This is a genomic window from Leclercia adecarboxylata, assembly GCF_006874705.1.
GTDB lineage: Bacteria > Pseudomonadota > Gammaproteobacteria > Enterobacterales > Enterobacteriaceae > Enterobacter > Enterobacter adecarboxylatus_C.
In genome coordinates this window covers 2,928,153-2,985,823 of sequence record NZ_CP035382.1, presented here as the reverse complement: position 1 = coordinate 2,985,823, position 57,671 = coordinate 2,928,153, and the positions used below count along the sequence as shown (strand labels likewise).

Below are 57,671 nucleotides of genomic sequence, written 5' to 3'. Positions count from 1 at the left end.
CCGGAAACTGCCCTGACCCGGGAGCTGGCTCGCCACAATGCGTTTGTAAACCGCGATGTGTTCCCCATTATTGCCGACCGTCTGACGCAAAAGCAGCTGTTCGACGATCTGCACCTCGCCACCGCGCCGTGGCAGCTGCTGACGGAAAAAGGCCAGTGGCCAGGCGTATTTGCCACCCTGGGCGAGCTGGCGATCGTCAAGCGTCGCGTTGGCGGCTATGACGGACGCGGCCAGTGGCGTCTGCGCGCCGGTGAAACCGACCAGCTGCCGGACGAGTGCTACGGCGAATGCATCGTTGAGCGGGGCATTAACTTCAGCGGCGAAGTGTCGCTGGTAGGTGCCCGCGCCCACGACGGCAGTACCGTCTTTTATCCCCTGACCCACAACCTGCATCAGGACGGCATTCTGCGCACCAGCGTGGTCTTCCCGCAGGCCAATGCGGCCCAGCAGGCGCAGGCTGAAAGCATGCTCTCTGCCATCATGCAGGAGCTGGGCTATGTCGGCGTGATGGCGATGGAGTGCTTTGTTACGCCGGACGGCCTGCTGATCAACGAGCTGGCACCGCGCGTGCACAACAGCGGCCACTGGACGCAGAACGGCGCCTCCATCAGCCAGTTTGAGCTGCACCTGCGCGCCATTACCGGGTTGCCGCTGCCGCAGCCGGTAGTCAACAGCCCGTCGGTGATGATCAACCTGATCGGCACCGATCTGAACTACGACTGGCTGAAACTGCCGCTGGTGCATCTGCACTGGTATGACAAAGAGGTTCGTCCGGGGCGCAAGGTCGGCCACCTGAACCTGAATGACAGCGATATCCCCCGCCTGAGCGCCACGCTCGAAGCCATTGTGCCCCTGTTACCGCCGGAGTACGCCAGCGGCATCGCCTGGGCGCAGGCAACGCTGAGTTAAGTCCTACCGCCGGGGAGTTGACCTTCCCCTTCCCCGGCGTAAAATCCTGCCCATCGCTGTTTTGAGGGATCCTTATGAACGATGGGACGGACTACCGCGCCATACTTGCCGCCGACACGCCGATAATCGACGTGCGCGCGCCCGTGGAATTTGCCCAGGGCGCTATGCCTGCGGCGATCAATCTGCCGTTAATGAACGACGACGAACGCGCCGCCGTGGGCACCTGTTATAAACGCCAGGGGCCGGAGGCCGCGCTTGCGCTCGGCCATCGACTGGTGAGCGGCGAGACGCGCGACCAGCGCCTTGAGGCCTGGCGCACCGCCTGCCTTGCGCAACCCCAGGGTTATCTCTGCTGCGCCCGGGGCGGGCAGCGCTCGCATATCGTGCAGGCATGGCTGAAAGCGGCAGGCGTTGATTATCCGCTGATCCGCAGCGGTTATAAGGCGCTGCGTCAGGCGGCGATGCAGGTCACCGTTGAGCAGGTGCAAAAACCGACCGTGCTGATTGGCGGCTGTACCGGCAGCGGCAAGACCCTGCTGGTGAAGGCCCGTCCGGACGGGATCGATCTTGAAGGGCTGGCGCACCATCGCGGCTCGTCGTTTGGCCGCACGCTAACGCCGCAGCTTTCGCAGGCCAGCTTTGAAAACTATCTCGCGGTAGAGCTGCTGAAAAAAGACGCCGCGCGCTGGGTACTGGAAGACGAAGGCCGGATGATTGGCTCTAACCACCTGCCGGAGTGTCTGCGCGATCGCATGGTGCAGTCACCGATTGCGGTAGTGGAGGATCCGTTCGAGGTGCGACTGGAGCGTCTGCGGGAGGAGTATTTCGAGCAGATGTGGCAGGCCTTTCGCGCCGCGCGTGGCGAAGAGGCTGGCTGGCTGGAGTACGGCGAGTACCTGCACCACGGCCTGTTTGCTATCCGGCGTCGGCTGGGGTTACAGCGTTTTGCCGAATTTACCGCCCTGCTGGAGAGTGCCCTGGATGAACAACAGCGCACCGGCAGCACCGAGGCGCATTTCGCCTGGCTTGTGCCGCTTCTGAATGACTATTACGACCCGATGTATCGCTATCAGCTTGAAAAGAAAGCGGAGAAGATTGTTTATCGCGGGACGTTTGAAGACGTTGCCGGGTGGCTGAATCGCTGAAAAAAGCCGGATGCGCTAACGCTTATCCGGCCTACATGTTTCGCGCGATTTTGTAGCCCCGGTAAGCGTAGCGCCACCGGGGACAGACGACTCAAAATCAGAAGTCGTAGCGCAGACGCACCAGGTTCATATCGCCCAGATCGTCGGTGCTTGAAGTGAACACGTGCTCGTAGTCAACACGGAAACCGTAATCCAGCTGGAAGCTGATACCCACGCCGTTATCGATGCGCTGGTAGTTACGGCCATTCATGGTTTCAATGCGGTCACCCATGAAGTAAGGCTGGATGGATTTCACCGCATACTGACCAATCGGGAATTTATAGCCCGCGAAGTACTCAATACCCCACGCGTCGCCCGCGAAGTAGTCGTTTACCGACACTTTTTTGCTGGTCATAAAGTTCTGATACCAGCCGCCGCCTGCGGAGAAGGTCCAGTTATCCGGGGTCCAGCTCAGCGCGGTACCGAGGATGTTCTGATCCCAGGACTTGCTGTCGCCGTTATCCGGGTTACGCATGTCGGCGCGGGTGTAGTTCCAGGCTGCGCCCCAGGTCAGATCGGTGGTCAGACGATAATCCAGACCCAGTGAACCGCCGCCTTTACGCTTGTAACGCAGGCCGTTGCCCGGCAGATATTCGCTGTCTTCGAACAGGTAAGAGGCATAGATGTCAGCATCGCCGAGGGTTTTCTTGTACTTCAGCATCTGGCGTGAACGGTAAGAACCGTCGTAGTCGCCGTTGATGCCGTTACCCGGTGCCTGACCGATCATGTCGTAGTCCCAGATATCGGTTTTCGCGCCAACCACATCGTAATAAACGCTGTTCTGCTGACCGAAGGTCAGGGTGCCCCAGGTGTCGCTCTTCAGGCCGGTGTAGAGCATACGGCGGGAGGTGTCATGCGCGCCGTCGGCATGGTGATTGTCCCAGTCGAACTGGGCCGGAATGTTAACGCCCAGCTCGTAGTAGCTGATCCAGCTGATGTCATCAAACAGGTAGTAATCTGCTGCGAAACGGAAGCGGGTGCCGCCGTCAAAGCCGTTACGCTTGTAGCTGTTCTTGCCGTCGTCACCGGTCATGTTCTGGAACTGAGGACGAATACTGCCGCCAACGGTGAAATTCAGGCGGCTCAGCGGGTCACCCGCCTGCGGATCCTGCTTCAGTACGGTGATTTCAGCCTGGGATGCAAAAGATGCCAATGCCACTGCTGCGCCGATCGCTACCGCCAGCGCTTTTTTAGTTATGGTCATTATTTTTCCTTAATAGACACACTGCCATTTATTTAGCAGGTGAATATTAACCAGGATTTATCCGGCTGTGTTGTCCGGTTTTTAATGATTTGTGCCACTAAAATTCAACGAGTTATCTTTTTATGCTACTTAGGCGTCACGCACCGGTATAAAAACCGGTGCGTGACGATTACGGAGGGGAATTAGCCGGAGAACTGCCGGAACAGGGCTTTGCCTTTCAATAAACGGGCCCCCAGCCAGCCGCCGCACAGAGAGAGCATCACCGCCCCGCAGAGCGGCAGGATCGCCCACAGCCGCCAGTCCGGCTCCCACGGGAAGTCGAACACCCGGGTTTGCAATACCGCCAGCGCGGTTTCAGCGCCAATGGCCGCCACCAGGCCTGCCACCAGCCCCAGCAGGGCAAATTCGCTCCACAGCGTAGTACGCAGCAGCTTTTTACCCGCCCCCAGGGTGCGGTAGACCACCAGCTCCTGATGGCGCTGACGCATTCCGACCTGCACCTGGGCCAGCAGCAGCAGGATGCCGCAAATCGTTACCAGCACCACCATCACCTCCAGCGCCCGGCTTACCTGCTCCAGCACCTGCCCGACCTGTCTGAGGATCGCGCCGATATCCAGCAGGCTGATGGTCGGAAACTCGCGGTTAAGTTGGGTGAGCATGCCGTTGCCGTTCTCCCAGCGGAAGCTGGTCAGCCAGCTTTGGGGCTGCCCGTCCAGCGCCCCGGAAGGGAAGATAAAGAAGAAGTTCGGCCGCAGACTCTCCCAGTCAACCTTGCGCAAGCTGGTGACTTTAGCGCTAAAGTCCTGGGTATCGCCGGTAAAGGTCACCGTATCGCCCAGCCCGACGTTGAGGCGTTTTGCCAGCCCCTCCTCCATCGACACTTCCCCCGCTTTTGGCGGCCAGCTGCCGGCGACGATCGGGTTATGATCCGGGCGCTTATCCTGCCAGGTCAGGTTCAGCTCGCGGTTGAGGGATTCATCCTTATGGCCCTCGGTGGACTGGCCGTTAATCTGGGTCAGGCGCGCCCGCACGATGGGGTAGTACGACTCGGGGATAATCTGATGCTCAGCCAGGAACGCCTTCAGCGGCGTGACCTGCTCCGGGGCGATATTGATCAGGAAATAGTTCGGGCTCTCCGGCGGGAGCTGCTGTTGCCAGCGATCCAGCAGGTCGCCGCGCAGCACCAGCAGCAATGCCAGCAGCATAAACGACAGCGAAAACGCCGACAGCTGGCTGAGGGTCGACCACGGCTGGCGCAGCAGGCGATTCACCGCCAGACGCACCGGCAGCGATTTCACCGTCAGCCCGCGCAGCACGCTGAGCAGCATCCAGCCCAGCACGCCGCAGAGCAGCGCCAGCACCACCGTCCCGGCCAGGACCGCCCACAGCAGCATGCTGCCGCCCATCAGCCAGGCGAGCAGTACCACCACCACCGCCACGATAACCGGCAGGTAAAATTTCAGCGGCCAGACGCTGGCAACCACGTCCCTGCGCAGGACGCGCAGCGGCTGGGTCGCCAGCAGCAGGCGGTACGGACGCAGCCCCACCAGCAGCGAGATGACGATCATCGCGCCAATCGCCCACAGCCACGGCCAGAGGCTGGCTGGCGGCAGGGCGGCAGGCAGCACCGGCTTGAGCAGCACCATCAGCACTTTTTCAAACAGCAGCCCCATCGCCCCGCCGGTCATCGCGGAGAGCGCAAGCACCATCAGCCACTGGCCGACAATCAGCTTACGCAGCTGCGCTCTGCCCGCTCCCAGGGTTTTGAGGATTGCCACCAGGTCGTAGCGGCTTCGGCAGTAGTGACCCATCGCCACCGCTACGGCCGCCACCGCCAGCAACAGCGTCAGCAGCGCCGAGAGCAGCAGGAACTGCTGGGAACGCTCCAGCGACTTGCCGAGCGCCCCGTCCTCCTGCTCCATCCCGGACCAGCGGTGCTCCGGCTTCAGCTGCGGCAGGAGCCACTTCTCGTAACTCGCTAATTGTGCGGGTGTACCGCCAAACTTAATGCGCCAGGTGACGCGGCTCCCGGGCTGTACCGCCCCGGTGTTGGCCACATCCGCGGTATTCATCAGCAGACGCGGCGCCATCTGGAACGGGTTAAACCCGGAGTCGGGCTCCTGAATCACTTCCCCGGCAATTTTAAGCCGGGCATCGCCAACGTCGATGCTGTCGCCGGTTTTTAAATTTAGCAGCGCCATCAGACGCGACGCCAGCAGCACCGTGCCCGGGGCCGGTTTCAGGTCCGGCGGGTTGGTTTGCAGTTCGCCGTACATCGGATAAATATCATCGACAGCCTTTACGCTCGCCAACTGCGGCGTATCGGCGGCAAAGGTCATGGTCTGGAAGCTCAGCTGCTCGCTAACCTTCAGCCCCTCTTTTCTCGCCTCCTCAAGCCACGCCTGCGGCACCTCGCGGGAGCTGCGCAGCGTCCGGTCGCCGGCCATAAACTCACGGCTTTGCTGGCTGAGCCCCTTTTCCATCCGATCGCTGACGCTGCCAAGCGCCAGCACACAGGCCACCGCCAGGCTTAACGCCAGCCAGACGATGAGCAGCGAGGGGGAACGCCATTCGCGCCAGAACCAGCGGGCAATCATGCTTCCTCCCTCAGTTCACCGTTCACCAGACGCAGGCGGCGGTCGCAGCGGGCCGCCAGCTGTGGGTCGTGGGTGACGAGGATCAACGTGGTGCCGTGCTCGCGGTTCAGGGAAAAGAGCAGATCGGCAATTTTGTCCCCGGTCTGGCGATCGAGGTTGCCGGTAGGTTCATCGGCAAAGAGCACGTCCGGGCGCCCGTTGAAGGCGCGGGCCAGCGCCACGCGCTGCTGCTCGCCGCCGGAGAGCTGCGCCGGAAGGTGATCGAGGCGTTTGCCCAGCCCCAGCTGCTCCAGCAGGGCTTTTGCGCTCTCGCGGCTGTGGGCGGTATTCTCGCCGCGCAGCAGCCCCGGCAGCTCGACGTTCTCCAGCGCATTGAGGGTCGGGATCAACATAAACGACTGGAAAACAAAGCCAATGTGCTTCGCCCGCAGAGCGGCGCGCGCCTCTTCATCGCGGCTGTGCAGCGGTTGCCCGACCAGATGGACCTCACCGCTGCTGCCGTCATCCAGACCGGCGAGGATCGCCAGCAACGTGGATTTTCCGGAGCCCGACTCCCCAATCAGGGCGATGCTCTGCCCGCGTTTGACAATGAGTTCAACTCCGGTAAGGATGGAAAGCTCGTGCTCACCCTGACCCACGGACTTCTTAAGATGATGAACTTCAACAATGTTTTCCGCTGGCATTTGCCCTTCCTGTTTCTGATTCTGATGACATTTCGTGCCGCGGCGGCGGACACGTTATTAATTCTGGGCGATAGCCTCAGCGCGGGCTACCGGATGGCAGCCAGTGCCGCCTGGCCTGCCCTGCTGAACGATAAATGGCAGACCAAAACGTCGGTGATCAATGGCAGCATCAGCGGCGATACCTCCCAGCAGGGGCTGTCGCGCCTCCCGGCCCTGCTGAAGCAGCATCAACCGCGCTGGGTGCTGGTGGAGCTCGGCGGCAATGACGGTCTGCGCGGTTTCCAGCCCCAACAGACGGAGCAGACCCTGCGCAAAATTTTGCAGGATATCCGCGCGGCCAATGCGCAGCCGCTGTTGATGCAAATTCGCCTGCCCGCCAACTACGGTCGTCGGTATAATGAAGCCTTCAGCGCGATATATCCGAAGCTTGCCAAAGAGTTCGATGTTCCGCTGCTGCCCTTTTTTATGGAAGAGGTCTACCTGAAGCCGCAGTGGATGCAGGATGACGGTATTCACCCCAACCGGGACGCACAGCCGTTTATTGCCGACTGGATGGCGACCCGGCTGGCTCCTTTAGTTAAACATGACTCGTAATTCAGCGGAGATCCTGACAGGTAAAGTTATGCAAAAATCGGTCTTAATAACAGGATGTTCCAGCGGAATTGGCCTTGAAAGCGCCCTTGAACTGAAGCGCCAGGGATTCTGGGTGCTGGCCGCCTGCCGCAAACCCGAAGACGTTGAACGGATGAACGGGATGGGTTTTACCGGTGTGCAGTTGGATTTGGATTGTGCCGACAGCATTGAGCGCGCCGCCGATGAGGTGATCGCGCTTACCAATAATCGTCTGTACGGGCTGTTTAACAACGCCGGTTTCGGCGTTTATGGCCCGCTGCAGACAGTCACCCGCGAAAAGCTTGAACAGCAATTTTCCGCCAACTTTTTTGGTGTCCATCAGCTCACCATGCGCCTGCTGCCCGCCATGCTGCCGCACGGCGAAGGGCGGATTGTGATGACCTCCTCGGTGATGGGGCTGATCTCCACGCCGGGCCGTGGGGCTTATGCCGCCAGCAAATACGCGCTGGAAGCCTGGTCGGATGCGCTGCGCATGGAGTTACGCCACAGCGGGATTAAGGTGAGCCTGATTGAGCCGGGCCCCATCCGCACCCGCTTTACCGACAACGTTAACCAGACCCAGGCCGACAAGCCGGTAGAAAATCCCGGTATTGCCGCGCGTTTTACGCTGGGACCGGAGGCGGTGGTCGCCAAAGTGCGCCATGCTTTTGAGAGCAAAAACCCGAAAATGCGTTATCCGGTCACGCTGGTGACCCATGCCGTTGGCCTGCTGAAGCGCCTGCTGCCTGGCCGGATGATGGACAAAATTTTACAGGGCTGAGTTGAAGCCACGCGCCACGCCCCCATGTAAATAAAAACTCATAACAGAGAATGCCGCATGTCCGTACAGAATATTGTCAACATTACCGAAGCAAACCTGCACCAGACCCTTGAACAGTCGATGACCAAACCGGTGCTGTTCTACTTTTGGTCTGAACGGAGTCAGCACTGTCTTGAGCTGACGCCGGTGCTCGAGAAGCTTGCGGCCCAGTACAACGGTCAGTTCATTCTGGCAAAACTGGACTGCGACGCCGAGCAGATGATCGCCTCGCAGTTTGGCCTGCGCGCCATCCCAACGGTTTATCTGTTCCAGAACGGTCAGCCGGTTGATGGCTTCCAGGGGCCGCAGCCGGAAGAGGCAGTCCGCGCCCTGCTGGATAAAGTGCTGCCGCGCGAAGAAGAGCTAAAAGCGCAGCAGGCGGCGGCCCTGATGGCCGAAGGCAAACATGATGAAGCCCTGCCGCTGCTGAAAGAGGCCTGGCAGCTCTCCGGTCAGAACAGCGAAATTGGCTTATTGCTAGCCGAAACGCTGATTATCTTAAAACGTTCCGAAGATGCCGAGGTGGTGCTGAAAACCATCCCTCTGCAGGATCAGGATACCCGTTATCAGGGGCTGGTGGCGCAGATTGAACTGCTGAAGCAGGCCGCGGATACTCCGGAAATTCAGCAGCTACAGCAGCATGTCGCCGCCAACCCTGCCGATGCCGCGCTGGCCAGCCAGCTGGCACTGCAGCTGCATCAGGTTGGTCGTAATGAAGAGGCGCTGGAACTGCTGTTCAGCCATCTGAAAACCGATCTGGCTGCCGCTGATGGTCAGGCGCGTAAAACGTTCCAGGAAATTCTGGCCGCGCTCGGGACAGGCGACTCCCTGGCCTCGGCCTATCGCCGTAAGCTTTACGCCCTGCTGTACTGATCCCCTGCCTGTGCCCGGTAATGCTTCGCTTACCGGGCCTGCTCATCTGATTTAACCTCTCCGTATCATTTCCGCCTGATAGCTGACGACTAAATATTTTCAGTCTATGGACAGATTGACTGTTTTTATTACCTTATCAGTCGACCCTCACTTTAAAACCAATAAAGACTTAAATAAGTCTATATAAAGACTACTTACACGCACGCAAGAAAATAACAACATCTTAACGAATCAATAAAAAACCCGTCTGGCAACGGCCAAAAAGCGTTACCAAACGTAAATTTGATCACAATATTCTACCAAAAAGACTAATCACACACTTTATGTAACATTTTTCTCTAAGCGAAGCATACCCTTCTTTCGTTTGAAATTAGACTAACTGCAGACAATAAAAATTGATCGTTAATTGACTTGCCAATAACTATTTAATGGTTAGAATCCAGAAAAAATGACCATTAAAAATGGCTTTAGTTATACACAAGACAACAAAAAGACAATAAAGACATCTGCAAATACTTCAGAGCCAGAGCCCTCATACTCTCTGCCACTCTGCAATTTACATTTTGATCAAACGATTGACCTCAGGATATGTAGAGATGAAAACCACGTTGAAACTGATCGCATCGGCAGTGTCGCTGTGCGTTACTGCCCCGGCTGCGTATGCGATAAGTTCGGATCAAGCAGCAGCGAACCTGAAAGGCGCGCTGGAATTTGACCACTTTGCACAAAAAAATTACGCCGCCGCGCTCAGGGCCGAACGCGTGACCAATGTCGATATGATGAATGTGATCCATCAGTACCAGGCGGGATCGCCTGAAGCCGCAGCTGCCGCCCGGACGCATCTTGATGCTTTAAATTTAATCAGCCAACGCCGCAATGAGGTTAAATTTGCTCAGACGCAGCTGCAGGCCGCACGCAACGCATTCAAAGATGGTTCGATTGCGCCGACAGCCATTCCTGTCGCGCCAATGCCACAACCCCTCAAAGCCCCACCGCTGCCGGTGCAGGCCGTCCCACCAAAGCCAGTGATATATAACGTTCCACAGCCGATCGTTGCGCCACCGAAGCTGGCCTATAACGTGCCGGTTAAACCGCAGACGCTGACGACCAACAACACTCCGCAGCCAATTGTGGCCCCGCCGACGCCAACCTATAACGTGCCGGTTAAACCGCAGACGCTGACAACCAACAGCACTACGCAGCCGATCGTGGCCCCGCCGACGCCAACCTATAACGTGCCGGTTAAACCGCAAACTCTGGCCAACAACGCCTCGCAGCCGATCGTGGCCCCGCCGACGCCGACCTATAATGTGCCGGTTAAACCGCAGACGCTGGCCAACAACACTCCGCAGCCAATCATTGCGCCGCCGACGCCGACCTACAACGTACCGGTTAAACCGCAGACGCTGACGACCACCAGTACTCCGCAGCCGATCGTGGCCCCGCCGACGCCAACCTATAATGTGCCACCAAAACCGCAGACGCTGTTGACAACCAACGCCTCGCAGCCAATCGTGGCCCCGCCGACGCCAACCTACAACGTGCCGCCAAAACCGCAGACGCTGACCACCAGCACCGCGCAGCCAATCGTGGCCCCGCCGACGCCAACCTATAACGTGCCGCCAAAACCGCAGACGCTGACGACAAACAACACCCAACAGCCAATTGTGGCTCCGCCGACACCAACCTATAATGTGCCGGTTAAACCGCAGACGCTGTTGACCACCAACGCCTCGCAGCCAATCGTTGCGCCGCCAACGCCGACCTACAACGTGCCGGTTAAACCGCAAACGCTGGCCAACAACACTCCGCAGCCGATCGTCGCGCCGCCTACGCCAACTACGCCACTAGCCCCGGCATATGAAATCAAAACCATTCAGCCTATCCTGAGCCTGCAGCCAGCGGCTGGCGATATTCCTTCACCTCAACCGCTGCCGACCACAACGGTGCAGGTCGTTAACCAGCAAACTATGCCAACCACGCTGGTTAAGGGGATGCCGGACAATACCGTCATCAACGCGCAAAAAGCAGATACCGGAAGTGTGACCCTGGTGGATAGTCAGACAACTCCACTGACCGTGACCAGCGCAGGTGCCGATGCCCAGCCGTCAGCACCTGCAAAGAAGACCGCCAGCACCAGTCAAACTGCGGACAACAGCTACACCGTCAGGATCGTTAGCGAGGTGAACAGCTACTATGTCGATCAAACTAACCGCAGCCAGATAGAGACTAACGATCAACGCATCGCGAGCAATAGCCAGCGTATCGAGACCAACGGCCAAAATATCGACAACAACAGCCAGCGCATCTCGGGCAACAGCCTGCGTATCGATAACAACAGCCAGCGTATCTCAGGTAACAGCCAGCGTATCGACAGCAACAGTCAACGCATCTCCCGCAACAGCCAGTCGATTGAGCGTAACGCGAAAGAGATTGATGACACCCGTGAAGATCTTAAACGGGGTCTGAATAACGCCGCGGCGATGTCCAGCCTGCATTATCACTCCGATAATTCATGGGCACTGTCGACGGGTACGGCGAATGGCGATGGTGCAGCCCTGGCTGCCGGTCTGCAGAAAAGCGTGACCCCGCATGTTGCCGTCAACATGCAGGCATCCAGCTCCTTCGATAACGGCTGGATGGCCGGAGCGGGCATCTCAGGCGATTTTTAATCCCCTCGCTCCGTTCTAAAATCCACTTCTGGCCGCCGTTATGGCGGCCTTTTTCATTTCAAAAACGGCTTCACTTAAGTCTTATTAATGTTTAATTCTGGCAAACAGATAACGAGACTTATCTCTGCGCATCGCAGTCTTTAAAATGTCCTCATTTTTTTACACTACCCCCATCAGGAGTAACCTTTATCTTCCATTTGTGATCGACACAAACATCCCGCATCTGTAGCTAATGGCCTCATCCTGCAAGAGATGATAAACTTTTTCGCGTTTGAAATGGCAGGCTAATAACTATAGGAAGTATGCGGCATGACACACATCTTTTATGAGTTCACCTCCCTGAAGCCCGGCGTTCCTGATGTAGAAACATTAATGCAAGTCATCAATTCCTCGGCAATCACCAGCTTTGTTATTGGCCCTGAAGTGGTTGATTTTGTAAAAAAAGCGTTGATCGTTAATACCACTATTGTCAGCTTTAAAAACTGCAAATTTGCCTTCGATAACGGTACGCACTTCATTGAATTCGATGGGAAAGGGAAATCGAAGCGTTACGATGAGGTTCCGGAGTGGTTTGTCTCCCCTGCTGACTTTTCCCGCACCCAGTGGCTCATTAACCATAAGCTGTCGGATGTGATGGCGACGACTTTTATCGACGTGCTGATGTCTTATCCGCTGAAAGAGCGTCGTGCCCACTGCAATTTGCTGTTCGGATTAGACTTGCATAAGACAGGGGTCGTGCCGTCCAGCACGCCTGCCGCAAGCAAGATCGGCAATAAAAATGGCAAAACCACCAAACCCAAAATCATCGAGCTGGGCTCGTTCGAGCTGTTCAGCCAGTTCTTTGCGCGTCTGAAAAGCGCCGTTGCGGAGGATCGGTTCCCCACCCTGCAGGTGCTGACCGGTATCGACAATCTGGCGAAGGCGCCAAACAACCTTAAGCAGGGGATCCGCACCTGGTTTAAGGCCATCACCGGCGACCTGCCGCCTAACAATAAGCGCGTCGAAGCCGGGAATGCCGGGTTGTTCTGTGCCCCGGTACGCGAGCAGCTGCAGCAGATTGAAGCTATCGGTCTGGAAAAATATTATGCCGCGCTGTCACGCGCGATCAATGAAGCCGGCGAGCAGTATATCTCCGACTTCTCCTGGACCGGGCCCGACGCCTGACCACCTGCATTCTGATGTTTTTTTGTCCCGCCCCGCTATTTTTAGCGGGGCTTTTTTATGTCTGGATCCAGCCCGCACCACTGATTCGGCGCGAACTTGGGCCTGTTTATCGGTATACTTATGGGCAACAAACGAACAGTTTTTATCGCAACATGGAATACAAAACAGGAGGTTTTATATGTTCATCGTCATCCCTATTCTGATCTTCGTCGCGCTGGTCATTGTTGCCGCCGGGGTGAAAATCGTACCGCAGGGCTATCAGTGGACGGTTGAGCGTTTTGGCCGTTATACCAACACGCTGCAGCCGGGCTTAAGCCTGGTGGTGCCGTTCATGGACCGCATTGGTCGCAAGATCAATATGATGGAGCAGGTGCTCGATATCCCCTCTCAGGAGGTTATCTCCAGGGATAACGCCAACGTCACCATCGACGCGGTATGCTTTATTCAGGTGATCGACGCGCCGAAAGCGGCCTACGAGGTGAGTAACCTTGAGCTGGCGATCATTAATCTGACGATGACCAACATCCGTACCGTTCTGGGTTCCATGGAGCTGGACGAGATGCTCTCCCAGCGCGACAGCATCAACACCCGCCTGCTGCACATCGTTGATGAAGCCACTAACCCGTGGGGCATCAAAGTCACCCGTATTGAAATTCGCGACGTGCGTCCGCCCGCAGAATTGATCACCTCCATGAACGCCCAGATGAAGGCCGAACGAACCAAGCGCGCCTACATTCTGGAAGCCGAAGGGGTGCGCCAGGCCGAGATCCTGAAGGCCGAAGGGGAGAAACAGTCGCAGATCCTCAAAGCCGAGGGCGAACGCCAGTCCGCATTTTTACAGGCTGAAGCCCGGGAGCGTTCGGCGGAAGCGGAAGCCCGCGCCACCCAGATGGTCTCGGAGGCGATCGCTGCCGGAGATATCCAGGCGATTAACTACTTCGTGGCGCAGAAATACACCGAAGCGCTGCAACAGATCGGCTCGGCGGACAACAGCAAGGTGGTGATGATGCCGTTGGATGCCAGCAGCCTGATGGGCGCGATCGGCGGCATCGCGGAACTGATCAAGAACAGCGGCAACGAGCGCAAATTATGATCGAGACGATCGCGGCACATCCGCATGTCTTCTGGCTGAGCCTTGGCGGCCTGCTGCTGGCGGCCGAAATGCTCGGCGGCAACGGCTATCTGCTGTGGAGCGGCGTGGCGGCGGTTATCACCGGGCTGCTGGTCTGGCTGTTGCCCTTCGACTGGGCCTGGCAGGGGGCGCTGTTTGCGGTGCTGACCCTGACGGCCGCATGGCTGTGGTGGCGCTGGCTCTCAAGGCAGGTGCGCAGGCAAAAGCCCGCCGATGCCCGGCTCAACCAGCGCGGACAGCAGCTGGTGGGGATGCAGTTTACCCTTGATACCGCCCTGCTGAACGGGCGCGGTCATATGCGCGTCGGCGACAGCTCGTGGCCGGTCATTGCCGACGACGATTTAAGCGCCGGCACCAAAGTTGAGGTGGTGGCCGTCGAAGGGATCACCCTTCGCGTCCGGGCCCTTTCCCGATAACAACAGGATGAGCATGATGGTCAGGAAGACAACGCTGGCAATCAGCGTTAGCGCACTACTGGCGAGCGCCGCACCGGCATTCGCCTCCTTTGATATGGAAGACTGCAACTGGAGCGATGAGCACTGTCTGCTGAAAGGGGACCCGGTGCTGACGCCCGGCAACGACTCCCGCGACAACCTGCTGCGTCTGCTGAGCGAAGCCAAATCCTTCGCCCTGCCGGTCCAGTCGATGCCTGCGGATATCACCCGCTCTCGCGACTTCTACTTTGCTTACCACCCGGAGTGGGACGACATGGAGACGCCGCCCACCGCAGCGGCGGATAAACCGGCTGAAGAGAGCCTGCTCAACCAGCAGCTGGCCGCGTTGCAGCTTGAGCCCGTCGAAACCCATCAGGACGGCGAGCAGGAAAACCGCTTCGTCTCAAACAGTGCCGACAGCCTCAGCCAGTTTTTTGCCGCGCTGCTGGCGGACGACTCGCTGACGGCGGAACAGCGCCATGCTCTGGGTCAGGCGCGTCTGGGGTTATACGCCGGCGCAACCGATGAGCAGATCTCGTCTTCCCTGGCGGCCCTCCCGGCGGAGTCGCCTGCCCTGCCCTATAAAACCTATCTGACGGGAGCAGCCCGTTTTTATGCCGGGGATTACGACGGCGCGGATCGGGCGTTTACCCTGCTTGTCGACAGCGATCGTCCGTGGCTGGCAGAGACCGCTAACTATATGCTGATGCGCACGGCGCTGAACAAAAGCAGCCAGAACAGCACGGGAGAATACGGCGATTTTGATATCGATCGCATCGACCGCCCGGCCGCTGAACAGGCGCAGAAAGCCGCCCAGGCCTATCTCCAGCGCTGGCCAGAGGGCCATTATGCCGATTCGGCGCGCGGCATGCTGCGTCGCATCAACTGGTATCTGCAGGCGTGGCCGCAGCTGGCGGGGCTGTACGAGCAGCGCTTCCAGCAGGCTGAGAATGCTGAGGCGCTGCGCGGGCTGGTGACAGAATACGATAATGTCTACGGCATGCAGTTCTACGGTCGCGCCGTACGGGAGGCCTTCCCCGATGCGCCGCGGGTCAGCTATATCGAACTGCTGCGCGCCCTTCGCCTGAACAGCGACGAGAAACCGACCCTGACCCAGGAGGATCTCAACGGCAGCAAACCGGCGTTTGAACAGAGCTGCAAGCTGGCGCTGTGGCGCAATTTACAGTTGAACCTGTGGCAGGCGACGGATAACCACGCCGCCATTCTTCAGGCCGTTAAACCGGCTGAGAAACTCCCGGCGCACGATATTCTCGCCTTCAGCGAGCAGGTCCTGTACGGCGACGCGCTGATGGCGCAAAAGCAGTGGCCCGCGGCACGCGATTTCTGGCTGAAGCTGCTGAAACTCAGCCAGGATCCTGAACAGCAGCAGTACGTGCAGGCTAAACTGGCGGCGACCCTGGTCTTTAGTGGCAACACAGAGGCGATTTTTGCCGCGGATAGCGCCGTCACCAACCTGCGTTTTCGCTCCCGGGTGCTGAAAGCGGTGGCTTCGCCTGAGCGGTTACGCCAGCAGGCCAGCCAGGGGCCCAACAACGAAGAGCGCACCATTGCGCTGCATACCTTGCTGGTACGCGACTTAACGGAGAACCGCTTTAGCGACTGGTTAAGCGACAGAAAACTCATCAGCGCCATTACGCCACCCGTTGTGGGCAAGGCGTTTGACGATGTGAATCTCACCACCTTCGACTGGAACGGTGATGCCGCCGAAGCCGGTTACGTCTGCCGTAGCCTGGATGACACCGTGCAGGTGCTCAGCCAGAACGCTAAAGATGCTCATGCTCTGAACTGTCTGGGCGAGTTCTTCCGCACCTCGAATACCCATGTTGATATCTGGAAAGACAGCGCGGGCAACGACGTGCTGGAGACGGCTATTCACCGCAAAGAACCATACGGGCAGTTCAACAGACAGGCTTATTACCAGCAGGTCATCGCGTCGCCGAAGGCGGAGCATGAAGATAAAAGCTACGCGCTCTATCGGGCCATCATGTGTTACGCCCCGTCCGGCTATAACGAATGTGGCGGAGCAGACGTGGAAAAATCCCAGCGCAAAGGCTGGTTCTCGCAGTTAAAAACGCAGTATCCGGGCAGCCCGTGGGCGCAAAAACTCAAATACTACTGGTAGCCGCGCTGCTGGCCGGACAGGCGCAGGCGGATACCGTCACCGCCCGCGAGCACCCGGCCTTCTGGCTCTGGTCGGGCGTGAAGGCCAGCGAGGCGCTGAAAGAGGCGCAAACGGTCTATCTGCATCAGGGTGAAGTGCTGGCCCGGCCGAATGAGGTGGTGTTTCAACGCCTCGGTCTGCCGGTCAGCCGCCTGACGTTTCCCTCCCTCTGGCTGACCGTGCGCTTCACCACTTTCGACGTGCCGCCGGCCATCGTGCCAAGAATTGTCCGCCTGATGCAGCGCTGGCAGGCCGCCGGAAATCAGGTGGTGGGTTTGCAGGTCGATTTTGATGCCGCCACCCACCAGCTGGCGGACTACGCGCGCTTTCTGCAGCAATTGCGCCAGCAGCTGCCCCCCGAATTTTCGCTGGGGGTGACCGGGCTGCTGGACTGGGCAAAAACCGGGGATGTCGCCACGCTGAACGCGCTGGCGGTGGATGAGCTGGTGATCCAGAGCTATCAGGGTCGCCATACGGTAGACAACTATCAGGCCTATCTGCCCGCCCTTACCCGGCTGCGCATTCCGTTCAAGCTCGGGCTGGTCCAGGGCGGCAAACGGGATGTTCTGGCCGAAGCGCAGCTCCAGCGCTCCCCCTGGTATCGCGGTACGGTAGTGTTTATGCTCAACCCGGCTCGCGGCTAGACCTTCGCCTTGCGATGGCAGCAGCCGGAGAGGTTATCGATGATCGGGCACTCGGCGCTCTCATCCCCCGGGCAGCTTTCGGCCAGCGCCAGCAGCTGGTCGCGCATCGCCTGCAACTCCAGGATATGGCGTTCAATTTCGGCCACCTTCTCCAGCGTCCGGCTTTTAACATCGGCGCTGTGTCGGGCGGGATCGTTAAACAGGTTCACCAGGTCGCCGCACTCATCCAGATTGAACCCCACCTGACGCGCCTGGCGCAGCAGCGTGAGTTCATCGAGGTGCTTTTGCGTGTAGCTCCGGTAGCCGTTCTCGCTGCGCAGCGGCGGCGTCACCAGCCCCTTCTCTTCGTAAAAGCGGATCGCTTTGCTGGTTAACCCGGTTTTTTTGGCAACATCACTGATATTCACGTTTCCCCCTTGACCTTCCCCTTGATGGAAGGTTTAACCTTCATAACAGTTAGATGAAAGTGTCCCTCCGGTCAATATCTGGCTGGAGATTTATAAGGAGTATTCGTATGTCTCACACCATCGATCTGACACTGGACGGCCTCTCCTGCGGCCACTGTGTCAAACGCGTTAAAGAGAGTCTGGAGCAACGCCCTGACGTTGACACCGCAGAGGTCACCATCGACCACGCCGCCGTTACCGGCAGCGCCAGCGCCGATGCCCTGATCGACACCATCAAACAGGCCGGTTACGGTGCGGCGTTAAGCCACCCAAAGGCTGATCCGCTGACAGCGTCAACAACTCCGTCGGAAGCACTGACAGCGGCCCCCTCTGAGCTTCCGGCAGCTCACGACGGTGATGACAGCCAGCAGCTGTTGATCAACGGCATGAGCTGCGCCAGCTGCGTCACCCGGGTGCAGAACGCTTTGCAGGCCGTTCCGGGTGTGGCACAGGCACGGGTCAACCTGGCGGAACGCACTGCGCTGATCATGGGCAGTGCCTCCGCCGCTGATTTAGTGCAGGCCGTTGAAAAAGCGGGCTACGGTGCAGAGGCGATTGAAGATGACCTCAAACGCCGTGAACGCCAGCAGGAAACGGCCATTGCCACCATGAAACGTTTTCGCTGGCAGGCGATTGTCGCCCTGCTGGTGGGGATCCCGGTGATGGGCTGGGGGATGCTCGGTGACAATATGATGGTCACCGACGATAACCGCACGCTGTGGCTGGCGATTGGCGTTCTCACCCTCGGGGTGATGATCTTCGCCGGCGGCCATTTTTATACCAGCGCATGGAAAAGCCTGAAAAACCGCACCGCCACCATGGACACGCTGGTGGCGCTGGGCACCGGCGCGGCGTGGCTCTACTCGATGAGCGTTAACGTCTGGCCGCAGTGGTTCCCGATGGAAGCACGCCACCTCTATTACGAAGCCAGCGCGATGATTATCGGCCTGATTAACCTCGGCCATATGCTGGAGGCGCGGGCCCGTCAGCGCTCCTCGAAAGCGCTGGAAAGATTGCTCGATTTAACCCCGCCGACCGCTCGGGTAGTGACGGAAAATGGCGAACAAAATGTGCCGCTGGCGGAAGTTCAGGCGGGGATGATCCTGCGTCTGACCACCGGGGATCGCGTCCCGGTGGACGGCGAAATCACTCAGGGCGAAGCCTGGTTTGACGAAGCGATGCTGACCGGTGAGCCGGTGCCGCAGCAGAAAAGCGACGGGGAGAGCGTCCACGCCGGTACGGTGGTGCAGGACGGCAGCGTGCTGTTCCGCGCAAGCCGCACGGGCAGCCACACCACCCTGTCGCGCATCATTCGTATGGTGCGCCAGGCCCAGAGCAGCAAGCCGGAGATCGGCAAGCTGGCGGATAAAATTTCCGCCATCTTCGTGCCGGTCGTGGTCGGGATCGCTCTGTTCAGCGCCGCCATCTGGTACTTCTTTGGTCCCGCACCGCAGATTGTCTACACCCTGGTGATCGCCACCACGGTGCTGATCATCGCCTGTCCGTGCGCCCTGGGGCTGGCGACGCCGATGTCGATTATCTCCGGGGTTGGCCGTGCCGCAGAATCCGGCGTGCTGGTGCGCGACGCGGATGCCCTGCAGCGCGCCAGCACGCTGGACACGCTGGTGTTTGATAAAACCGGGACCCTCACCGAGGGCAAGCCGCAGGTCGTTGCCGTCGGGACCACGGGCGGGATCGGTGAAGCCGAGGCCCTGCGCCTGGCCGCCGCGCTCGAACAGGGCTCCAGTCATCCGCTGGCGCGGGCGATTCTGGAGAAAGCAGATTCTGTCCTGCCTCAGGTGAATAACTTCCGCACCCTGCGCGGGCTGGGGGTCAGCGGGGAGGTCGATGGCCATACGCTGCTGTTGGGCAACCAGGCCCTGCTGGCAGAAAACGGCATTGATACCGGGGCGCTGGATGCGCAGCTGCAGGCGCATGCTGCGCAGGGTGCGACCCCGGTGTTGCTGGCGGTGGATGGCCAGGCCGTGGCGCTGCTTGCCGTTCGCGATCCGCTGCGCGCTGACAGCGTGAGCGCGCTGCAACGCCTGCACCGCGCGGGCTATCGTCTGGTGATGCTTACCGGGGATAACGCCGTCACCGCCCAGGCTATCGCCCGCGAGGCCGGTATAGATGAGGTGATCGCCGGGGTGCTGCCGGATGGCAAAGCGGACGCGATTATCAAACTGCAGGGCCAGGGTCGCCGGGTGGCGATGGTTGGCGACGGCATTAACGACGCTCCGGCGCTGGCCCAGGCGGACGTTGGGATCGCCATGGGCGGCGGCAGCGATGTCGCCATCGAAACGGCGGCCATCACCCTGATGCGCCACAGCCTGATGGGCGTGGCCGACGCGCTCGCTATCTCGAAAGCCACCCTGCGCAACATGAAGCAGAACCTGCTGGGAGCCTTTGTCTATAACGCCTTCGGTATTCCCATCGCCGCCGGGATCCTCTGGCCGCTGACCGGTACGCTGCTCAACCCGGTGGTCGCGGGTGCCGCCATGGCCCTCTCCTCGATTACCGTGGTGAGCAATGCCAACCGCCTGCTGCGCTTTAAACCTAAAGAGTAACGACGTGCATAAGACAAGGACGTCTTGCACCTCCCCTCCCCACGCGCTAGCATGAATTTTTACTTCCTGGAGCGCGTATGAGTCTGTTTCAACGTATAAAAGCATCTTTTCGCGCCCTGTTCCCTCGTCGCTATCGCTGGCCCGGCCTCGATATCTCCCTGCCCGGCGGACAGCATCTGCATCTGGTTGGCAGCATCCATATGGGCACCCGGGATATGTCTCCCCTGCCCGAGGGGCTGATCGCCAGGCTGCACAGCGCCGATGCGCTGGTCGTGGAAGCAGATATCTCCGGGGATGAGTCGCCCTTCTCAGGCCTGGCGATACCGCCTCCGCTGAATGAGCGTCTTAGCGCCACACAGCTGGCCGAGCTGGAGCGGCTTGCCGACGAGCTCGGGTTATCGCTCTCCATGCTTGAGAGCCAGCCGCTATGGCAGATCGCGATGGTGTTGCAGGCCACCCAGGCACAGCGTCTGGGTCTGCGGGGCGATTACGGCATCGATTACCAGCTGTTGAATGCCGCGCGCGCGCGGCAACTGCCTATTATCGAGCTGGAAGGCGCTGCCAGCCAGATTGCCCTGCTGCGCCAGATGCCGAACGACGGGCAACTGCTGCTGGAAGATACTCTGACCCACTGGCATACCAACGCCCGTTTGTTACAGACCATGGTGAGCTGGTGGCTGGATTCGCCTCCTGTCGTCGACAGGCTGGCGCTGCCGGCGACCTTCAGCGAATCGCTGTATGACGTGCTGATGCACGAGCGTAATCAGGCGTGGTGCGAGAAGCTGCACGCGCTGCCTGCGGGACGGTATGTGGTGGCGGTGGGAGCATTACATTTGTACGGCGAGGGAAATTTGCCGTCGTTGCTGAAATAAAAAAGTGGCCAATATTTCTATTGGCCCGTCAAAGAGGAATTTCATCGTTGTTATTATGCCGGAGGAGACCCCCGGTTGAGCCGATTGTCGCTCAAAGTGACCATCACTGCCAACACTATATGCGCAAGATGGTGCTATTTTTTAGCCTCTTCTGAGGCGTATGCTTAGGGCGTTTATTGTCCGGGCCAAGAAGGATTGCTATGACTCCCGCCGTTAAATTACTCGAAAAAAACAAGATTACGTTCCGGATCCATACCTACGACCACGATCCGAGTGAAACCAATTTTGGCGATGAAGTGGTGCGTAAGCTGGGGCTGAATGCCGATCAGGTTTATAAAACGTTGCTGGTCGCGGTCAACGGCGATATGAAGCATCTCGCCGTGGCGGTGACGCCGGTTGCCGGGCAGCTGGATCTCAAGAAGGTGGCGAAGGCGCTGGGCGCTAAAAAAGTGGATATGGCCGACCCGATGGTGGCGCAACGCACGACGGGGTATCTGGTGGGCGGCATCAGCCCGCTGGGGCAGAAAAAGCGCCTGCCGACGCTGATTGATGCACCTTCTCAGGCCTTTGAAACGATCTATATTTCGGGTGGCAAGCGCGGGCTGGATATTGAGCTGGCGGCCAGCGATCTGGCAAAAATGCTGGATGCGCAGTTTGCGGATATTGCGCGCCGGGAGTAAAAAATGCCGGGTGGCGGCTACGCCTTACCCGGCACAGCATACCGCTCCTCCGTTAATGTTTACGGAAAAAGTCGTTATACAACATGTACAGATGCGCTGCGCTCCAGGAGAAGTTGGGGGCGCCTTGCTGCGCGCCGGTCAGCGGATTGTAGTTTTCCTGGATCGGGCCGTCAGAGGTTAACCCCTTTGCGTGCTTAAAGAAGTTTTCAGCCAGCGTTTGTGCCTGCTCCCGGTAGCCATAGCGTTGCATCCCTTTCAGACCAAACCAGAACTGGTCGACCCAGACCCGGCCGCGCCAGTAGATATCCGGGCCAAATGCCGGGTTGGTAAGCGCGGCCGTCCCGAGCGGCACATAAGTGTTGAATTCTTTCGGATCCAGCATCACCTTCACCACGGCATCAGCATGCTCCTGCGTTGCCGCACCGTTAAACAGCGGCGACCAGCCTTCCGGGCCTTTGCCGCGCTCGACGATCGGTTTACCCGCACAGCCATTCTGAAGCGGTTTATCCTCGATGCGAATGTCATAGTAAAAACCGCTTTTCGCGTCGAACATGCAGGTATTGATATAGGTCGCGAGCTTATCCGCCAGTTGGCGGTAGTGGCTGGCCTCCTGCTCTTTCCCCAGCAGGCTCGCCATCTGTGCCAGATAGTGATTGTCGCTGTACATATAGCTCGCCTGGTCGACGGACTCCTGCAGCAGCGAATAGCCCAATAGCCTGCCCTCTTTGTCGCGGTTTTCGGCAAACTTCACCGTCCAGTCGCTGCGTTTGCCGCCCTTTTCGACGTATTTATCCAGCTGGGATTGATCGATAAAACCGAAGACGGCGGCGTCATCACGTCCCGATTCCCACGAGGCTGCAACCTGCGCCGGGATCTCCAGACCGTCGTAATGGCCCTTGTCGACCACACGGGCATAGTTGTTCAGACCGGAAAGCGATTCCTCTTTATCGCCTTTTTTCACCGTGAAAAGCATCTCACCGCTGGCGGTATTATGGGCTTTATCACGCGTCGCGCCGTACTCCGGCACGCCGTTGCCGTTATGGTCGCGGTTGCGTAACCACCAGTCGTGGTAGGCCACCAGTTTAGGGTACATCTCTGCCAGCCAGGCCTTGTCCTGAGTGGTGTTGTACACCTCCATCACTGACCACGCGGCAAGGCTCGGTTTGGTATTGCGCTCGTTCCAGTTGCCGCCGTCCCCGCCGCGCTCCGGGCTCAGGTTCCAGGCGATGAGATCCGGCACAAAGCCGGCATCCTGCGGGCGGACCGGATCGTCGGGTTTGATTTGCCAGGAGAATACCGCGCGAATGTTCTCTTTGGCGATCTCCGGGTTGAAATGCGACATGGCAAAGGCCTGTTTCCAGGTATCCCACGGCCAGGTCTGGTTGCCGGAGAACCAACGTCCGGTGACGGATGGCGTCACCGTGTTATAACGCACCGCGCCGCCCGGTGAGCGCCAGTTGCCGTTCAGCGTTTCGATGGCTTTCACCGCCACGCGGGTTTGCTCTGGCGTCGCGTTTGGGTTGGTTAACCCTTTCTGCAAATAGCCTTCCCAACGCTGCTGCGAGGCCGTCATATAGGCGGCCGGGCGCGCCAGAATATCGCGGATCGGCATCTGCTCCCGCTTCACCTCATCCGCGTTGAGCAGATGGGAATAGGTGGTATACAGCGTGGTGCTGCCGGTAATGTGCGCCCGGCTGGTAAAGCGATGCCCGTCGACGGTGGTGTCGACGGGGATGGATTTATGCACCTGATATTCGGAACTGCCGGAGGTCAGCAGATCCCAGGTGGAACGCACTTTGCCAAAGGTCACTTTCAGGCCGTCACGGGTGGGGACCAGCCTGCGCTGGTAATCCGGATACGCGCCGTCGATAGTTTTATCCGACAGCGGTTTGCCCTCTTTCGCCTCCAGCTTTTCCAGCAGTTCGCCATCCCACACCAGGTCGAGCGGTGTCTTGCTGGTGATACGGGTTTCCAGCAGCGAGGTGCGCGCGGTGGCAAAGCGCAGCGTCATCGCGATCTGGACATCTTTGGCATTTAGCGTCTGCACCAGCGCGCCGGGAATACTGTAGGCCTCAAGGGTAAAATCCACTTTTTTGCCGTTCTGATACACACTCAGGCGATCGAAATTGGTCGCCATAAAGTTGATGTACTCTTCGGTGAGCAGCGCTACGCCGGGAAATCCTCCCTGGGTCTGCGGCCCGTTCGGCAGTAAGTGCCCATGCCAGGCGCCCAAATCGAAAAAGGGATTAAAACGCTGGTGGTCGTCATAGTCGAAATCGTGCATGTACGCCGGGGCACCGGTACGGTTGATGACGTTTTTAAAATCAGCTGTGCTGGCGGCGTGAGCCGAAAAACTGAGCGCCAGCGCGCAGGCCAGTGGTGTAAGGCTGAGTTTCATGGTGGAAGATCCTTTTACCAGTAGACGTATTGCATCAGGAAGATCCGATCGCTCGGGTCGCCGGAGGCATTTTTCATATAGAAGCGGCTGTCGGCAGCGGTAGCAAAACGCCCATCGCCGTACTCGTACCAGATACCGAACTGCATAAACGAGGTCGTTTCATCGGCGGCGTGGTCCGGGCGGTGCTTTGCATAGCTGTAAGCGGTGGAGAGATAGACGCCTTTTAACGCTTCAACCATGGCGCTGACCATATACCCGGTCTCTGTGCCGGAGACGTCCTTGCCGCTGGCCCGGCCGGTGTGATGCCAGGCGCGCGCCGCCAGATTGGGCGACAGAATGCCGGTTAAAAAGAGCTGACCGGTGCCATCCGTGACTTCAAGGCCGTTCATCCAGGTGACGTCTTTGACGATGTCATACTGGATATAGCCGTTGGCCATCGCCGGATAGGTATACTTATCGTCATAGCGATCGTATTTGCCAAAGTGCAGCCAGGCTTTGCTCTCGTCATGGTGCCCCGCAGGCGTGGCGGTGACGCTATAGCGCAGGTTCCCGGAGAGGTTCTGTACTTTCAGCGCATACATAATGTCGCGGGTGTTGGGGATCACATAGCCCAGATCGGGCGTGAAATCCCCCCACCACTGCAGGTCATCGAGGGAGGAGTCCTGACGCAGGCTGAGCATGATCTCGGTGCTGTTATCGGTTTTGTAGCCGCCGTAAAAGCGGTTAAGCCCTCCTTCGAATCCGCCCCAGCTGTGGTCGGGTACCCAGGCGTTTCCCTGATGGTCAGCCTGTACGGTCCAGCCTTCGCCATAAATCAGGCCGAACCAGTGCCCATGCTTCATTTCCAGACCGCTCTCAATATAGGTCCCGTCACTGTATTTATGTTTATCCTGACCTTCTAAATCCATATATCCGCCAACCCCCAGTTCGCCATAAAAACGAAATGACGGAGAGGTGATTTCCGGGGTTCGGGTATCATCATGTTCAGCGGGTCGGGCGTCTTCTGCGGCAAATGCAGGGCAGCAGAAAGAGAGGGCAGCCAGTGTCCCAATTGTTTTCTTTTTAATTTTCATGCACTCATCCCAATGAGAAAATATTCACATCTTCAGTGTTAATGAATATTTGAGGCAGGTGACGCTTCTATTTGCTGTTGTTCTTTTGATAATCCCCTGACGTATTTGCTGTATTTCCACCAGGCAAAGCCGAGGAATAAAACAATGCCACCGACGTTATAGAAAATAATCGTCATAATATTGGCACCGGTAGGGAAAGTTGAAGCCACAAAGCCGATGGCAAAAATCACAATCAGCATCGACACCACCACAATACCCGTGGTGCGTGAGCCCATTTTGAAATCGCGCGGAAGATGATCGAGCTTGCGGCGCAGATTCAGGTAAGCCAGCATGATGAACAGCGGCGGCAGCATTGAGGCAGCGGCGGTCATGTTGATGACGGTGTTCATCAGGTCCTGCGCGGTATTCGATCCCATGGTTGGGATAATCATTAACGGAATGACGATCAAATACTGGATCCACGCCGCCCGCGCCGGGACACCGTTCTCGTTCAGCGCCACGGTTTTTGGCCCAAAAATGCCGCTCGGGATTTCAGAGAAGAAGATTTTGACCGGGGTGGCCGTCCACATCAGCAGGGAGCCGAACATCGCGGTAAAGGAGACCAGGCCGACAAAGCGGTTCATCAGCACTTCCGGCAGGCCAAACCACACCGCCAGACCGTGGAACACCTGCACCGAGCCGCCGGTAAACTTCAGCTCCTTACTGCTGATAAAGACGTTAATCAGCACCGAGGAGATGGAGTAAAGCACGCCGATGAAAATCCCCGCCAGAATGATCACTTTAACGAAGGATTTTGAGCCGCCCTTAACGTCGTTAACGTATACCGCAACGGACTCTGCGCCCCCCGCAGCCATGAATATCCAGGTGGTAATACCGAGGAAGGCCCAGTTGAAGTCAGGGATCATCGCGTCAACGGTAATTGGGTCGGCTGGCTGTACGCCGCCCATGAGCGCGGCACCTGCCAGCAGAATATAGGAGAGGGTCAACAACAGCATGAGCGTAGAGGTCACAGACGTGATCGGCCCCAGCATCTTCGCCCCGTTGGTAGACACCCAGGTCGAGAAGGCAAACAGCACCATGCTCAGTACCGTAGTGGCAAACGGCGTAAGAATGTACTCATATCCCAAAAAGGCGTAAGAGGCGTAGGCAATGACGCGCGGTAATAACGAGGTGAAGAAGAACAGGTTCACGAACCAGTAGGTGTAGGCAGTAATAAACGCCCAGCGCCCACCCAGCGAACTTTTCACCCAGGCGTACACGCCTGCTTCGGAGTTTTTATTCAGGGAGACAAACTCCGCGATAATTAAGCAGAAAGGAATGAAGTAGAACAAGGTGGCTAAAAAGAACATCGGCGCGGAGGCAAGCCCCAGCTCGATATTGTTATTAATCACGTTGTTAAAACTGAATACGGCGGCAAAGGTCAGCGACAGCAGGCCGAATTTGCCGATGGTATTACGCTTAGTGGTTCCAGACATAATATTTCTCCGGGTACGAGGAGGAGAGCGGTGCTTCACTGGCACCGCTGGATTATTATTTGTTATGGAAATAACCGTCTTCGACGGTCACATAGAGGACGACTTTTTTTGGCGGCGTATCACTGATAAAGCGATACGCCTCATGATTCTCACAAATCACGACATGCCCCTCGCGCACCTGTTCGGTATGACCCACACCTTTCAGGTATTCGCGGTCGGTTTCATCGCGGTAGCATTCCACAAGCTGAAGGGCTTCTTTTGCGGCATACTCAATTTTTTGCACGCCCTGCAGGTAGTAATGCACCTCGAAATAGCGGCGGTGACCGACGAACAGCGCGTCGGTGCTGGCATCACGGGTCACGCGGTAGGCCAGCGAATCGCCAATCGAGTGGGCAACACCGGGCTGGATGTGGTCGATATTGTTGATGGCCTCTACGCAGCGCTGCCATTTACGGCCCGCACGGTAAAGCTGCTGGAACTGTTCCAGGCTATCCAGAACGATCATTTTTCTGCCTCGCTGTGTGAATTCATGGAGAAGAAACCGGTGCCGAACCGATGGCGCGCCAGCGTCTGCGCGGCGGTTTGTCCGCCTTCCAGCGGGAGCAGGGTGAAACCGTAGCGGAACGGTCTGAGCCAGACGCGCCAGCTGTCCAGCACTTCGCTTCCCCAGGAATTGGAGCCTAAGCCCAGGACCTGATGGTCGAGATTGAGGGTGATGTCCTCGCACCGCCGCAGTTCGTTGCAGTGCTGTGCGGCGTGAAGGTTCTCAGCCGTGTAGTGCCAGGCGCTGAAGTGAATGGGTTGCTGAGGCACCACCAGCAGGCCGCTGCCGTGGCGGTTGGCAAGCGTTGCCCAGCGCACCTGCTGGCGGTTACCGTTGTTCTGCGGGAACGGGTAGTTTTCAAACATCTCATCCACCGTGGTATGCCACAGGTCTATGGTGCTGGCCTGCTGGCTGTCCGGGTAGTTCTCTCCAGGCCCGCGTCCGTAATAGCTTACCTGGTCAAATTCGCCGTTGATGCCGAGGGTAAAGCCGATGCACGGAATAATGTGCGGGTAATCGCCGTAGCGTTCACCGCTCAGCTCCACGTTGATTTGCCCGTCGGCGGCAATGCGCCAGCGATAGGTGCAGCGCATACCAAAATCAAACACCGGCGGGGCAATCAGGCTGCGGGTCGTGATGATGACCGCATCGTCCTGATGCTCAACCTCGAAACCGCGCAGATGCTCCTGCATGATCTGCAGGTGGTTGGGTTGCCACAGTCCCTCATACTCCTGCTTGTGGTTATCAATCATCGGTTTGAAAAAGTTAATCTTCGGTTCGCGGGTGATGTTTTCCTCACCGTTAACCTGCCAGGAGCAGAGTTTTCCCGTCACTTTTGAGAAGCTGGCGCGGAAGTTATGCCCGGCCACGCTGCAGCTCAGGCGATCCTCTTCCAGCAACAGCGGCGTCGCGTTGGCGTTAATAAACGGCGTGGCGTGAGCCGTACGCGCGTTTAACGGGAACTGATACACCGCGATCTCGTGCCCGGCTTCGCTGTAGCGCGTGCGGCTGTTTTTGCTGATGCGCACGGTCAGGAACGTTTCGCGTTCATCGGGTTCGGGCAGGTCCAGAGGCATGCTGCGCGCACTGTTGGGTGCGAGACCAGTGATATGAAGCGGCTGGCTGTAGCGCGTTTCACCTTCCGCACGCACCTCGACGAGAAGGGTGTAATCATCCAGGCTGGTAAACCAGAGGCGGTTTTCAACGTGCAGCTCGCCCCCCTGCCAGCGCAGTTTGACCGGGGCAATCACCTGTTTGTACTCGCGCAGCCCGGGTCCCGGGGTTTGATCCGAGTAGATCAGCCCGTCGAGGCAGAAGTTATAGTTATTCGGGTAATCACCAAAGTCGCCGCCGTAGGCGTAATACGTATTGCCGCTGGCGTCCGTGGCCTGAATACCGTGGTCGCACCACTCCCAGACGTAGTGACCCTGAATACAGTCGTGGCGATCGAAGACGTTCTGATACTCGGTCAGGCCGCCAGGGCCGTTGCCCATCGCATGGGCGTATTCGCAGATGATGCGTGGCTTAGCGTGGGGATACTCACCGAACAGATTCATCAGCGGCACGCGGGTGTACATGGTAGAGATGATATCCACCACCTCGGCGTCGCGATCTTCTTCGTAGTGCAGCAGGCGCGTGTCATCCAGCGCCTTTGCCGCCCGGGCCATGGCGCGGATATTACAGCCGTAGCCGGACTCGTTGCCAAGCGACCAGATGATGATTGAAGGATGGTTTTTCTGGGCGTGGATATGTCGCTCGATGCGTTCAACGTAAACGGGCTCCCATACCGGATCGTCCGTGATGCGGCTCAGATCGCCGACGTTGGCAAAGCCGTGAGATTCCACATCCGTTTCCGCCATCACGAACAGGCCGTAGAGGTCGCACAGTTCATAGAAGCGCGGATCGTTGGGGTAGTGGGCGGTGCGTACCGAGTTGATGTTGTGCTGCTTCATCAGGATCAGATCGCGCTCGACGCGATCCATCCCCACAGCGCGGCCCTTCTGATGATCGTTATCGTGACGGTTTACGCCGTGCAGCTTCAGGTAGCGGTTGTTGACGTAGAACAGACCGTCGCGCACCTTGATGTCCCGGAAACCGATGCGCTGCGGGATAACTTCCAGCGTCTGCCCGTCCGCGTCTTTTAACGTCATCACCAGATGGTAGAGATAGGGCGATTCGGCAGACCACTGCTGAGGCCGTTTGACCTCAATGCTGAAGGCGGTTTCCGCGCTGCGGGTCACGGTCAGGCTGTCGGTCGTGCCCTGGTGGAGCACCGCCTCGCCATCGTACAGGGCATACTCCAGCGACACGGCTGATGCGTGCGGGGCCAGGTTTTCCAGCTCCAGCTGACAGAAGAGGGTGGCGTCCTGATACGCCTCGTCGAAGGTGGTTTTGAGGGTGAAATCGCGCACGTGAGCGGGATTTTTTCCGACCAGATAAACATCGCGGAAAATGCCGGCCGTCCACCACATGTCCTGATCTTCAATGTAGGTGGAATCCGCCCACTGCATCACCCGCACGCACAGCAGGTTTTGTCCGCTGTGCACCGCATGGCTGATATCAAACTCGGCGGTCAGCCTGCTGCCCTTGCTAAAGCCAATGTACTGACCATTCACATAAACTTCGAAATAGGTTTCGACGCCGTCAAACTTGATGAGGGGCTGCTTATTTTGCCAGGTGTCGGACAGGATGAAGTAGCGCTGATACGCCCCGGTGGGGTTGTCCGCAGGCACCCGGGGAACATCTACCGGGAAGGGGAAGCCTTCGTCGGTGTATTGCAGCTGGCCGTGGCCTTCCATCTGCCACATGGCCGGCACGGTAATATCGTCCCAGCCGGCCATATACTCAGAAGTGAAGCTTTCCGGTACATACAGCGGATGCGTGAAGAAACGAAAATTCCACTGGCCGCTGAGTGATAAAAAGTGGCTACTGGCTTCGCGGGCAAAGGTCCGAGCCTGCGCGACGGTGTCATATGAGAAGAAATACGCACGCGGCGGGAGCCGGTTCTCATGCGTGAGTTGAATATTTTCCCAGCGATTCATGCGATCTCCCTGTAGGGGTAAACATCATTGCTGGGGATTTTAGTAAAAATTTTACTAAATAAAATCAGTAAAGATGATTTGCTTTAACTCGATCACAAATAAAAAAAATGCCGGGCATGCCCGGCAGCGTGTTGAAAGTGGTGATTAGCGGGTAGTACCGCGCAGTTTGAGCACGCTCGGCACGAAGACCTGAAGCGGCAGTGCCCGCCCATCGCGGGATTTTTCCAGCAGCAGGTTAACCCCCTGGCTGCCCATCATTTCCGAGTGGATACGCACGGTAGAGAGCGGCGGGAAGGTGAAGCGGGCGGTCGGGATATCGTTCACGCTGATGAGTGAAATATCCTCGGGGATCGACAGCCCTTTTTCATGTATAGCGCGCAATACGCCGATGGCTATCGAATCAGAGGCGACAAACAGCGCGCCGGGCCAGCTTGCCTGTGTCAGCATGGTTTTTGCCAGTTCATATCCGGATGAGCTGGAAAAACCGCCGCGCCAGATATCCTGCTCTGACACTACCCCTTTCAAACGGCCATACTCCACGAAAGCGGCTTCGCGGATATCGGCTTTGCCGGGCTCATCTTCTCCGCCGATAAAACCAATGCGCTTAACATTCTGATCAATAAAGAAATCAATGATCTGCTTGCTGATGCGCGAGAGGTCAATATCGACGGAATCGTACTGGCTGCCGGGCTCGTGAAAATCGATAAAGCAGACGTTGTCCGTTAAGGCCATCGCGGTACGGCGAATCGCTGAGGAGGGCTTGCCAACGATCAGTACGCCGGTGAGTTTTTTAATCTCAGGCAGGGTGGCATTGGCGTAACAGTTGCTCAGGTCGACGCCCAGCTTTTCACACTGCGTCTCAATGCCGTGGCGGATGGCAAGGTAGTAAGGATCGTTAATCTCCAGCTCTTGCTGGTAGCTATAGAGCGCCAGGATGTGTTGCTGACCCATAGTGGCAGACTGCATTTTGCGGGACGTTGTGCTCTTATATTCCAGCTTTTCAGCAATCTCCAGAATGCGGTGTTTGGTCTCTTCTTTTACGTTCAACGTTGGGTCATCGTTTAAAACCCGGGATACCGTCGCCAGCGAGACGCCAGCCTCCGTCGCGATGTCTTTGAGCGTTGCCATGTTTATCCTTATTCCCCACGTAATAACCCATTGTAAAGGATGAGTCGGGACATGCATCAGTTTTTACTAAATATACTGCCCATTGCTTCCGGCAAATACCGTGCTAGTATTTAGTAAAACTTTACCAAGGAGAGAGAATGGATACGGTAGCTTACGATGACTTTGCAAAGCTGGAGATCCGTGTGGGAACGATCGTGGACGTTAAACGCCACGCTAACGCAGACAAACTCTATATTGCGCAGATTGATGTGGGCGGCAGGACGCTGCAAACCGTCACCAGCCTGGTGCCGTATTACCGGGAAGAGGCGTTGATGGGGAAAACGGTGGTGGTGCTGTGTAATCTGGCGAAAGCGAAGATGCGCGGCGAAACCTCTGAATGCATGTTGCTCTGCGCGGAAACCGATGATGCCAGCGAAAGCGTGTTATTAACGCCGGAGCGGGCGATGGCGGCGGGCGTACGTGTTGTATAAAAAGCCGGGTAAGGCGTAGCCGCTACCCGGCATTAATGGTGGTTACTCCCAGCTCACCTCACCTTTCGGTTCATACGCGTTCACATCCAGCGGAGAGTTCTGCTGGATGTACTGCTTCAGCACCTCGGCGTCGATGAAGCCGGTATTCACGTAGCCCGGTTTATCATCGATATGCGGATAGCCATCGCCACCGGTAGCGTTAAAGCTTAACGTCGCCATCCGGTAGGTTTTAGCCGGATCGACAGGTTCACCTTTGATCTTCAGGTCGTTGAGCACCCCACCCTTCGCCACGAAACTCACATTGGCGAACTGTGGATAGGCGCCAGAGTCAGGCTTCATCTGCGCTACCGCGGTCAGATAGTCCGTCACCTCTTTGCCGCTCATATCGACATACACCAGCACGTTGCCGAACGGCTGTACCTTCAGCACATCTTTATAGGTGATATCACCGCCTTCGATGGAGTCGCGGATCCCGCCGCCGCTCATCACCGCGAAATCGGCATTGGTGCGCGCCATCTGCGCCGCCAGCACCAGATGGCCCATGTTGGTCTGCACGAAGCGCACCTTGCTGCGATCGCCTTCCAGCCTGCCGGAGAGCGTGCCGATCTTCACATCCAGCTGGGCCTTGCCTTTATTCTGGAACGGCGACAGCAGGGAGAGCATCTGCGGGTTTTCCGCAATTTCCGGCGTATAGAGAACACGCTCGCTCTGGCCGTTATCGTAGGTCACCTTCTTCTTCAGGTTGACCGGGATCAGCTGGTAATGCACCAGCTTCATCTCGCCGTTGCGGAACTCGAAATCCGCGCGGCCTACGTATTTACCCCACTCATGGGCCTGCACAATCCAGATCCCGTTCTGCTTGTCCGGTGCGCACGGCGTGCCCGGCACGTAGTCCACCTGCTTTTTATTTTCCGAGGCCATACAGACCGGATCCTGAGAGTGGCCGCCCACAATCATCGCCAGCGAGCCCGCCGGCAGACTGCGCGCCATCTCGACATCGCCCGGGGCGTTCGAGCCGTGGTCGCCATTATCGTAATGCCCCATATGGGTGGTGGCGATAATCACGTCCGGCTTTTCATTCTGCTGTAATTCCTGGATCACCAGCTTCGCTTCGTCGGCCGGTTTACGGAATTCGATATCGGTAAAATATTCCGGGTTGCCAATTTTCGCCGTGTCGTCGGTGGTCAGCCCCACCACGGCAATTTTAATATCCTGGCGTTTGAAAATAGCCCAGGGCTTAAATAAACGCTCCCCGGTACTTTTCTGGTAAATATTGGCGGAGAGGAACGGGAATTTAGCCCACTTCTCCTGCTGGCGTAATACTTCAATAGGATTATCAAACTCGTGGTTACCCACGGCCATCGCATCGTAGCCAATCAAATTCATGCCGCGGAAATCGGGTTCCGCATCCTGTAGATCCGATTCCGGCACGCCGGTATTAATATCGCCGCCGGAGAGCAACAGTACGCTGCCGCCCTTCGCCGCCACCTCTTTGCGGATCCCGTCCACCAGCGTCTTCTGCGCCGAGAGGCCATACTCGCCGTATTCGCTGCGCCAGAAGTGGCCATGATGATCGTTGGTATGCAGGATGGTGATGTTATAGGTTTTATCCTGTTCCCAGGCCTGGGCTGGCAGGCTTAACAGACCGCACGCCGCGATGATTGCCAGCGCGACGCCTCGCTTCATTAACTTCATTTCTTCACTCCCTGATCCATAGACAAAGGCAAAAATTACAGCGAGTAAGCAGAATAGACAACTTTGTTTTCAGAATTGCGACTTTCCTCAAATGTCGGGGAAAGGTATGTTAGTCGGATAATAATTACATCCTGCATTTCCTATAACAATCGACGTGGTATTTATGGCAATCAGTGAATCTACTCCACCGGTGTCGGCTGCTAAGGCTCGCACCTCATTTGGTATTCTCGGCGCAATCAGTCTTTCGCATCTGCTTAACGATATGATCCAGTCGCTTATTCTGGCGATCTATCCGTTATTACAGTCGGAATTCTCTCTTACCTTCGTACAGATCGGCATGATCACCCTCACCTTCCAGCTGGCCTCGTCGCTGCTGCAACCGGTAGTGGGCTACTGGACGGATAAATATCCGATGCCGTGGTCGCTGCCGATTGGCATGTGCTTTACCCTGAGCGGCCTGATCCTGCTGGCGATGGCGGGCAGCTTCGAGGGCGTATTAGTGGCGGCTGCGCTGGTGGGAACCGGCTCGTCGGTCTTCCACCCCGAGTCGTCCCGCGTGGCGCGTATGGCCTCCGGTGGCCGTCACGGGCTGGCGCAGTCGCTGTTCCAGGTGGGCGGTAACTTTGGCAGCTCCCTCGGCCCACTGCTGGCGGCGGTGATTATCGCCCCGTATGGCAAAGGCAACGTGGCCTGGTTTGTGCTCGCCGCGCTGCTGGCGATTGTGGTACTGGCGCAGATCAGCCGCTGGTATGCCGCCCAGCATCAGGTCACTAAGGGTAAACCAAAAGCGCCGGTGATAAATCCCCTGCCGCGTAACAAGGTCATTCTGGCCGTCAGCATCCTGCTGATGCTGATTTTCTCGAAATATTTCTATATGGCGAGCATCAGCAGCTATTACACCTTTTATCTGATGGAAAAATTCGGATTATCGGTACAAAACGCCCAGTTCCACCTCTTCGCCTTCCTGTTTGCGGTGGCCGCAGGGACGTTTATTGGCGGGCCATTGGGCGACAAAATTGGGCGTAAATACGTGATTTGGGGCTCTATCCTCGGCGTAGCGCCTTTCACGCTTATTTTGCCCTATGCAACCCTGTGGTGGACGGGTGTTTTAACCGTGATCATTGGTTTTATCCTCGCTTCGGCGTTTTCGGCCATTCTGGTCTATGCCCAGGAGCTGCTTCCGGGGCGTATCGGCATGGTTTCCGGGCTGTTTTTTGGATTTGCCTTTGGGATGGGCGGCCTTGGCGCAGCCGTGTTAGGGCTGATTGCGGACCATACCAGCATCTTTTTGGTCTACAAAATCTGTGCTTTCCTGCCACTTCTCGGGATGTTGACTATATTCCTGCCTGATAACCGGCATAAAGCCTGATTTATCTGCGGCTAAACTCCAGGTTTGGCCGCAACCTTCCCTACTGCCATAAGCCTTTCTTAGCACAGCCTCTTGAAAATCGCCCTGTTCTGCTTTCGTTTAACCCTTATTGCTGTTTTACGCAAATTTCAATAATTATTCATAAACATAATCATTAAATTTGTCATAAACTATTACTCGGCTTTTTGGTTTCTGGACCAAAAATGGATTAACTCAGCAACGAAAGGAGACGGAATGCATCACGCCACACCGCTTATCACCACCATTGTCGGTGGACTTGTACTCGCATTTATACTCGGCATGCTTGCCAACAAACTTCGCATTTCGCCTCTGGTGGGCTATTTATTAGCTGGCGTGTTAGCCGGTCCTTTTACCCCAGGTTTTGTTGCTGATACTAAACTTGCCCCGGAGCTGGCGGAGCTTGGCGTGATCCTGCTGATGTTCGGTGTTGGTTTGCATTTCTCCCTGAAGGATTTGATGGCGGTAAAGTCGATCGCCATTCCCGGCGCGATCGCCCAGATAGCCGTGGCGACGTTGCTGGGTATGGCGCTTTCAGCGATGCTGGGCTGGCCGCTGATGACCGGTATCGTGTTTGGTCTCTGTCTTTCCACCGCCAGTACCGTGGTGCTGCTGCGCGCGCTTGAAGAGAGACAGCTGATTGACAGCCAGCGAGGGCAGATCGCCATTGGCTGGCTGATTGTTGAAGATCTGGTGATGGTGTTAACTCTGGTGCTGCTGCCTGCGGTCGCCGGAATGCTCGAAAAAGATAACGTCGGCTTTGCCACCCTGGCGCTGGATATGAGTATCACCATCGGTAAAGTGGTGGCCTTTATCGCCATCATGATGCTGGTGGGCCGCCGCCTGGTGCCGTGGATCCTCTCCCGCAGCGCCGCTACCGGCTCCCGCGAGCTGTTTACCCTTGCGGTACTGGCCCTGGCGCTGGGTATCGCCTTTGGCGCCGTTGAGCTGTTCGATGTCTCCTTCGCCCTCGGCGCGTTCTTTGCCGGAATGGTGCTGAACGAATCGGAGCTGAGCCATCGTGCCGCGCACGATACCCTGCCCCTGCGTGATGCCTTTGCGGTGCTGTTCTTCGTCTCCGTGGGGATGCTGTTCGATCCGATGGTGCTGATTGATCAGCCGCTGGCGGTGCTGGGCACCCTGGCGATCATCATCTTTGGTAAGTCGGTTGCCGCGTTCTTCCTGGTGCGCCTGTTCGGCCACTCGCCGCGTACCGCGCTGACTATCGCCGCCAGCCTCGCGCAGATCGGCGAGTTTGCCTTTATCCTGGCCGGGTTAGGCATGGCGCTGGATCTGCTGCCGCAGGCCGGACAAAACCTGGTGCTGGCGGGGGCGATCCTCTCGATTATGCTCAACCCGGTGCTGTTCGCGCTGCTGGAAAAATACCTCGAGAAGACCGAAACCCTCGAAGAGCAGACGCTGGAAGAGGCGACGGAAGAAGAGAAACAGATCCCGGTGGATATCTGCAACCATGCCCTGCTGGTCGGCTTTGGCCGTGTCGGCAGTCTGCTGGGTGAGAAGCTGCTGGCCCAGGGTATTCCGCTGGTGGTGATTGAGACCTCCCGTACCCGCGTGGACGAGCTGCGCGAGCGCGGGATCCGTGCGGTGCTGGGCAATGCGGCGAACGAAGAGATCATGAACCTGGCGCATCTGGACTGCGCGCGCTGGCTGCTGCTGACTATCCCGAATGGTTATGAAGCCGGTGAGATTGTGGTTTCCGCCCGCGAAAAATATCCGCACCTGGAGATTATCGCCCGGGCGCATTACGACGACGAAGTGGAATACATCATGGAGCGTGGCGCAAATCAGGTGGTGATGGGCGAGCGTGAGATTGCCAATACCATGCTGTCGCTGCTGGAGAAACCGCCGGTTGAAGTGGCGGTGACGGGGTAAAAAAAAGCCTGCTGGCGCTTCGCTTAGCAGGCCTGGTTGTCGCCCCGGCAGGCGCAACGCCGCCGGGGAATTGTGCTATCGATCCCAGTAAGACTCTTCCAGGCTATCTTCCCGCTCCGGCAGGCCGCGCGTTAAGCGCGGAGAGTGCTGGTTCAGCACCTGATAACTGACGCGGTTCGCGTACTTACATACCTGAGCCAGCGACGAGTAGGTCAGCCAGGAAAACTTGTGTTTACTGGAGTTCGGCACGTTGGTGCGGTGGAAGGCGTTCGCGGTGATATCGTGCAGCAGCGCCGCCAGCGCGCCGTCGCCTGCGCCGTTGGTGTTCATAATCTTCTCCGGCCCGCCCATGTACGGGGCGATATGCGAGAAGATGCGCAGCGGGTTGACGCAATCTTTGTGGCGCATGGCGCGGCTGAATTCAAACTGGTTGAATTCGGCAATCGCCCCCGGCAGCAGCGGATGCTGGGTTTTACGCTTCGCCTCTTCTTCGGTAAAGCCGGCCATATACAAGCCGACCGGCCCGGCGGTACAAAGCACCAGATCGACCCAGTCCAGCGCCTTGTCGGACGCCAGGAGCGGATCGCTCTCCCCGGTCAGGGCTTCGGCCTCTTCTTCATTCATCGCCAGAATCGAGACATGCTCTTTCAGGAACGCCTGCCACCACTCGGGGTTATCGGCGATAACGAATTTGGTGCCGAGGGTCAGGACCACCGGCACGTTGTATTTCTTCGCATACTCCACCGCCTTCATGGTCGCTTCCGGCATCGGCTCGCCCGGCTTGCAGCGCACCAGATAGGAGGTCAGCACCAGCGCCGACGCTCCGGCAATCACCTCTTCCGGGATGCTTTCTGCCCGCAGCTTGTTCATGTGTCCCGGGCTGATGGCGAAGGTCCGCTCGCCGGATTCACCGATCAGCGTAAAGCAGCGACCAATCGCCCCGTCCACGCCCTGGAGGTAGTTCAGATCGGTACGGCTGGAGGTATTGCAGAGATAGCGGTAGGCGTAACTGCCAATTTCGATGTTGCTGCACATCACGCCCAGCAGAACGGAGCGGTCATCGGCCAGCACGGAGTAGTTGTGCATGGTGTTGCCGATGGTGCCACCGGCAAACTGATGGGTGATCAGGTTGTCCCGCACCAGCTCCTGATACAGCGCTTCCGCCACATCGTCCTCGATCACCAACGAATGCCCGGCGCTCAGCCCGTAACGCGTAACAAACGCATCATCCACTTTGGCTTCGATATCCACCAGCGTCTGATCGATACCCACCACCCAGGCGGCGTTGGTCTCATTTTCCGGCTGAATTTGCTGCAACAGCGGGTCGCGGGCGTTAACGGGAAAGTAGTGTTTGGATTTGCGTTTACCGGGAAATTTCATGTTCAGGGCTACGAGTGACGGATGGGCCGGAAATGGTAGCACAAACCCGGCCCGGAGTGCGATTAGCGGCTGTTGGTCACCAGGGAGACCATCATCTCGATGTGTTCAGGATCGTCGTTCAGCGCCGGAATGTACTCGTACTTTTCCCCGCCCGCTTCGAGGAAGAACTCCCGGTTTTGCACCGCGATCTCTTCCAGCGTCTCCAGACAGTCTGCCGCAAAGCCCGGCGACATCACCTGGATATGCTTCACGCCCTTCTCGCCCAGCATTTTGAGGGTTTCATCGGTATAGGGGGTCAACCATGGCTCGCGGCCAAAGCGCGACTGGAAGGTCATCATCACCTTCTCTGGCGGCAGGCCGAGCGCGGAAACCAGCTCACGCGTGGTATCGCGACAGCGCTGGGGATAGTCATCCCCTTCATCGGCAAATCGCTGCGGAATACCGTGATAGGAGAGCAGGAGCAGATCCGGCTCGCCGTGTTTTGCAAAGGACGCGCGCGCGCTGCTGGCAAGGGCATTGATATACATGTCGTTATCCGCGTAGTCGCGAATAAAGGTCACCGAAGGAATGCGGCGACGGGTTGCCAGAATGCGCGCCAGCTCGTCCCAGACGGCGGCTACGGTGGAGCAGGAGTATTGCGGATAGAGCGCCAGCACCACGATATGGTCCACGCCCTGCGCCAGCAGTTCCGTAACGGCGCTTTCCAGCGACGGTTTACCGTAGCTCATCCCGAGCGCGACCGGCGTATCCGGCAGGCGGGCGGCGAGGGCTTTCTCCTGACGACGGCTGTAGACCATCAGCGGCGAACCCTCTTCCATCCAGACGGACTGATAGAGTTTTGCCACACGTGGCGAACGGATCGGCAGGATCACGCCGCGCAGCAAGGGCCACCACAGCAGGCGCGGGGTATCCACAACGCGCGTATCGCTCAGAAACTGGCGCAGATAACGGCTGACCGCTGCGGGGGTTGGGGCTTCGGGGGTACCTAAATTGGCAAGCAGGATGCCGGTTTTCGCCTGACTCATTCACGCCTCATAACCTTTTAACAGGCTGATAAGTGTATCTGAAAAGTGCGTAAACGGAACCAATTGCAGTAAGAGGTAAGATGAGAATTTTTCTCACCCGGGGACCCGGGTGAGAGAGGTGCGATTAGCCGAGGATCTTTTCCAGCTCTGCACGCACTTCAGCGACAGGCTTAGTGCCGTCGACTTTGGCGTATTTAGTGTTACCCGCCTGCGCTTCTTTGGAGTAGTAGCCGATCAGCGGCGCGGTCATCTGATGGTATTCCACCAGACGCTTACGCACGGTCTCTTCCTGATCGTCTTTGCGGGTGGTCAGCTCTTCGCCGGTCACGTCGTCTTTGCCTTCAACCTTAGGCGGGTTGAATTTGATGTGGTAAACGCGGCCGGAAGCGGCGTGTACGCGACGACCGATGATACGGTCAACGATCAGCTCGTCCGGTACGTCGAACTCCAGCACGTAGTCCACGTTGATGCCCGCTTCTTTCATGGCATCAGCCTGAGGAATGGTACGCGGGAAGCCGTCCAGCAGGAAACCGTTGCGGCAATCTTCCTGAGTAATGCGTTCTTTAACCAGAGCGATCACCAGCTCATCGGTTACCAGTTTGCCGGCGTCCATAATATCTTTCGCCTGTTTGCCCAGCTCGGAGCCAGATTTAACAGCGGCACGCAGCATGTCACCGGTAGAGATTTGCGGAATACCGTATTTCTCCATGATGAACTGAGCCTGAGTTCCTTTACCCGCGCCCGGAGCGCCAAGCAGAATAATACGCATTGCGAAAATCCCCTCAAAAGTTGGTTCAATTTTTCAAAAGCGCTAAACAATACCATCAGAACGGATGTGGCTCAAGGAAGGCGGGGAGGCTGAAACGGTTAATGAGGGGAATTTATTAGAGAGTGCAGTCTGATGGCCTGGCCCTCTCTCACGGAGAGAGAGCCAGGGTGAAGAGAGATCAGCTCAGCAGCAACGCATTCACGCGCTTGATGAACTGGTTTGGATCTTCCAGCGTACCGCGCTCGGCCAGCAGGGATTGATCCAGCAGGAGTTCAACCCACTCGGCAAAGCGCGTCTCGTCCTGAGTCTCGGCCGCACGTTTCACCAGGGCGTGATCCGGGTTCAGTTCAAAGATGTACTTCACTTCCGGTACGCTCTGGCCCGCAGCGGCGAACAGCTTCGCCATCTGGGTGCTCATTTCGTCGGCTTCGGTAGTAACGATGGCCGGGGTATCGGTCAGACGGTGGGTGAAACGCACCTCTTTCACGCGATCGCCCAGATGGGTCTTCACGCGCTCAACAAACGGCTCCAGCGCTTTTTCCGCCTCTTTGGCGGTTTCGTCCACTTCGTCCGCCAGCTTGTCGATGGACTCATCGGCTTTGGCAACGGACTGGAACGCTTTACCGCTGAACTCGGTCAGGTAGTTCATCATCCACTCATCGATGCGATCGGAAAGCAGCAGCACTTCGATGCCTTTCTTACGCAGCAGCTCCAGGTGCGGGCTGCTCTTCGCCGCGGCATAGCTGTCGGCGGTGATGTAGTAGATCTTCTCCTGCCCTTCTTTCATGCGGGAGATGTACTCTTCCAGCGACACGGTCTGCTCGGAAGAGTCGGTGTGCGTGGAGGCAAAACGCAGCAGTTTGGCAATGGCTTCAACGTTGGAAGAATCTTCCGCCGGGCCCTCTTTCAGCACCAGGCCGAACTGTTTCCAGAAGGTCTGGTATTTTTCCGCGTCGTCTTTCGCCAGCTTGTCCAGCATCTGCAGGGCGCGTTTGCTCAGCGCGGTGCGCAGGTTGCGGGTGACGGTGCTGTCCTGCAGGATCTCACGGGAGACGTTCAGCGGCAGGTCGTTGGAGTCTATCAGGCCACGCACAAAGCGCAGGTAGTTCGGCATGAACTGCTCGGCTTCGTCCATGATGAATACGCGCTGCACGTACAGCTTCAGGCCGTGCTTGTGATCGCGGTTCCACATATCCCACGGCGCCTGCGCCGGGATATAGAGCAGGCTGGTGTACTCCTGCTTCCCTTCCACGCGGTTGTGGCTCCAGGTCAGCGGATCGGTAAAGTCGTGGGCGATGTGCTTGTAGAACTCGGTGTACTCTTCGTCTTTGATCTCAGACTTGTTGCGCGTCCACAGCGCCTGCGCCTTGTTGATCTTCTCCCAGGAAATAACGGTTTCGCCGTCCTGCTCTTCCTGTTTTTCGATCTCTACCGGCAGGGCGATATGGTCAGAGTATTTGCTGATGATAGAGCGCACGCGCCAGTCGTTGAGGAAGTCGTCTTCCCCTTCGCGCAGGTGCAGGGTGATCTCGGTCCCGCGATCGGCTTTGGTGATATCCGCCACGGTGTATTCGCCTTCGCCGTGGGATTCCCAGAACACGCCGCTTTCAGCGCTTTCGCCTGCCGCACGGGTGCGCACGGTGACTTTATCCGCCACGATGAACGCCGAGTAGAAGCCGACGCCGAACTGGCCGATCAGCTGGCTGTCTTTCGCCTGATCGGAACCCATCGACTGCAGGAAGGCTTTGGTGCCGGATTTGGCGATGGTGCCGAGGTGGTCAATGGCTTCATCGCGGGTCATGCCGATGCCGTTGTCCGCGATGGTCAGGGTGCGGTTCTCTTTATCAAACGAGACGCGCACGCGCAGTTCGCCGTCACCTTCATACAGCTCTGGCTTCGACAGCGCGCGGAAACGCAGCTTGTCTGCCGCATCAGAGGCGTTAGAGATAAGCTCGCGCAGGAAGATTTCTTTATTGGAATAAAGAGAATGGATCATCAGGTGCAGAAGTTGTTTTACTTCTGACTGGAAACCGCGGGTTTCTTGTCCTTTCATACTAAGTCGACCTCAACAATGCCATTTAATGGGGTTTAAAAGCGTTGAGGGAGAGATGGGGATAAGCGAGAAGGTTTTCAAGCGGAGGCCACAGGTGCAGCCTCCGTTTGGTCAGAAAATAATCTTGTGACGTCCGGCCAGAGAGTGTGACAGCGTGGTGCCGTCCACCATCTCCAGCTCGCCGCCCACCGGAACGCCATGCGCGATACGGCTGGCGTCGACGCCGGACTCGGCGCACAGCTCGGCGATGTAGTTGGCGGTCGCCTCCCCTTCCACCGTTGGGTTGGTGGCGAGGATCACCTCAGAAATCGTTTCCGATTTCAGACGCTGTTCTAAACGGTCCAGACCGATATCATCCGGCCCGATACCGTCCAGCGGCGACAGGTGGCCCATCAGCACAAAATAGCGGCCGGAAAACTGCCCGGTCTGTTCGATGGCGTAGATGTCCGCAGGACTCTCCACCACGCAGATCTGACCGTTTTCCTGGCGGCGCGGATTGGCGCAGATGTTACACACCTCCTGCTCGGTAAAGGTGCGGCAGTCCGCACAGTGACCGATTTCTGACATGGCGCGGGTCAGGGCCTGCGCCAGACGCATGCCGCCGCTGCGATCGCGCTGCAGCAGGGTAAACGCCATGCGCTGCGCTGACTTAGGGCCTACGCCCGGCAGGCAGCGTAGCGCTTCCATTAACTGCGTGAGCAGCGGACTGGTTTGCATCAGAATGGCATCTTAAAGCCCGGTGGCAGCTGCATTCCGGAGGATACAGAAGCCATTTTCTCTTTCTGGGTTTCGTCGATACGGCGCGCAGCATCGTTGAATGCAGCGGCGACCAGATCTTCCAGCATATCTTTGTCGTCTTCGAGCAGGCTTGGGTCGATCTCCACGCGACGGCAGTTATGTGCGCCGTTGATGGTCACTTTGACCAGACCTGCGCCCGATTCGCCGGTGACTTCCATCTGCGCGATCTCTTCCTGCATCTTCTGCATTTTTTCCTGCATCTGCTGGGCCTGCTTCATCAGACCACCCAGACCGCCTTTACCACCAAACATAGGCTTCTCTCTTCTTTCACGTTAAAGATAACAACCGTAAGTCAGACTCACGATCAAATGGGTCGAATACTCTCTTCATCCAGTTCTGCATCAAAGTAACGCTGCAGGGTCTGAATGTTATTATCCGCGATAATCGACTCACGCGCCTGCGCGAGTTTCTCTTCATAAATGGCCTGGCGCCACTCCAGCGGCGTTCGCACCGCCGGATTATCATCTTCAATGATGGTCAATTCAACAGGCGCGCCCTGTAATGTGGAGAGTGCCTCAGTCAGCACCTGTTGCGCGCTCGCCGAGTTCAGGTGACGCTGGCCCGGCCGCAGATGCAGGCAGACCCGGTTGCCGTCCTGTTCACGCCAGGCGTTCAGGGCAATCTGCTCCACCAGCTTGGGCAGCTTCAGCTGACTGACCTCTGCCGCCCAGGCATCACGCTCAAGGGACTCCCCGGCCAGCTTGGCAGCCAGCTCCGGCGTCTTCTCATGCTCCAGCGCCTTTTTCAGCGCCTTCGGCGTGGCGACCTCCACCTTCACTTCTTCGACGACGGTGGTGGCTTTCCAGCGATAGGCCTCTTTCTTCGCCGGAGCCTGCGGCTCAGGCGTGGCCGAAGCAGAACGCGACTGTACGCGATCCGAGACCGAGGCCAGACGTTCAAGCGCGGCGTTATTTACCGGCCGCGCTCTTGCAGGCGCTGCCGGTTCACTCTTTTTTGGTTTGGTTGCTCCCTGCGCGCGTTGCAACTGACTGCGGGCGGCGAGCACCGAACTGGTGGCATCCGACAGCGGCGCATCGTGGCGCGGCGGTGGAGGCGCACTCTGCTGCGCGGGCACCTGCGGCGGCGTGAGCACTGCCGTTGGCGCGACTGGCGCAAACGACGGCTGCTGCACCTCGGGCTCCGGCAGCGGCATGCGCGGATGGAACGCCAGCGCGCGCAACAGGGTCATTTCAACCCCCATACGTCGGTCGGGGGCAAACGGCAACTCTTTGCGGCCAATTAACAGGGTTTGATAGTAGAGCTGCACGTCCGTTGGCGGAATGGTTCGCGCCAGTTCGCGCATCCGCTGTTCAATCGCGGCCATGTCCGGACCCAGCGCCGCCGGGGAGAGCTGCACCATCGCAATGCGGTGCAGCAGGCTGAGCATCTCAACCAGCAGGGCTTCCCACTCGATGCCGCGTGACGCCGAGGCGTTAATCAGCGCCATCACCCGCTCGCCGTTGGCCTCGACCACCGCCTCAATCAGCGACAGGGCCTGATCGTCGTCCAGGGTGCCGAGCATGGTGCTGACCGCAAGCGTGGTCAGCTGTCCGTCGCCGCTGGCAATCGCCTGATCGGTGAGGCTGAGGGCATCGCGCAGGCTGCCGTCGGCGGCACGCGCCAACAGCTGCAGGGCACGCGGTTCGTGCGTCACCTGCTCTTCATTCAAAATATGTTCGAGCTGATCGCGGATCTGCCCGACGTCCAGCGCCTTCAGATGGAACTGCAGGCAGCGGGATAAGATGGTCACCGGCAGTTTTTGCGGATCGGTGGTCGCCAGCAGGAATTTGACGTGTGCAGGCGGCTCTTCCAGCGTCTTCAGCAGGGCGTTAAAGCTATGGCGCGACAGCATGTGCACTTCATCGATCAGATAGACCTTGAAGCGGCCACGCGCCGGGGCGTACTGGACGTTATCCAGCAGATCGCGGGTATCTTCGACTTTGGTGCGCGAGGCGGCATCGATCTCAATCAGATCGACAAAGCGCCCCTGCTCGATTTCACGGCAGTTATCGCACACGCCGCACGGCGTGGCGGTGATCCCGCTTTCGCAGTTGAGGCCTTTCGCCAGCAAACGGGCGATAGAGGTTTTACCGACGCCACGGGTGCCGGAAAAAAGATAGGCGTGATGGATACGTCCTAGCGATAAGCCGTTCGCCAGGGCGGTCAGCACATGTTCCTGGCCGACAACGTCAGCAAAGGTTTGGGGTCGCCATTTACGGGCTAACACCTGATAACTCATGGGCAGGCTCTGCAACGCTGGAAGGTGGATATTCAGGGGGGTAATGCTAACACAACCTCACCCGTTGGGCGAGGTTGCGGGCGGGGGATTAATGTCCCGGGAAAGGCACGAGGCTGTAGCTGGTGATGCCCTGTTTATCCAGGCGCTGTTCGCCACCCAAATCGAACAGGTTGATGATGAAGGCCGCATCGGTCACTTCGCCACCCAGACGACGGATCAGCTTCACGGTCGCCTCAATGGTGCCGCCGGTTGCCAGCAGATCGTCAACCACCAGCACTTTGTCGCCAGGCTTGATCGCATCAATGTGGATCTCAAGCTGATCGGTGCCGTACTCCAGCTCGTAGCTCTCGGCGATGGTTTCACGCGGCAGTTTGCGCGGCTTACGCACCGGCACAAAACCAACGCCCATTGCCAGCGCTACCGGAGCGCCAAACAGGAAGCCGCGGGCTTCGGTGCCGACAACTTTGGTGATCCCGGCGTTTTTATAACGCTCGACCAGCAGTTCAATGCTGAGCGCGTACGCTTTCGGGTCTTCCAGCAAGCTGGTGACATCACGGAAAAGAATGCCAGGCTTCGGATAGTCCTGGATGCTTTTGATGCTGTTTTTAAGGTATTCAAGCTGCTGCGCAGTTGCGGTCATAAATGGATGCCTGATGAAAACGGTGTTACTCACGGAGCGGATAGAGTATTGGTCAAAGTAACAATTGTTTAACCTTTGACCAGGCGTGCCCGTGCTCGAAAACGGTCGAATTTACTGGCTGCGCACAAGAATTGCAACAGCCAGTCAGCGGATTATTGCTTTTGTTGCTTTTCATCAACTACGGGGATCCGCCACATGAAAATCAGCAGGCAAGAGAGGATCGCCAGCAGCAGGATCCGCACCCACATGATTTTTACCATCCATAATGAGAAGGCGAAGGTCACGAGGATCACCGCAATAGCCCGCGGCTTGGCCCCGGGCGGCATGGCACGGTACTGTTGCCAGTGGCGCAGATAGCCGCCAAACCATGAGCGGTACAGTAGCCAGTGGTGAAAACGCGGCGAGGAGCGGGCGAAGCACCAGGCCGCCAGCAATATAAAGGGCGTGGTCGGCAGAAGGGGTAAAACGACGCCCAGCGTGCCGAGCACTACCGCAAGCCAGCCAATGATGATTAAAATAGTACGCTGCATAATGCGAATCGTTATCAAACTGAACGGCTACTGTACCACTGGAGAGCGGATTGAAAACAGCCTTGCTTTTACAGACGCTGCAAAATCAGCTGACGGCCCTGCGAACCCAGGCCGCCCCTCTGATGCAGCACGCCACCCTGAAGCCGCGTTTTGACCGGCAGCTGTTCCGCACCCGCAGCACCCTCATTAAAGATTATCTGGATGAAGCCCAGCACAATCTGGATGAGCTGGGTCACGCGGTGGAGAAAGCGCAAACGGAGCAGGTCAACTGGCTGGCTACCCATCTGGCGGAACAGATCGCCGCCCTGCACCGGGAGATCGCCGCCTGGCCTTTACGGGTCTGGGACAGCCCTTCTGCGGGAGCGACAAAATGGCAGCGCAAGCGCCTGGAGCATCAGGAGTTTGAGCGGCGGCTGTGTGAGATGAAGTCTGAACGCGAGACGCGGCTGAACCAGGCCGAAACGCTGGAAGAGCAGCAGATGCTGATGCGCGAAATTACCGCGCTGGAGGGGCGGCTGGAACGCTGTCGTAAGGCACTGGATGATATTGAGCGCGTGATTGCGCGTCTGACCCGTTAACAGGAGTAGTGTGTGTCACTGGAAAACGCCCCCGATGAAATAAAGCTGGCCGTGGATCTGATCATGTTGCTGGAGAATCATGCGATCCCGGCCGAGACGGTGCTGAAGGCGCTGGAGATTGTGAAGCGGGATTTTGAGGGGAAAATCCCCTCTCCCCTGCCTTCTCCCTGAAAAGGGAGAGGGCCAGATTAAGGGGTAATGTTACGCCGGCGTCGGGTCATCACCCTTCACTTCACGTTTCACTTCCGTATGTTCGTCACCCTTCTCGTTGCGCAGATGCACTTCAAGCTGGTTGAACGCGATGTTGATGTTATTTTCCCGGCACAGACGCTCGATGGTGCGGTTCAGTTCATCAACCGTGTAGCTGCGGTCACGCAGTTCACGTACGTACAGACGCAGTTCATGATCCAGCGTGCTCGGCCCGAAGGTGGTGAAGAACACGGCTGGCTCCGGATCGTGCATCACTTTCGGGTGGTCCATCGCCGCTTTCAGCAGCACTTTTTTCACCGCATCCAGATCGGAGCCGTAGGCTACGCCCAGACGGATCACCACGCGGGTGATGGTGTCGGAGAGCGACCAGTTGATCAACCGCTCGGTCACGAAGGCTTTATTCGGGATGATCACCTCTTTGCGATCGAAGTCGGTGATGGTGGTCGCACGGATACGGATCTTGCTGACGGTTCCCGAGAAGGTGCCGATAGTCACGGTATCGCCAATACGCACCGGACGTTCGAACAGGATAATCAGACCCGAAACGAAGTTACCGAAGATCTCCTGCAAACCGAACCCGAGACCGACCGACAGGGCCGCCGCCAGCCACTGCAGTTTATCCCACGAAACCCCGAGAGAACCGAAGACGGTCATCGCCCCGGCTACCAGAATCACATAGTTGAGGATGGTGGTGATGGCGTACGAGGCCCCCTGGCGCATATTCAGGCGCGAGAGCACCAGCACTTCCAGCAGGCCAGGCAGGTTGCGGATCAAGGCCCAGGCCACCATCGACGACACCAGCGCAAACAGCAGGCTGCCCATGGTGACGTTTTTCACCACCGCCGCACCCGCTTCGGTGCCGTTGTAGTGCCACAGGGTAATGCTGTCGAGATAGGCAAAGACGGTGATTAAATCAGACCAGATGGCCCAGAACATTACGCCGAACAGGGCGATCATCACCAGCATGGTGATACGCAGCGTCTGCTGGTTCACCTGCTCCAGAGCGATGGTCGGCTCCTCCTGCGGCTCAGCGCCTTCCGCCCCCTCTTTCACCATATTCTGCCGACGCGCCAGGGCGCGGCGATAGGCGATGCGACGAGCGGCAACGCTCAGCCCGCGCAGGACGGTCTGGTACAGCAGGTTCCAGAGGATCACCAGATAGACGGTTTCAATCCAGCGACCCGACAGACGCAGAGTGGTATAGAAATAGCCGGTGGCCGTCAGCACCATCAGCGCCAGCGGGATAATGGACAGCACGGTGACCGTCGCCAGGCGGATAGCGTGCGACTCTTTATCGCGCCAGCTGTCACGGCACATCGGCCACATCAGGACGCTGATCAGCAGCAGATTCAGCAGAATGACGAACTGACCCAGCACGTCGTCCATCAGATGCAGCGGGGAGAGTTCCGCCACCACCGACCAGAAGTGCAGCGGCAACAGCGCCAGGCTAATGCGCACAATCTGGCGTCGCCAATGGCTGGTGAGCTGGGCAGGCATATTGAAGTGGCTTACCGCCACGCCGTCTTTCTCCAGCACTTTCCAGCACAGGCCAAACACCAGCCAGAACAGCGCCAGTTTTTTACTGAAGGCCCACAGCAGATCGCTGACGTTGAGCTGCATGGTGAGCAGGATCAGCCCCGCAGCCAGAATCAACAGGCAGACCGGCAGGGCGCGGATCAGATCGATTAGAATGGCTTTCGGCGTATGAAGCTGGCTGTCATTACGCAACTGCCCCACTTCATTCGCCAGCTTCGCCTGGTACTTTTTCAGCCAGCCGAGACGCCAGCGGATTAACCCGGCAATCAGCAACAGCGGCAGGCCCGCCAGGAAGGCAAAGGCCACCGCCGGACCGGCTTTTTCCCAGTTAACGGTAATTTTCATCCCTTTAATCTGGTCTTTCAGCATGCCCGGGAAGGATTTGATCCAGTCCCAGTCCATCGGCTTGTTGCTGTTTACCCAGAAGATCTGCTGGGTGAGGATCTCCTGCAGGCTTTTGGAGACGCTCACCAGCTGCTGCTGGTTGATCTGCAGGTTAATGGCCATCATCAGCTGATTGCCCAGCTGTTTATTCAGCTGGTCGAGCAGCTCGCGGCGCATATCCACGACCTGCAGCAGCGCATCGTGAACTTCACCATTCACCTCGCTGCTGTGCCCCTCTTCCACTTTCGCAACAAAGGCATCGCTCTGGAACAGGGCGTCGCGCTGCTGGTTGACCTCAAACTGTTCCAGCCGCAGATCCGCAATGCGGTTGGTCATATCCTCCAGCTCATCGGCGGAAGGTAAGGTCTGCTGTTGCTGATAAAGGATACGCGACAGCAGCAGGCTGCCTTTCAGGACGGCGATCTGCTCTTTGATGTTGCGTTCAGACTGCAGGGCACGATCCAGCCAGTTTTTGACTTTGATGTTCTGCTGAACCAGCGAGTTGCCGTTTTCGGTGGCGGTAATCAAACGCTGGCTGAGCTGATGGTTCATATCCAGCTCCTGCTTCACCAGCGGATTTTCCTGGATACGCGCGGTTTCGTCCGGGTTAACGGCCTCCTGCGCGGTTTTCTCCGTCAGGGTCAGTCGCTTGCTGTTGACCGCCTCCTGCAACAGCTGCAGCTGATGCTCCAGACGGTTGATGTTGGCGGTGACATAGTCGCGCTGTTTTTGCAGGGTATCCTGCAGCACGGTGTTGCCTTCCAGACTCTTACGCTGCTGTTCAATCTGCGCATTCAGCAGCTGCTGCTGCGCCAGCAGTAACGTTTGCTGCGTGGGACGTAACGCCGCCTCACCCGCGGAAGTCCCGTTCAGACGATTGCGGATCTGCTGCAGCTGCTGAGACGCGGTGTACATCGCATTCTGCACGCGCTCCGGCTGGGTTTGCAGAGATACCAGCTGGCTATTGTAGGTGGCGAGATCGCTTTGCGCAGTTTGTAAATCGTCGAGCAGTTGCGCCACGCGCAGTTCCAGCTGACGCAGGGACAGGGTCGCCAGCGTTTTGCGGGTTTCCGCATCGTTATCGACATCGCCAAGCGCGTTGAGGCTCTCGGTCGCCTTGCGCATCGTTTCCGGTGCCTGAGCCACCTTCTGGCGTAACTGCGTGGTTTCGGCTTTGACCCGCTCGAGCTTGTCGACGGTCTCCAGGGTTTCCGTCAGATCCTGCTGGACCAGCTTGTCCTGCGGAGTGAGCTCTTTCTGTTTGCTCAGGGCATCAAGCTGGCTCTGGATATCTGCCCGCGTTGGCGTGTCGTTGCTATTATCGGCACGCGCCAACGCAGCCGGTGAAGCCATCAATGCGAAAAAGAAAACCAGAATAAATGCCAGGAGAGGATGCTGTTTGCGTGTGTAGTGCAACATAGTTATGTGTAATTCGTGTGATGAATGACGAAAAAAGACCGGCGTGAAGAATATCACGGCAATCGGGTGCAAAATAGCATCAACTGTCGGCTCCTGGACAATTCCTGGGAGTCAGGCCGGGAGCGACTCTGGCTGCGCGCGTAGCGTCGGGCAGAACTGGTACATCTCCAGCAGGATGGCCACGTAATCACGAGCTTCCCGTTGCAGATCAAAAGACTGGGGGGCAAAAAGCCAGTTTTCCATAATGCCGGAAATATAGCTGCGCATCAGGATAGCGGCGCGACGGGTCAGCAAATTAGCGGGCAACATTTTAGCTTTAATACAATGCATCAGGGTCTGTTCAATACGGTCGTAACTTTCCAGACATAAACTGCGCTGTGCCTGTTGCACAACGGCCATTTCCCCGACAAACTCGCATTTGTGGAAAATGATCTCCATCATCAGGCGGCGACGCTCTTCAATAACAGTCGCCTCAAGGATATAGACCAGAATCTCTCTTAAAACTGAGAGTGGATCGTCGGGGAATTTTGCCCGATACTCAGTCTCGAGATCTCCAATACTGGATTCTGAAAGCTCCCAAATTTCACCAAATAAATCTGACTTATTTTTGAAATGCCAGTAAATCGCTCCCCGGGTTACCCCAGCCGCCTGAGCAATATGTGCCAGCGAAGTGGAAGAGACCCCCTGTTGCGAAAACAAGCGCAAAGCAACATCAAGGATGTGCTGGCGTGTCGCAAGTGCTTGTTGTTTGGTTTTTCGTGCCATACCTTGGTGAATTTACAGGAGTCAGATTTACATACATTTATGAATGTATGTACCATAGCACGACGATAATATAAACGCAGCAATGGGTTTGTGGACGCGTGATCCATTGATCAATTTGAAATCGGAAACTCGAGGTTTACATATGAACAAAAACAGAGGGTTAACGCCTCTGGCGATCGTTCTGATGCTCTCAGGCAGCTTAGCGCTTACAGGATGTGACGAAAAACAGGCTCAACAAGGAGCTCAGCAGGTGCCAGAAGTTGGCGTCGTGACGCTCAAATCCGAACCTCTCCAGATAACAACAGAATTACCCGGCCGAACCAGCGCTTACCGCATTGCTGAAGTGCGTCCACAGGTGAGTGGCATCATCCTGAAACGTAATTTTACGGAAGGTGGTGATGTTAAAGCAGGTGATTCTCTGTATCAGATTGATCCCGCTACCTATCAGGCTAATTACGAAAGTGCAAAAGGCGATCTGGCTAAAGCCCAGGCTGCGGCAAAAATTGCCCAGCTGACCGTCAGCCGTTATCAGAAACTGTTGGGTACCCAGTACATCAGCCAACAGGAATACGATAGCGCCCAGGCAGATGCTCAACAGGCTAACGCCGCCGTTACCGCTGCGAAAGCCGCGGTAGAAACTGCACGCATTAACCTGGCCTATACCAAAGTGACCTCGCCTATCAGCGGTCGCATTGGTAAATCGTCAGTGACCGAAGGTGCCCTGGTGCAGAGCGGCCAGACCAACGCGCTGGCTACCGTGCAGCAGCTTGATCCGATCTATGTCGATGTTACCCAGTCGAGCAATGATTTCCTGCGTCTGAAACAGGAGCTGGAGAACGGCACCCTGAAGCAGGAAAATGGCAAAGCGAAAGTGGAACTGGTCACCAGCGACGGTATTAAGTTCCCACAGGCCGGCAGCCTCGAGTTCTCTGACGTGACGGTCGATCAGACCACCGGTTCTATCACCCTGCGTGCCATCTTCCCGAACCCGAACCATACGCTGTTACCGGGTATGTTCGTTCGTGCAAGCCTGGAAGAAGGGACTAACCCAACCGCACTGCTGGTTCCACAGCAGGGTGTGACCCGAACGCCGCGCGGCGATGCCAGTGCAATGGTTATTGGCGCTGAAGACAAAGTCGAAGTCCGTCAGATCACCGCCACCCAGGCGATTGGTGACAAATGGCTGGTCACTGACGGTCTGAAAGATGGCGATCGCGTCATCATTACCGGTTTACAAAAAGTTCGCCCGGGCGCCCAGGTTAAAGCGCAAGAGGTCAAGTCTGACAATCAACAACAAGCCTCCGCAGGCGGCCAGTCAGAACAACCTAAGTCTTAACTTAAACAGGAGCCGTTAAGACATGCCTAATTTCTTTATCGATCGCCCCATTTTTGCGTGGGTGATCGCCATAATCATCATGCTAGCCGGGGGACTTGCGATCCTGAAGCTGCCTGTCGCGCAATATCCAACCATTGCGCCGCCAGCAATTTCAATCGCCGCAACCTACCCTGGGGCTGATGCCAAAACGGTGCAGGACACCGTAACCCAGGTTATCGAACAGAACATGAACGGTATCGATAACCTGATGTACATGTCCTCCAACAGTGACTCCACCGGTACGGTGCAGATCACGCTGACCTTTGAGTCCGGTACAGATGCGGATATCGCTCAGGTTCAGGTGCAGAACAAACTGCAGCTGGCGATGCCGTTACTGCCGCAGGAAGTTCAACAGCAGGGCGTGAGCGTGGAGAAATCCTCCAGCAGCTTCCTGATGGTTGTCGGCGTTATCAACACCAACGGCACCATGACGCAGGAGGATATTTCCGACTACGTGGGCGCCAACATGAAGGATGCCATCAGCCGTACTTCAGGCGTGGGTGACGTGCAGCTGTTCGGTTCCCAGTACGCGATGCGTATCTGGATGGATCCGAACAAACTGAACAACTTCCAGCTGACGCCGGTAGACGTGATCACCGCCATCAAAGCGCAGAACGCCCAGGTTGCAGCCGGTCAGTTAGGCGGTACGCCGCCGGTTAAAGGCCAGCAGCTTAACGCCTCGATCATCGCGCAGACCCGTCTGACCTCAGCAGATGAGTTCAGTAAAATTCTGCTGAAAGTGAATCCGGACGGTTCACAGGTTCGCCTGCGTGACGTTGCGAAGGTGGAGCTGGGCGGTGAAAACTACGACGTTATCGCCAAATTTAACGGCCAGCCAGCTTCCGGTCTGGGGATTAAACTGGCGACCGGCGCTAATGCCCTGGATACAGCAACAGCGATCCGTGCCGAACTGAAGAAAATGGAACCTTTCTTCCCGTCAGGTCTGAAAATCGTTTACCCGTATGACACCACGCCGTTCGTTAAGATCTCGATTCACGAAGTAGTGAAAACGCTGGTCGAAGCGATCATCCTGGTATTCATCGTGATGTATCTGTTCCTGCAGAACTTCCGCGCGACGCTGATCCCTACCATTGCCGTTCCGGTCGTTCTGTTGGGTACCTTTGCGATACTGTCGATCTTTGGCTATTCGATAAACACCCTGACGATGTTCGGGATGGTGCTGGCGATAGGCTTGCTGGTGGATGACGCCATCGTAGTAGTGGAAAACGTCGAGCGTGTGATGTCCGAAGAGGGGCTGCCGCCGAAGGAAGCCACCCGTAAGTCGATGGGTCAGATCCAGGGCGCACTGGTCGGTATCGCGATGGTGCTGTCCGCCGTATTTATCCCGATGGCCTTCTTCGGTGGCTCTACCGGTGCGATTTATCGTCAGTTCTCCATCACTATCGTCTCGGCAATGGCCCTGTCGGTACTGGTTGCGTTGATCCTGACCCCGGCACTGTGCGCCACCATGCTGAAACCGGTAGCCAAAGGCGATCACGGCGAAGGCAAAAAAGGCTTCTTCGGCTGGTTTAACCGCATGTTCGATAAGAGCACACATCACTACACCGACAGCGTGGGCAATATCCTGCGCAGCACCGGTCGTTATCTGCTGCTCTATATCATCATCGTGGTAGGTATGGCGTACCTGTTTGTTCGTCTGCCAAGCTCCTTCCTGCCGGACGAAGACCAGGGCGTATTCCTGACCATGGCCCAGCTGCCAGCAGGCGCATCCCAGGAACGTACCCAGAAAGTGCTGGATGAGGTGACGGATTATTACCTCACTAAAGAGAAAGCCAACGTTGAATCGGTGTTTGCGGTTAACGGCTTTGGTTTTGCGGGTCGTGGCCAGAACACCGGTATTGCCTTCGTTTCTCTGAAAGACTGGGCTGAGCGTCCGGGCGAAGAGAACAAGGTTGAAGCCATTACTGGCCGTGCGATGGGCACCTTCTCGCAGATTAAAGATGCGATGGTCTTTGCCTTTAACCTGCCAGCGATCGTCGAGCTGGGTACGGCAACCGGCTTTGACTTCCAGCTTATCGACCAGGGCGGTCTGGGCCATGAAAAACTGACTCAGGCGCGTAACCAGCTGTTTGGTGAGGTGGCAAAACATCCTGAGCTGCTGGTGGGCGTGCGTCCTAACGGCCTGGAAGATACGCCGCAGTTTAAAGTGGATATCGATCAGGAAAAAGCACAGGCGCTGGGCGTCTCTATCAGTGACATCAATACCACGCTGGGCGCAGCCTGGGGCGGTAGCTACGTCAACGACTTCATCGACCGCGGTCGCGTGAAGAAGGTGTACGTGATGTCTGAAGCGCAATACCGTATGTTGCCGAACGATATCAATAACTGGTACGTCCGCGGCAGTAACGGGCAGATGGTGCCATTCGCCGCCTTCTCCACCTCACGCTGGGAATATGGCTCACCGCGTCTGGAACGTTACAACGGTCTGCCATCGATGGAGATCCTCGGTCAGGCGGCACCGGGCAGAAGTACCGGTGAGGCCATGAACCTGATGGAAGAGCTGGCGGGCAAACTGCCAGCAGGCATCGGCTACGACTGGACGGGGATGTCCTATCAGGAACGTCTGTCCGGCAACCAGGCCCCTGCCCTGTATGCCATCTCCCTGATCGTGGTATTCCTGTGTCTGGCAGCGCTGTATGAGAGCTGGTCTATTCCGTTCTCCGTTATGCTGGTTGTACCGCTGGGGGTCATTGGCGCCCTGTTGGCAGCCACGTTCCGTGGCCTCGGTAATGACGTTTACTTCCAGGTGGGCCTGCTGACAACCATTGGCTTGTCGGCGAAGAACGCGATATTGATCGTGGAATTCGCCAAGGATCTGATGGATAAAGAGGGCAAAGGGCTGATTGAAGCGACGCTGGAGGCGGTCCGTATGCGTCTGCGTCCGATTCTGATGACCTCCCTGGCGTTTATCCTCGGGGTTATGCCTCTGGTAATCAGTTCGGGTGCAGGCTCCGGTTCGCAGAACGCCGTAGGTACTGGCGTAATGGGCGGGATGGTTACCGCAACCGTATTGGCTATCTTCTTCGTTCCGGTATTCTTTGTGGTAGTACGTCGCCGTTTCAGCCGTAAAAACGACGATATCGAACACAAACATTCGGTGTAAGAGACCAGCATCCTGCTGTTAACAGCTAAAAAGGCCGCTAATGCGGCCTTTTTTTTGGCAATTGAAAATCATAAAATAAGCTTATTGGCGGTTTATATATTTTATGTCACCTTTAAACGACTTATCATATTTAGCCCATTCTTCTTACACAAACTCTCAAATTGTTGCGCGGCTTCTTAGTTATTAAGAGTATTCCTGGTGTTTTTTTGTATATGATCGCGCCTGGTAGCGATTATAGAAACGGTAGAAAAATGTTGCCTGATGATAAGAGCGCTCCGCCTCGGGATAAAACAATATATAACATAGTGCTCGGGAAACCCTTTAAGATGCTGCGTAATTGTAATTTTTCGTAATAGCGCGGTGAAATCCTATTCAGAGTAGATTATAGTTAAAGGCAAGAGGCATAACAGTAGTCGTTGACGTTAAGTCAGATGTACCCTTCCCGACAACGATGTTCGGTGAGTAAAAAATCACTCAAAAAGGGGATGCGCTATGGACGAATACTCGCCCAAAAGGCAAGATATTGCACAGTTGAAATTCCTTTGTGAATCCCTGTACCATGACTGCCTTTCCAATCTCGATGAAAGCAACCATGGCTGGGTCAATGACCCTACTTCTGCCATTAATTTGCAGCTAAACGAGTTGATTGAGCATATAGCAACCTTCGCCCTTAATTATAAAATTAAGTATAACGAAGATAATAAGTTGATTGAGCAAATTGACGAATACCTGGATGACACTTTTATGTTATTCAGCAGCTACGGCATTAACGCGCAGGATTTGCAGAAATGGCGTAAATCGGGCAATCGGCTTTTTCGTTGTTTTGTCAATGCAAGCAGGGCTAACCCGTTAGCTTCTCCGGTTAAAATTATTACAAACAATTAGGTGAATTTATGTCTGATAAACCATTAACCAAGACAGATTATTTGATGCGTTTGCGACGCTGTCAGTCAATTGACACCCTTGAACGTGTGATTGAGAAAAATAAATACGAGCTTTCTGATAATGAGTTAGCGGTATTCTATTCCGCAGCGGATCATCGCCTGGCTGAACTTACGATGAATAAGCTGTACGATAAAATTCCTACCGCCGTGTGGAAATTCGTACGCTGATTGGGTGACACACTTCAGAGGACATCACACCGCATTAGACGTTTAGACGCTGTTTTAGACCACCAGCATGCAGCTCCTCACCCGGATGGGCGACCGTTTTATCGCCCAGCGGAGACGCTGCGTCATACCGAAGAGATCCACCGCATTATCTGACCCGCCCTTTCCTGGCAACTGTTATGTTTTTTCTTAGCGTAACTGTTACTTTCCACAAACATTGTGGTCACTTAAAATACACGGATCCCCCGTTTTAAGTTGATTTGAGAAAGGGCAGAAGATGACCGAGATACAACGCCTGCTTACCGAGACCATTGATGACCTCAATGTACGCGAAAAGCGTGACAACAAACCGCGCTTTAGCATCAGCTTTATTCGCAAACATCCGGGCCTGTTTGTTGCTATGTATGCCGCCTGGCTGGCAACGCTGGTGGTGATGCTGCAGTCGGACACGCTGATCGGTTCCGTCTGGCTCCTGGTGGTATTATTCGTCGTCTTTAACGCCTTCTTCTTCTTCGACGTTAATCCGCGCTACCGCTATGAAGATATTGATGTGCTCGATTTTCGCGTCTGCTACAACGGTGAGTGGTACAACACGCGCTATGTGCCCAACCAGCTGATCGACAGCATCCTGCATTCACCTCAGGTTGAATCCCAGCAAAAAGAGAAACTGCAAAAAATGATCGCCACCAAAGGCGAACTCTCTTTCTACGACGTCTTTACCCTTGCCCGCGTGGCTGCCTGAAGTCCGCTCTGACCTGCCGCCGACAGCCTCGCTGTTAGCGGCAAGCTTCCTGTTCTGGCCTACCGTTTCTTCTTACGCCCCTGCACCGCCTTGAAGCGCGGATTGGATTTGCATATCACATACAGCCGCCCCTTACGTTTGACGATCTGACAATCCGCATGACGTTGTTTTGCGCTGCGCAATGAATTAAGAACCTGCATGTTTACCCCTTACAAA

The 57,671-nt window shown here is 57.0% G+C and carries 47 protein-coding genes and 1 other annotated feature (1 of these 48 only partly in view); of the genes, 24 read left to right on the top strand and 23 right to left on the bottom strand.

Annotated features, from left to right (window positions below; all coding sequences use genetic code 11):
* On the top strand, positions 1-909 hold the 3' portion of the coding sequence (purK, locus tag ES815_RS15125; RefSeq protein ID WP_142488501.1) for a 5-(carboxyamino)imidazole ribonucleotide synthase. 159 nt of this gene lie to the left of the window's left edge; only the last 909 of its 1,068 coding nucleotides appear in the window; its start codon lies off the left edge, out of view; its stop codon occupies positions 907-909.
* A gap of 74 nt (positions 910-983) precedes the next feature.
* Complete coding sequence (mnmH, locus tag ES815_RS15120; protein ID WP_142488500.1) at positions 984-2,054, top strand: tRNA 2-selenouridine(34) synthase MnmH; 1,071 nt, start codon at positions 984-986, stop codon at positions 2,052-2,054.
* 97 nt (positions 2,055-2,151) lie between these two features.
* Here the strand turns inward: mnmH and ES815_RS15115 are convergent, their stop codons facing one another.
* From ES815_RS15115 to ybbA, 3 genes are all read right to left on the bottom strand, one after another.
* The gene (locus tag ES815_RS15115) at positions 2,152-3,297 is read right to left on the bottom strand and encodes a porin (RefSeq protein WP_142488499.1); all 1,146 of its coding nucleotides are present in this window, start codon (positions 3,295-3,297) and stop codon (positions 2,152-2,154) included.
* Positions 3,298-3,479: 182 nt separating this feature from the next.
* The gene (gene ybbP / locus ES815_RS15110; RefSeq protein WP_142488498.1) at positions 3,480-5,894 is read right to left on the bottom strand and encodes a putative ABC transporter permease subunit YbbP; all 2,415 of its coding nucleotides are present in this window, start codon (positions 5,892-5,894) and stop codon (positions 3,480-3,482) included.
* Positions 5,891-6,577 (bottom strand): putative ABC transporter ATP-binding protein YbbA, encoded by a 687-nt coding sequence (gene ybbA / locus ES815_RS15105; RefSeq protein WP_142488497.1) that lies wholly within the window; start codon positions 6,575-6,577, stop codon positions 5,891-5,893. Before ybbA ends, ybbP begins: the two co-directional genes overlap by 4 nt.
* Between ybbA and tesA the strand changes: the two genes are divergently transcribed.
* From tesA to ES815_RS15060, 9 genes are all read left to right on the top strand, one after another.
* A complete protein-coding gene (gene tesA / locus ES815_RS15100; RefSeq protein ID WP_185902338.1) occupies positions 6,545-7,171 on the top strand; it encodes a multifunctional acyl-CoA thioesterase I/protease I/lysophospholipase L1 in 627 nt (208 codons plus the stop codon). The genes ybbA and tesA overlap by 33 nt on opposite strands.
* Positions 7,161-7,970, top strand: coding sequence for an SDR family oxidoreductase (locus ES815_RS15095; RefSeq protein ID WP_142488496.1), 810 nt, complete (start codon positions 7,161-7,163; stop codon positions 7,968-7,970). Before tesA ends, ES815_RS15095 begins: the two co-directional genes overlap by 11 nt.
* Before the next feature lie 57 nt (positions 7,971-8,027).
* A complete protein-coding gene (locus ES815_RS15090) occupies positions 8,028-8,882 on the top strand; it encodes a co-chaperone YbbN (RefSeq protein WP_142488495.1) in 855 nt (284 codons plus the stop codon).
* 596 nt (positions 8,883-9,478) lie between these two features.
* Entirely contained in the window at positions 9,479-11,554 is a 2,076-nt protein-coding gene (locus tag ES815_RS15085) for a hypothetical protein (protein WP_142488494.1), read from the top strand.
* 309 nt (positions 11,555-11,863) lie between these two features.
* Entirely contained in the window at positions 11,864-12,718 is an 855-nt protein-coding gene (locus ES815_RS15080) for a hypothetical protein (RefSeq protein ID WP_142488493.1), read from the top strand.
* A gap of 178 nt (positions 12,719-12,896) precedes the next feature.
* Positions 12,897-13,811: an SPFH domain-containing protein gene (locus ES815_RS15075; protein WP_142488492.1), complete on the top strand. Its 915-nt coding sequence runs from the start codon at positions 12,897-12,899 to the stop codon at positions 13,809-13,811.
* Positions 13,808-14,266, top strand: a complete 459-nt coding sequence (locus tag ES815_RS15070) for an NfeD family protein (protein ID WP_142488491.1) — start codon at positions 13,808-13,810, stop codon at positions 14,264-14,266. Before ES815_RS15075 ends, ES815_RS15070 begins: the two co-directional genes overlap by 4 nt.
* 16 nt (positions 14,267-14,282) lie before the next feature.
* Complete coding sequence (locus ES815_RS15065) at positions 14,283-16,427, top strand: hypothetical protein (protein WP_142490064.1); 2,145 nt, start codon at positions 14,283-14,285, stop codon at positions 16,425-16,427.
* Complete coding sequence (locus ES815_RS15060; RefSeq protein ID WP_142488490.1) at positions 16,397-17,110, top strand: DUF3142 domain-containing protein; 714 nt, start codon at positions 16,397-16,399, stop codon at positions 17,108-17,110. Before ES815_RS15065 ends, ES815_RS15060 begins: the two co-directional genes overlap by 31 nt.
* Here the strand turns inward: ES815_RS15060 and cueR are convergent.
* Entirely contained in the window at positions 17,107-17,517 is a 411-nt protein-coding gene (gene cueR / locus ES815_RS15055) for a Cu(I)-responsive transcriptional regulator (RefSeq protein WP_142488489.1), read from the bottom strand. The genes ES815_RS15060 and cueR overlap by 4 nt on opposite strands.
* Positions 17,518-17,624: 107 nt before the next feature.
* Between cueR and copA the strand changes: the two genes are divergently transcribed.
* The 3 genes from copA to ybaK all read left to right on the top strand — a co-directional run bounded on the left by copA (position 17,625) and on the right by ybaK (position 21,675).
* On the top strand, positions 17,625-20,123 hold the full coding sequence (gene copA, locus ES815_RS15050) for a copper-exporting P-type ATPase CopA (RefSeq protein WP_142488488.1): 2,499 nt from the start codon (positions 17,625-17,627) through the stop codon (positions 20,121-20,123).
* 77 nt (positions 20,124-20,200) lie between these two features.
* The gene (locus ES815_RS15045; RefSeq protein ID WP_142488487.1) at positions 20,201-20,995 is read left to right on the top strand and encodes a TraB/GumN family protein; all 795 of its coding nucleotides are present in this window, start codon (positions 20,201-20,203) and stop codon (positions 20,993-20,995) included.
* 200 nt (positions 20,996-21,195) lie between these two features.
* Positions 21,196-21,675 carry a Cys-tRNA(Pro)/Cys-tRNA(Cys) deacylase YbaK gene (gene ybaK / locus ES815_RS15040; protein ID WP_032616885.1) on the top strand — a complete coding sequence of 160 codons (480 nt, stop codon included), beginning with the start codon at positions 21,196-21,198 and terminating at the stop codon, positions 21,673-21,675.
* A gap of 52 nt (positions 21,676-21,727) precedes the next feature.
* On the opposite strand, the gene ygjK is transcribed toward ybaK, so the two are convergent.
* The 6 genes from ygjK to ebgR form a co-directional block, all read right to left on the bottom strand.
* Positions 21,728-24,073, bottom strand: coding sequence for an alpha-glucosidase (gene ygjK / locus ES815_RS15035; protein ID WP_142488486.1), 2,346 nt, complete (start codon positions 24,071-24,073; stop codon positions 21,728-21,730).
* A gap of 14 nt (positions 24,074-24,087) precedes the next feature.
* Positions 24,088-25,146, bottom strand: a complete 1,059-nt coding sequence (ygjJ, locus tag ES815_RS15030; protein WP_142488485.1) for a protein YgjJ — start codon at positions 25,144-25,146, stop codon at positions 24,088-24,090.
* Positions 25,147-25,184: 38 nt separating this feature from the next.
* Entirely contained in the window at positions 25,185-26,621 is a 1,437-nt protein-coding gene (locus ES815_RS15025) for an amino acid permease (protein ID WP_142488484.1), read from the bottom strand.
* A gap of 55 nt (positions 26,622-26,676) precedes the next feature.
* On the bottom strand, positions 26,677-27,126 hold the full coding sequence (locus ES815_RS15020) for a beta-galactosidase subunit beta (protein ID WP_142488483.1): 450 nt from the start codon (positions 27,124-27,126) through the stop codon (positions 26,677-26,679).
* Positions 27,123-30,206, bottom strand: a complete 3,084-nt coding sequence (gene ebgA / locus ES815_RS15015; protein WP_142488482.1) for a beta-galactosidase subunit alpha — start codon at positions 30,204-30,206, stop codon at positions 27,123-27,125. The genes ES815_RS15020 and ebgA overlap by 4 nt, the downstream gene beginning before the upstream one ends.
* 144 nt (positions 30,207-30,350) lie before the next feature.
* Entirely contained in the window at positions 30,351-31,334 is a 984-nt protein-coding gene (gene ebgR / locus ES815_RS15010; RefSeq protein WP_142488481.1) for a transcriptional regulator EbgR, read from the bottom strand.
* A 137-nt stretch (positions 31,335-31,471) separates the two neighbouring features.
* On the opposite strand from ebgR, the gene ES815_RS15005 reads away from it, so the two are divergent.
* Complete coding sequence (locus ES815_RS15005) at positions 31,472-31,804, top strand: tRNA-binding protein (protein ID WP_142488480.1); 333 nt, start codon at positions 31,472-31,474, stop codon at positions 31,802-31,804.
* A 42-nt stretch (positions 31,805-31,846) separates the two neighbouring features.
* Here ES815_RS15005 and ushA read toward each other — a convergent pair whose 3' ends face one another.
* A complete protein-coding gene (gene ushA, locus ES815_RS15000; RefSeq protein WP_142488479.1) occupies positions 31,847-33,499 on the bottom strand; it encodes a bifunctional UDP-sugar hydrolase/5'-nucleotidase UshA in 1,653 nt (550 codons plus the stop codon).
* Positions 33,500-33,662: 163 nt separating this feature from the next.
* Here ushA and ES815_RS14995 point away from each other — a divergent pair, with 163 nt between their 5' ends.
* Together ES815_RS14995 and ybaL are read left to right on the top strand one after the other, a co-directional pair.
* On the top strand, positions 33,663-34,868 hold the full coding sequence (locus ES815_RS14995) for an MFS transporter (protein ID WP_142488478.1): 1,206 nt from the start codon (positions 33,663-33,665) through the stop codon (positions 34,866-34,868).
* Between the two features lie 234 nt (positions 34,869-35,102).
* Positions 35,103-36,779: a YbaL family putative K(+) efflux transporter gene (gene ybaL / locus ES815_RS14990; RefSeq protein ID WP_142488477.1), complete on the top strand. Its 1,677-nt coding sequence runs from the start codon at positions 35,103-35,105 to the stop codon at positions 36,777-36,779.
* A 75-nt stretch (positions 36,780-36,854) separates the two neighbouring features.
* Here ybaL and ES815_RS14985 read toward each other — a convergent pair whose 3' ends face one another.
* The 9 genes from ES815_RS14985 to ES815_RS14945 all read right to left on the bottom strand — a co-directional run bounded on the left by ES815_RS14985 (position 36,855) and on the right by ES815_RS14945 (position 46,213).
* Positions 36,855-38,159 carry an inosine/guanosine kinase gene (locus tag ES815_RS14985; protein ID WP_142488476.1) on the bottom strand — a complete coding sequence of 435 codons (1,305 nt, stop codon included), beginning with the start codon at positions 38,157-38,159 and terminating at the stop codon, positions 36,855-36,857.
* 62 nt (positions 38,160-38,221) lie between these two features.
* Positions 38,222-39,184: a ferrochelatase gene (hemH, locus tag ES815_RS14980; protein WP_142488475.1), complete on the bottom strand. Its 963-nt coding sequence runs from the start codon at positions 39,182-39,184 to the stop codon at positions 38,222-38,224.
* A 124-nt stretch (positions 39,185-39,308) separates the two neighbouring features.
* Entirely contained in the window at positions 39,309-39,953 is a 645-nt protein-coding gene (gene adk, locus ES815_RS14975) for an adenylate kinase (protein WP_106992193.1), read from the bottom strand.
* A gap of 178 nt (positions 39,954-40,131) precedes the next feature.
* Positions 40,132-42,006, bottom strand: a complete 1,875-nt coding sequence (gene htpG, locus ES815_RS14970; protein ID WP_142488474.1) for a molecular chaperone HtpG — start codon at positions 42,004-42,006, stop codon at positions 40,132-40,134.
* 111 nt (positions 42,007-42,117) lie between these two features.
* A complete protein-coding gene (recR, locus tag ES815_RS14965; protein WP_142488473.1) occupies positions 42,118-42,723 on the bottom strand; it encodes a recombination mediator RecR in 606 nt (201 codons plus the stop codon).
* Positions 42,723-43,055, bottom strand: coding sequence for a YbaB/EbfC family nucleoid-associated protein (locus ES815_RS14960; RefSeq protein WP_032616874.1), 333 nt, complete (start codon positions 43,053-43,055; stop codon positions 42,723-42,725). Before ES815_RS14960 ends, recR begins: the two co-directional genes overlap by 1 nt.
* Before the next feature lie 53 nt (positions 43,056-43,108).
* On the bottom strand, positions 43,109-45,043 hold the full coding sequence (dnaX, locus tag ES815_RS14955; protein ID WP_142488472.1) for a DNA polymerase III subunit gamma/tau: 1,935 nt from the start codon (positions 45,041-45,043) through the stop codon (positions 43,109-43,111).
* Positions 43,715-43,779, bottom strand: a sequence feature (DnaX frameshifting element). (Overlaps the previous gene by 65 nt.)
* Before the next feature lie 88 nt (positions 45,044-45,131).
* Complete coding sequence (gene apt, locus ES815_RS14950) at positions 45,132-45,683, bottom strand: adenine phosphoribosyltransferase (RefSeq protein WP_142488471.1); 552 nt, start codon at positions 45,681-45,683, stop codon at positions 45,132-45,134.
* Positions 45,684-45,835: 152 nt separating this feature from the next.
* A complete protein-coding gene (locus ES815_RS14945; protein WP_142488470.1) occupies positions 45,836-46,213 on the bottom strand; it encodes a DUF454 family protein in 378 nt (125 codons plus the stop codon).
* Between the two features lie 50 nt (positions 46,214-46,263).
* Between ES815_RS14945 and priC the strand changes: the two genes are divergently transcribed.
* Together priC and rsmS are read left to right on the top strand one after the other, a co-directional pair.
* The gene (gene priC / locus ES815_RS14940) at positions 46,264-46,791 is read left to right on the top strand and encodes a primosomal replication protein N'' (protein ID WP_142488469.1); all 528 of its coding nucleotides are present in this window, start codon (positions 46,264-46,266) and stop codon (positions 46,789-46,791) included.
* Positions 46,792-46,803: 12 nt separating this feature from the next.
* Positions 46,804-46,962, top strand: a complete 159-nt coding sequence (gene rsmS, locus ES815_RS14935) for a pleiotropic regulatory protein RsmS (protein ID WP_142488468.1) — start codon at positions 46,804-46,806, stop codon at positions 46,960-46,962.
* A gap of 30 nt (positions 46,963-46,992) precedes the next feature.
* Here the strand turns inward: rsmS and mscK are convergent, their stop codons facing one another.
* Positions 46,993-50,340, bottom strand: coding sequence for a mechanosensitive channel MscK (mscK, locus tag ES815_RS14930; RefSeq protein ID WP_142488467.1), 3,348 nt, complete (start codon positions 50,338-50,340; stop codon positions 46,993-46,995).
* Between the two features lie 111 nt (positions 50,341-50,451).
* The gene (gene acrR, locus ES815_RS14925; RefSeq protein ID WP_142488466.1) at positions 50,452-51,105 is read right to left on the bottom strand and encodes a multidrug efflux transporter transcriptional repressor AcrR; all 654 of its coding nucleotides are present in this window, start codon (positions 51,103-51,105) and stop codon (positions 50,452-50,454) included.
* Between the two features lie 142 nt (positions 51,106-51,247).
* On the opposite strand from acrR, the gene acrA reads away from it, so the two are divergent.
* The 5 genes from acrA to ES815_RS14900 all read left to right on the top strand — a co-directional run bounded on the left by acrA (position 51,248) and on the right by ES815_RS14900 (position 57,455).
* Positions 51,248-52,441: a multidrug efflux RND transporter periplasmic adaptor subunit AcrA gene (gene acrA / locus ES815_RS14920; protein ID WP_142488465.1), complete on the top strand. Its 1,194-nt coding sequence runs from the start codon at positions 51,248-51,250 to the stop codon at positions 52,439-52,441.
* Between the two features lie 22 nt (positions 52,442-52,463).
* Positions 52,464-55,604, top strand: coding sequence for a multidrug efflux RND transporter permease subunit AcrB (acrB, locus tag ES815_RS14915; RefSeq protein WP_142488464.1), 3,141 nt, complete (start codon positions 52,464-52,466; stop codon positions 55,602-55,604).
* A 492-nt stretch (positions 55,605-56,096) separates the two neighbouring features.
* The gene (gene tomB, locus ES815_RS14910) at positions 56,097-56,489 is read left to right on the top strand and encodes an Hha toxicity modulator TomB (RefSeq protein ID WP_142488463.1); all 393 of its coding nucleotides are present in this window, start codon (positions 56,097-56,099) and stop codon (positions 56,487-56,489) included.
* Between the two features lie 8 nt (positions 56,490-56,497).
* A complete protein-coding gene (locus ES815_RS14905) occupies positions 56,498-56,716 on the top strand; it encodes an HHA domain-containing protein (RefSeq protein WP_032616864.1) in 219 nt (72 codons plus the stop codon).
* 274 nt (positions 56,717-56,990) lie between these two features.
* On the top strand, positions 56,991-57,455 hold the full coding sequence (locus ES815_RS14900; RefSeq protein ID WP_142488462.1) for a YlaC family protein: 465 nt from the start codon (positions 56,991-56,993) through the stop codon (positions 57,453-57,455).
* 59 nt (positions 57,456-57,514) lie between these two features.
* Here ES815_RS14900 and ykgO read toward each other — a convergent pair whose 3' ends face one another.
* On the bottom strand, positions 57,515-57,655 hold the full coding sequence (gene ykgO, locus ES815_RS14895) for a type B 50S ribosomal protein L36 (protein WP_142488461.1): 141 nt from the start codon (positions 57,653-57,655) through the stop codon (positions 57,515-57,517).
* Positions 57,656-57,671: the final 16 nt, after the last annotated feature.

Excerpts from the sequence above, each read along its gene's own strand:
- hemH (WP_142488475.1), bottom strand. The coding sequence starts at position 39,184 with ATGAGTCAGGCGAAAACCGGCATCCTGCTTGCCAATTTAGGTACCCCC.
- ES815_RS15045 (WP_142488487.1), top strand. The coding sequence starts at position 20,201 with ATGAGTCTGTTTCAACGTATAAAAGCATCTTTTCGCGCCCTGTTCCCT.
- ygjK (WP_142488486.1), bottom strand. The coding sequence starts at position 24,073 with ATGAAACTCAGCCTTACACCACTGGCCTGCGCGCTGGCGCTCAGTTTT.
- acrR (WP_142488466.1), bottom strand. The coding sequence starts at position 51,105 with ATGGCACGAAAAACCAAACAACAAGCACTTGCGACACGCCAGCACATC.
- dnaX (WP_142488472.1), bottom strand. The coding sequence starts at position 45,043 with ATGAGTTATCAGGTGTTAGCCCGTAAATGGCGACCCCAAACCTTTGCT.
- ES815_RS15085 (WP_142488494.1), top strand. The coding sequence starts at position 9,479 with ATGAAAACCACGTTGAAACTGATCGCATCGGCAGTGTCGCTGTGCGTT.
- ushA (WP_142488479.1), bottom strand. The coding sequence starts at position 33,499 with ATGAAGTTAATGAAGCGAGGCGTCGCGCTGGCAATCATCGCGGCGTGC.
- ES815_RS15070 (WP_142488491.1), top strand. The coding sequence starts at position 13,808 with ATGATCGAGACGATCGCGGCACATCCGCATGTCTTCTGGCTGAGCCTT.
- ybaK (WP_032616885.1), top strand. The coding sequence starts at position 21,196 with ATGACTCCCGCCGTTAAATTACTCGAAAAAAACAAGATTACGTTCCGG.
- ybbP (WP_142488498.1), bottom strand. The coding sequence starts at position 5,894 with ATGATTGCCCGCTGGTTCTGGCGCGAATGGCGTTCCCCCTCGCTGCTC.
- ES815_RS15115 (WP_142488499.1), bottom strand. The coding sequence starts at position 3,297 with ATGACCATAACTAAAAAAGCGCTGGCGGTAGCGATCGGCGCAGCAGTG.
- ES815_RS14960 (WP_032616874.1), bottom strand. The coding sequence starts at position 43,055 with ATGTTTGGTGGTAAAGGCGGTCTGGGTGGTCTGATGAAGCAGGCCCAG.
- acrA (WP_142488465.1), top strand. The coding sequence starts at position 51,248 with ATGAACAAAAACAGAGGGTTAACGCCTCTGGCGATCGTTCTGATGCTC.
- ES815_RS14985 (WP_142488476.1), bottom strand. The coding sequence starts at position 38,159 with ATGAAATTTCCCGGTAAACGCAAATCCAAACACTACTTTCCCGTTAAC.
- ES815_RS15020 (WP_142488483.1), bottom strand. The coding sequence starts at position 27,126 with ATGATCGTTCTGGATAGCCTGGAACAGTTCCAGCAGCTTTACCGTGCG.
- acrB (WP_142488464.1), top strand. The coding sequence starts at position 52,464 with ATGCCTAATTTCTTTATCGATCGCCCCATTTTTGCGTGGGTGATCGCC.
- apt (WP_142488471.1), bottom strand. The coding sequence starts at position 45,683 with ATGACCGCAACTGCGCAGCAGCTTGAATACCTTAAAAACAGCATCAAA.
- ES815_RS15090 (WP_142488495.1), top strand. The coding sequence starts at position 8,028 with ATGTCCGTACAGAATATTGTCAACATTACCGAAGCAAACCTGCACCAG.
- copA (WP_142488488.1), top strand. The coding sequence starts at position 17,625 with ATGTCTCACACCATCGATCTGACACTGGACGGCCTCTCCTGCGGCCAC.
- ebgR (WP_142488481.1), bottom strand. The coding sequence starts at position 31,334 with ATGGCAACGCTCAAAGACATCGCGACGGAGGCTGGCGTCTCGCTGGCG.
- htpG (WP_142488474.1), bottom strand. The coding sequence starts at position 42,006 with ATGAAAGGACAAGAAACCCGCGGTTTCCAGTCAGAAGTAAAACAACTT.
- mnmH (WP_142488500.1), top strand. The coding sequence starts at position 984 with ATGAACGATGGGACGGACTACCGCGCCATACTTGCCGCCGACACGCCG.
- ES815_RS15075 (WP_142488492.1), top strand. The coding sequence starts at position 12,897 with ATGTTCATCGTCATCCCTATTCTGATCTTCGTCGCGCTGGTCATTGTT.
- ebgA (WP_142488482.1), bottom strand. The coding sequence starts at position 30,206 with ATGAATCGCTGGGAAAATATTCAACTCACGCATGAGAACCGGCTCCCG.
- ES815_RS14995 (WP_142488478.1), top strand. The coding sequence starts at position 33,663 with ATGGCAATCAGTGAATCTACTCCACCGGTGTCGGCTGCTAAGGCTCGC.
- ykgO (WP_142488461.1), bottom strand. The coding sequence starts at position 57,655 with ATGCAGGTTCTTAATTCATTGCGCAGCGCAAAACAACGTCATGCGGAT.
- ES815_RS14900 (WP_142488462.1), top strand. The coding sequence starts at position 56,991 with ATGACCGAGATACAACGCCTGCTTACCGAGACCATTGATGACCTCAAT.
- ES815_RS15005 (WP_142488480.1), top strand. The coding sequence starts at position 31,472 with ATGGATACGGTAGCTTACGATGACTTTGCAAAGCTGGAGATCCGTGTG.
- ES815_RS15065 (WP_142490064.1), top strand. The coding sequence starts at position 14,283 with ATGGTCAGGAAGACAACGCTGGCAATCAGCGTTAGCGCACTACTGGCG.
- tesA (WP_185902338.1), top strand. The coding sequence starts at position 6,545 with ATGATGAACTTCAACAATGTTTTCCGCTGGCATTTGCCCTTCCTGTTT.
- recR (WP_142488473.1), bottom strand. The coding sequence starts at position 42,723 with ATGCAAACCAGTCCGCTGCTCACGCAGTTAATGGAAGCGCTACGCTGC.
- ES815_RS15025 (WP_142488484.1), bottom strand. The coding sequence starts at position 26,621 with ATGTCTGGAACCACTAAGCGTAATACCATCGGCAAATTCGGCCTGCTG.
- ES815_RS14905 (WP_032616864.1), top strand. The coding sequence starts at position 56,498 with ATGTCTGATAAACCATTAACCAAGACAGATTATTTGATGCGTTTGCGA.
- ES815_RS15095 (WP_142488496.1), top strand. The coding sequence starts at position 7,161 with ATGACTCGTAATTCAGCGGAGATCCTGACAGGTAAAGTTATGCAAAAA.
- mscK (WP_142488467.1), bottom strand. The coding sequence starts at position 50,340 with ATGTTGCACTACACACGCAAACAGCATCCTCTCCTGGCATTTATTCTG.
- ybbA (WP_142488497.1), bottom strand. The coding sequence starts at position 6,577 with ATGCCAGCGGAAAACATTGTTGAAGTTCATCATCTTAAGAAGTCCGTG.
- ybaL (WP_142488477.1), top strand. The coding sequence starts at position 35,103 with ATGCATCACGCCACACCGCTTATCACCACCATTGTCGGTGGACTTGTA.
- ES815_RS15080 (WP_142488493.1), top strand. The coding sequence starts at position 11,864 with ATGACACACATCTTTTATGAGTTCACCTCCCTGAAGCCCGGCGTTCCT.
- tomB (WP_142488463.1), top strand. The coding sequence starts at position 56,097 with ATGGACGAATACTCGCCCAAAAGGCAAGATATTGCACAGTTGAAATTC.
- ygjJ (WP_142488485.1), bottom strand. The coding sequence starts at position 25,146 with ATGAAAATTAAAAAGAAAACAATTGGGACACTGGCTGCCCTCTCTTTC.
- ES815_RS14945 (WP_142488470.1), bottom strand. The coding sequence starts at position 46,213 with ATGCAGCGTACTATTTTAATCATCATTGGCTGGCTTGCGGTAGTGCTC.
- adk (WP_106992193.1), bottom strand. The coding sequence starts at position 39,953 with ATGCGTATTATTCTGCTTGGCGCTCCGGGCGCGGGTAAAGGAACTCAG.